This is a genomic window from Nocardioides sp. NPDC006273 (assembly GCF_040613495.1).
GTDB lineage: Bacteria > Actinomycetota > Actinomycetes > Propionibacteriales > Nocardioidaceae > Nocardioides.
The window spans coordinates 1-44,892 of record NZ_JBEXSD010000052.1 but is presented as its reverse complement, the minus strand read 5'-3'; the positions used below and the strand labels follow the sequence as shown (position 1 = coordinate 44,892).

Genomic DNA, 44,892 nt, shown 5'->3' with positions numbered 1-44,892 from the left:
GGCGACCGGGACGGTCGCTCCCCCGACGTACGCCCGCGCTCGGCCTTCGGCAGCGACCGTGCGGGCCACGAGGACGCGGCCCTCCTCGACCTCTCCCCCAGCCTCCTCGGTCGCGTCGATGACGGCTGGCAGCGAGCGGGCGTCGATGACACCCTCGACGCGGGCCGCCTTCTTGCCCTTGCGCACCGCGCCGGCGTCGCCGCGGCCGCCGAGCAGCAGCCCGAGCGCGGTCACGATCATCGTCTTGCCAGCGCCGGTCTCACCGGTCACCACGGTCAGTCCTGGTCCGAGCTCCAGGGTCGAGGACTCGATGATCCCGAGTCCGGAGATCCTGATCTCCTCAAGCATGCTCGCCTCCGTTCATCCTGAACGGACGCCTTTCCGCGGCGCCTCGCCATCCCTCCACAGACAGTCCGAACTTCCGCACCAGACGATCCGTGAACGGGGCCTGGTGCAGGCGTACGAGTCTGACTGGCTCCACCCCCCGGGTGACCTCGATCCGGGCGCCGGGGCCCAGGTCGTAGGAGCGCCGACCGTCGCACCAGAGCACCCCGGCACCGTCGGCGCGCGAGATGACCTCCACGGCCAGCACCGAGGTCGGCGCGACCACCATGGCCCGCGCGAAGAGCGCGTGGGCGCTGATCGGGGTCAGCAGCAGAGCCTCGACGCCGGGCCACACGACCGGGCCACCGGCGGAGAAGTTGTAGGCCGTCGAGCCGGTCGGGGTCGCACAGACGACGCCGTCGCAGCCCCACCTCGACAGCGGCCGGCCGTCGATCTCGACGACCACCTCGAGCATCCGCTCGCGGGCCGCCTTCTCGACGCTGGCCTCGTTGACCGCGAACGTACGAAAGACCTTGTTGCCGTCCTCGAAGACGCTGACCTCGAGCGCGAGGCGGTCCTCGGAGGTGTAACGGCGCTGCACGATCGCCTCGATCGTCGACTCGACGTCGTCGTACTCCGCCTCCGCGAGGAATCCGACGTGTCCCAGGTTGACCCCGAGCACCGGGGTGCGGTGGGGCTGGACGATCTCGGCAGCACGCAGGATCGTGCCGTCGCCACCGATCACCAGCGCCAGCTCGCAGTCTCTGCTGGCCTCCTGCTCGTCGAGGGCCAGCTCGATCGCCGGCTGATAGGCACCCGGGTCGATGCCCAGGTCGCCGGCCTCACGAGCCAGCATCCTGACCACGATCCCGTGGACCGCGAGCGACTTGGCACAGGCGAGGGCGACATCGCGGGCCTCCTCCCGCCCGGTGTGGATGAGCATGAGGACACGCCGCACCTCGGCCGGCTCCACCGGGCCTGGATCTACCGGGCTTGGGTCCACAGCGGAGGCATCGGCGTCGGTCACGTCGCCACCTCCGTAGCGCCAGCGCCAGAATACGGATCTGGCGACGTGTTGGCCCGTTGGCTCACTCGCTGACGCTCGCTCACGGATCAACCCTCTCAGACGGCACCGACACAGCCCCGGTGCCGGGGCTCTCCAGACCACGCTGCTCGCGCACGGCCTCCTCGATCTCGGTCTCGCTGACAGTGGCCTCGCCGCGGCGCAGCCAGAGGAAGAACTCCACGTTGCCCGACGGGCCGGGCAACGGGCTGGTCGTGACCGCGCGGGCACCCCAGCCGCGTCTCGCAGCGGCAGCGGCGACGGCGTTGACCGCCTCCGCCCGCAGCACCGGGTCGCGCACCACGCCGCCCTTCCCGACACGGTCCTTGCCGACCTCGAACTGAGGCTTGACCATCAGCGCCAGGTCGCCCTCAGGGCTGGTGACTCGGATCAGCGCGTCGAGGACGAGCTCGAGTGAGATGAAGGACAGGTCGCCGACGACGACGTCCACGGGTTCGCCGACCAGCTCGGGAGAGAGGTCGCGGATGTTGGTCCGGTCATGGACCACGACCCGCTCGTCCTGCTGCAGGCGCCAGGCGAGCTGGCCGTAGCCGACGTCGACGGCGACGACCTGGCTGGCGCCGTTGCGGAGCAGTACGTCGGTGAAGCCGCCCGTCGATGCGCCGGCGTCCAGGCACCGGCGGCCCTTGACCGAGAGACCGAGCGGTTCGAACGCGGCCAGCGCACCGGCGAGCTTGTGGCCGCCGCGGGAGACGAAGTCGGGTCGGCCGGGGTCTTCGGTCACCACGATGGCGACGTCGGTGGTGACACCCGTGGCCGGCTTGGTGGCGCGGTTGCCTGAGACCGTGACGCGGCCGGCGGCGATCAGCTCGCTGGCGTGCTCGCGAGATCGGGCCAGCTTGCGTCGGACCAGCTCGGCGTCGAGGCGCAGGCGGCGAGGAGGCATGCGCTCGCCTCTCAGGGCTGGTCGGTCGGCTGGGGCTCACCGGACGCCGAGGCGATCCGGGCCATCGCGTCATGGGCGCCCGTGTCGGGGTCCAGGGCGCGACGCAGCTCGGTGTGAGCGGCCTCGAAGACGCCGACGTGCTCGGCCAGCGGCAGCTCCTCGAGCCGGTCGAGAGTCTCGAGGACCGCGTCGACGCGGGCGACACCGGTGTGCGGCGCCGCGCCGGCGCCGCCCAATCCGGCCGGGGCCGGAGTCTCGTCGAAGTGCTGCTCGCTCATGAGCCCGAGACTACCGTCTCGCCGTCAGCATCCGAGCGAGGCGGCGTGGCCTGTGCGCCGAGCGCCACCACTGCCCCGGTCTCGTCCAGGTGCGCCCAGGCGCTGGTCGCAGCGGCCCGCCACCAGTCGTCGACGCTGCCCTGGCCCGTGACGCGCAGGTCGCCGTCGCGTACCTCTGCCGCCCAGCCGCCCAGCCGCGCGGTCGTGCCCTCGATCTCGGGCGCGGAGTGGGCCTCCAGCAGCCCGCCCAGGTCGGAGGCGATGTACGTCGGGCGCTGATGCGGCGCGGCCGCGACCAGGTCCTCGAGCCCGGTCACGCCGGTGAGCACCAGCAGCGTGTCGACATCGACGTTGCGGCCGCCTTCGATGTCGGTGTCGAGCCGGTCGCCGACCATCAGCGGATGCTCGCCCTCGGTGCGCCGAATGGTCTCCTCCAGCAGCGGGCGCGAAGGTTTGCCCGCGACGATCGGCTCGACCCCCGAGAAGCGGCGCAGGGTGTCGACCAGGACGCCATGGCCCGGCGCGATCCCATAGGCGGCCGGGAAGGTCATGTCAGTGTTGCTGGCGACCCAGAAGAGTCCGTCCTTGATCCGGACGGCCGCACGGAGGATGTCCTTCCACAGCAGGTCGGGGTTGTACCCGGTGACGATCGCCTCGGCGTCCTCGTCGACGGCCACCGGCACCAGTCCGGCGGCTTCGAGCGGCTCGCGCAGGCCGGCGGCACCCAGGTTGACCACCTTCGTGCCCGGAGCGAGCCGCTCGGCCAAGACGTGCGCGGCGGCCTGTGCCGAGGTGACGACGTCCTCGGCGCTCGCCTCGATCCCCAGGTTGCGGATGTTCTCGGCCACCTTGGCCGGCGGCCGGGCAGCGTTGTTGGTGATGAACGCCAGACGCAGACCGGACTCACGCGCCGCCGCGAGCGACTCGGCGGCTCGCGGGACCGCGGCCCCGCCGATGTAGACCACGCCGTCGAGGTCGAGCATCGCGACGTCGTGGACCGCGGCGAGCGCTCGGTCTGAGCCCTTCAACTGATGGTCGGTCAGCACACTAAGTTCCTCACTCTGAGTCGGGGGTGCGACGAATGGGACCAGTGTGACCCTACGATGTGGGGATGGACGATGCAGGTGTGGTGAGGGCGCCGTACCTCCGCCGTCCGCTGCGTCTGGAGCCTTTTCGAGCGCTCTCCCTGGCGCCCTCGCGGATCGGGGACCCGACCTCGGCACGGCTCTACTCCCGGCCCTATCGCGGCGTCACCTCCCGGATCAGCTCGTGGCTGGCCCGTGGGGATCTGTATGAGCACCGCGACGCCGCGCTCTACCTGCACGAGTACACCGCAGCCGGGATCACGGTGCGTGGCGTCGTCGGGATCCTCGACGTCTCGCACCGCACCGACGAGCCCGGTGAAGCCGCCGTGCTGCCCCACGAGGGCGTACGGACCGCTCAGGCCGATCAGCTGGCCTCCAGGATGCGTCAGATGCGGGTGCACCCGGCGCCGATCCTGCTCACCTACCACGCGCCCGACGGCGTCGCCGAGCTGCTCGACCGCGTGCAGAGCAACCCTCCCCACGAGCAGTACGACGACCACGGCGGCCAGCACCACCGTGTCTGGGCGATCACCGACGAGGCAGTGATCGGGCAGCTGCGCGCCGCCTGGTCCACCGAGCAGGCGCTGATCGCCGACGGCCACCACCGCTACGCGGCCTACGCCCAGCTCCAGGGGCCGGCCGAGCCCGGCGACGCGGCCGCGACGGACTTCGGTCTGGCGATGCTCATCGACCAGGACGACACCCCGCTGCAGCTGGGCGCGATCCACCGGGTGCTCGCCGGGGTGAACCTGCGCGATCTTCGAGCGGCAGCCGAGGCCGTCGGCGCGACGTGGACCGCCGGTGGGCGGGAGGCCGCCCTGGGCAGGCTCGGACCCGGCGTCATCGTGGTCAGCGACGGCCGTGGCTGGGCCACGCTCGAGGTCGACACCTCCGAAAGCCCTGCCACCGGCGACGTCGGCTACCTGCACGACCGGGTCCTTCCGGAGCTGCGCCGGCAGCCGTCTCGGGTATTGCACGCTCACCAGGTCGATGCCGCTCTCAAGCGGGCCCGCCCGGGGCGCGACGTCGCCGTGCTGCTGGCGGCGCCGACGTTCGACACCATCCTCTCCTCCGCCTCGGTCGGGCAGCTGCTCCCGGAGAAGGCGACCTCGTTCCAGCCCAAGCCGCACCCAGGGGTGCTCATCCGTCTTCTCGACGCCGCGCGTCTGGAGAAGACTCGGCACTAGCCGAGCCATCGACTAGCTGGCCTGCCTGGTCGCGGCGCCGGCTCGGCTGACCCGTCTGGCCGACAGCACCTCCACCTCGGTCATCGACTGCAGTCGTCCGCCGGTCTTGAAGAACCGGCGGCGCAGGGAGCCGTTGACCTCGACGACGTCTCCCACCTGCCAGGTCATCGCCGCACGCCGCACCCGAGCGATCCAGGTGTGGCACTCGAGCGCGTCGATCTGCACCCGACTCCCCCGGCGTTTGTCGCGTGGCCTGTTCACGACCACCCTGAACGCGGTCAGCTGGTCACCACTCGGCAGCTCCCGCTCCTCCGCGGCCAGCGACAGCCGGCCGATCAGCCGCACCTCGTTGACCGTGGCCAGGCCTTCGGCACGCCCCGCGCGTCCGCCATCGTCCGGCGATGGCTCCTTCTCTACCCTTGCGACCGTCATCTCGATCACCTCCGACCATCATCCTGGTCAGGGGAGCCGACAGTTCTGCCCGGCACCGCGCTGCCTGTGGACAACCTCGGTCCGAACCGAGCCTGTGGACGGACATCGGCCCGTCCGACGAGCTCTCAGAGCTTCTTCGCCGGCCGGTAGCGGGAGACCGTCGGATCCCCTGCGATCCAGAAACGCCAGGGACGCTCGGCGGCGAGGCGGAGCCCGACCCGGGGACCAGCGGCGACGTCGATCCGCGACCAGGTCTCCTCCGGCGCGAGATCCACCTCGAAGTCGCCGGTCCCGTTCATCGTGAGGTCGATCCCGAGAGCCGAGCACAGCCGCGCCGGTCCCCGGGCCAGGTCGGCGTCGCGGACCGGTCCGCGACGTTCCCGCACAGTCTCGGTCCCTTCGATCACCTCACCGGCGCGCAACAGGATCCCACCGGGTTCACCAGGCGGGTGGCAGACGAGGTTGGCGCAGTGGTGCATCCCGTAGGTGAAGTAGACGTACAGCCGCCCGGGCGGGCCGAACATCACCCGGTTGCGGTTCGTCTCGCCCCGAAAGGCGTGCGAGCCGGGGTCGTCGGCCGCGTACGCCTCCACCTCGGTCAGCCGGACCTTCACCCCGTGGTACGACAACCTCGCCCCGAGGAGCCGCGGAGCGGCTACCTCGGAGCGCTGGTTCAACAGATCGGCGAGAGACACTACGACGGACGGAACTCGGCAGACTTGGACCGAAGCTCGGCGAGCTGCTCGGTGACCCGGTCGGGTGCGGTGCCACCACGGCCGTCGCGGGAGGCGACCGATCCTTCGATGGTCAGCACGAGGCGTACGTCGGGGGTGAGCGCCGGCGAGATCGTGGCGAACTCCTCGTCGGTGAGCTCGGCAAGCTCCACGCCTCGCTTCTCCGCCGCCTGGACGCAGGCGCCGGCCAGCTCGTGGGCGATCCGGAAGGGGGTGCCCTGCCGGACCAGCCACTCGGCGATGTCGGTGGCCAGCGAGAACCCCTGCGGGGCAAGCTCGGCCATCCGCTCGGTGTTGTAGACCAGCGTCGCGACCTGGCCGGTGAAGGCCGGAAGCAGCACCTCGAGGGTGTCCAGGGAGTCGAAGACCGGCTCCTTGTCCTCCTGCAGGTCGCGGTTGTAGGCCAGCGGCAGCGCCTTCAGCGTCGTCAGCAGCCCGGTCAGGTTGCCGACCAGGCGTCCGGCCTTGCCACGGGCCAGCTCGGAGATGTCGGGGTTCTTCTTCTGCGGCATGATGCTCGACCCGGTCGACCAGGAGTCGTGCAGCGTGACGAAGTCGAACTCCCTGGTCGCCCACAGGATGATCTCCTCGGCGATCCGGCTGATGTCGACGCCGATCTGAGCGCACACGTAGGCGAACTCGGCCACGAAGTCACGCGAGGCGGTGCCGTCGATCGAGTTGGCGCTCGAGCCGGTGAAGCCGAGCTCGGAGGCGACCAGCTCGGGGTCGAGCCCGAGCGACTGGCCCGCGAGCGCCCCGGACCCGTAGGGCGAGTCGCAGATCACCCGCTCGCGCCAGTCCTCGAGCCGGTCGACGTCTCGCAGCAGCGACCAGGCATGGGCCATCAGGTGGTGCGAGAGCAGCACCGGCTGTGCGTGCTGGAGGTGTGTACGCCCCGGCATGATCGCGCCCATGTTCTCGTCTGCCTGAGCGGCGAGTGCGTCGATGAGGTCGAGCACGAGCCCACGCAGCACCCTCTCGTGGTCGAGCAGGTAGCTGCGGAAGAGAGTGGCGATCTGGTCGTTGCGCGAGCGCCCGGCCCGCAGCTTGCCGCCCACGTCCGGGCCGATCTCCTCGATCAGCAACCGCTCCAGAGCGCCGTGCACGTCCTCGTCGGAGTCGGCCGGAAGAAGCCGGCCGGCGGTGAACCGGTCCGCGAGCACGTCGAGACCACGGTGGATCTCGTTCTCCTCGTCGCCGGTGAGCAGCCCGGCAGCCCCCAGCGCCTTGGCGTGGGCGTGCGACCCGGCGATGTCGTAGAGCGCCAGCCGCCAGTCGAACTGCGTCGAGCGAGAGAGCGCCTCGAGCTCCGGCGAAGGACCGCCGGCGAACCGGCCGCCCCAGAGCTTGCCCTCGTTGGTGGTGTTGGCAGGTGTGTTCGACATCAGTCGTTCCCGGCCTCGAGCGCCGCCTCGTCCAGGAACGAGTCGTCCAGGACCGGTCCGTCGACAGGGAGGGCGGCCGGGAGCGGCTTACCGTCGGTGGCGGCGATGCGGTCGAAGCCACCGGCGGGGAGCTCGCCGAAGAGGGTGCCGTGCTCGACGAGCACGGTGCCCTGGTCGAGGGGGTGCCCGGCGTAGACCTCGAGCTTGGAGCGCGAGTCGGCGATGTCGAGGTTGCGCATGGTGAGCTGGCCGATGCGGTCGACGGGGCCGAAGGCGGCGTTCTCGACGCGCTCCATGGAGAGCTTCTCGGGGTGGTAGGAGAAGTGCGACCCCTCGGTGTTGAGGATCGTGTAGTCCTCACCGCGGCGCAGCCGCAGGGTGACCGTGCCGGAGACCAGCGAGGCGATCCAGCGCTGGATGGACTCGCGCACCATCAGCGCCTGCGGGTCGAGCCAGCGGCCCTCGTAGAGCAGCCGGCCGAGCTTGCGGCCCTCGTTGTAGTAGTTGGCCATGGTGTCCTCGTTGTGCACCGCGTTGAGCAGCCGCTCGTATGCCGCCCACAGCAGCGCCATCCCCGGCGCCTCGTAGATGCCGCGGGACTTCGCCTCGATGATCCGGTTCTCGATCTGGTCCGACATGCCGAGGCCGTGGCGGCCGCCGATCGCGTTTGCCTCGTAGACCAGCTCCACCGGGTCGGCGTAGGACTTGCCGTTGATCGCCACCGGGCGGCCCTCGACGAAGCTGATCGAGACGTCCTCGGTCTCGATGGCGACCGAGGGGTCCCAGAACTTCACGCCCATGATCGGCTCGACGGTCTCCAGCGAGACATCGAGGTGCTCCAGCGTCTTGGCCTCGTGGGTGGCGCCCCAGATGTTGGCGTCGGTGGAGTAGGCCTTCTCGGTCGAGTCGCGGTAGGGCAGGTTGTGGGCGACCAGCCACTCCGACATCTCGTGACGTCCACCGAGCTCGTGGACGAAGTCGGCGTCGAGCCACGGCTTGTAGATCCGCAGCTCGGGGTTGGCCATCAGGCCGTAGCGGTAGAACCGCTCGATGTCGTTGCCCTTGAAGGTCGACCCGTCGCCCCAGATGTTGACGTCGTCGGCCTGCATGGCCCGGACCAGCATGGTGCCGGTGACGGCACGGCCGAGCGGGGTGGTGTTGAAGTAGGCGCGGCCACCGGAGCGGATGTGGAAGGCGCCGCAGGCGAGCGCGGCCAGGCCCTCCTCGACGAGCTGCGGCTTGATGTCGATGGCGCGGGCGATCTCGGCGCCGTACGCCATCGCGCGGTCCGGCACACCAGAGATGTCGGGCTCGTCGTACTGCCCGATGTCAGCGGTGTAGGTGCACGGCACCGCGCCCTTGTCGCGCATCCACGCGACCGCCACGGAGGTGTCGAGACCTCCGGAGAAGGCGATGCCGACGCGCTCGCCCTTGGGGAGGGAGGTCAGTACCTTGCTCACGAGATGTTGCTCCTTGCTTAGAAATCTATTGAATGTCTGGGGTCTTGCCGGCGAGGCCGAGGAAACGGTCGACGAGCGCCGCTCCGCCCTGGGGCTCGCGGCCGATGACGAGCACGGTGTCGTCGCCGGCGATGGTGCCGAGGATGTCGGGATAGTCCGCCCGGTCGACGGCCGATGCGAAGTACTGCGCAGCCCCCGGAGGCGTACGCAGCACCACCAGGTTGGCGCTCCCGTCCGCGCTCACCAGGAGCTCGCGGGCGAGCCGACCGAGCTTGCTTCGGCCGCTGGCGGACTCCCCCGGCGCCACCGAGCTGCGGTCGCCACCCTCGCCGGGGATCGCGTAGACGAGAGCTCCGTTGGCCGCCCGCACCTTCACCGCGTCGAGCTCGTCCAGATCGCGCGAGAGCGTCGCCTGGGTGACGTGGACGCCGTGCGAGAGCAGCGCCTCGGCCAGCTCGGTCTGCGACTTGATCTCGATGCTCCAGATGATGTCGACGATCAGGGACTGGCGCGCTCCCTTGGTCGCCGGCCGCTGGGCTTCGTGAGTAGTCATCTCCGCTCCCACAGGAAGGCCAGGATCGCCTTCTGAGCATGGCGCCGGTTCTCCGCCTCGTCCCACACCAGGCTGCGCGGACCGTCGAGCACCTCGGCATCGATCTCCTTGCCGCGGTAGGCGGGCAGGCAGTGGAGGACGACCGCGTCGTCGTCGGCATGGCCGATCAGCTCGGTGGTGAGCGCGTAGGGCGAGAAGACCGCGAGCCGGGCGGCCGCCTCGCTCTCCTTGCCCATCGAGATCCAGGTGTCGGTGATGAGTACGTCGGCCCCCGCAGCCGCCGCGACGGGGTCGGGCGTCACCGTGACCGAGCCGCCGGTCTCCTCGGCGATCTCCTTCGCCCGGACCAGCACGTCGGCGTCGGGCGCGTAGCCCTCCGGCGCCCCGAACCGCACGTGCATCCCGGCGGTGGCTCCGGCCAGCGCCCAGGAGTTGCCCATGTTGCACGCGGCGTCTCCCAGGAAGGCCGCGGTCAGACCCGCCAACGATCCCTTGTGCTCCTGAATCGTCAACAGGTCGGCGAGCAGCTGGCATGGGTGGAAGTCATCGGTCAGTGCGTTGATGACCGGCGCTCCGGCGTACGCCGCCATCTCCTCGATGCTCGACTGGGCGAACGTACGCCACACGATCTCGCCGGCCTGCCGGCCGAGCACCCGAGCGACGTCGGCGACCGACTCCCGCTCGCCGATCCCGGCGAGACGGCCGTCGACGAGCATCGAGTGGCCACCGAGCTCGGCGATCCCGGACGAGAAGGAGGCCTGGGTCCGCAGGGTCGGCTTGTCGTAGATCGTCGCGACGGTCACCGGTCCGGCGAGCGGCTTGGCGGCGAAGGGGTCCTGCTTCATCGCCGCCGCGAGCGCCAGCACCTCGGCCTGCTCGGCCGGGGTGAGGTCGTCGTCGCGGAGGAAGTGCCTGGTCACTTCGCCCCCGTCTCTTGGGCTGCGTCGAGGATCGACGGCCAGGCGGCCAGAAGGCTCTCGGCGTCGTCTTCGGTGAGCACTAGCGGCGGCACGATCCGGATCCGCTCGGGTGTGGCGTTGTTGAGGATGAAGCCGGCCTCGAGCGCTGCGGCAGCGACAGCGCCCGAGTCGAGACCGGCGAGAACCACCCCGATGAAGAGACCCTCTCCATCGACCCGCGCGACCCGAGGGTCGGCCGCGAGACCGTCGCGCAGCTTCTGCCCGAGCACGGTGACGTGCTCGAGGAGGCCCTCGGTCTCGATGGTCTCGACCACGGCGAGGCCCGCGGCGCAGGCGACCGGGTTGCCACCGAAGGTGGTGCCGTGGTTGCCGGGCTCGAGGAGCGTCGCCGCACGGCCGAGGCCGATGCAGGCGCCGATCGGGAAGCCGCCGCCGAGGCCCTTGGCGAGGGTGACGATGTCGGCGGTGATGCCGGAGATCTCGTGGGCGAACCAGCGGCCGGTGCGGCCCAGACCGGATTGGATCTCGTCGAGCCAGAGCAGGGCGCCGTGCTCGTCGGCCACCGCTCGCGCGGAGGCCAGGTAGTCGGCGGGCGGGACGATGACGCCGGCCTCGCCCTGGATCGGCTCCAGGATGATCGCCGCGGTCTCGTCGGTGACCGCGGCCGCCAGCGCCTCGGCGTCACCGTACGGGACGAAGGTGACATCGCCCGGCAGCGGCTCGAACGGTGTCCGATAGGCCTCCTTGGCGGTCAGCGCGAGGGCACCCATCGAGCGGCCGTGGAAGGCGCCGTGGGCAGCCACGATGTGCTTGCGCCCGGTGCGCCGGGTCAGCTTGAAGCCGGCCTCGTTGGCCTCGGTGCCGGAGTTGGTGAAGAAGACCCGTCCGCTCTCGCCTCCCGGGACCCGGGCGAGCAGCGCCTCGGCCAGCTCGACCTGCGGGTGGGAGGTGAAGAAGTTGGAGATGTGGCCGAGGGACTCCAGCTGCGAGGTCACCGCGGCGACGAGCGCCGGGTGGGCGTGGCCGAGGGCGTTGACGGCGATGCCGGCCAGCAGGTCGACGTACTCCTTGCCGTCCTCGTCCCACACATGGGCCCCCTGGCCTCGGGTGAGGACCAGCTTGGGCGCGCCGAAGGTGTTCATCAGCGCGCCGGCGTAGCGTTCTCCGTACGTGCTCATCGGTCCAGCTCCCTTGCCTTGCGGGTCTTGGTGGTGACGCCGGGGAGCACCTGGGTGCCCACTCCCTCGGCGGTGAACAGCTCCAGCAGCACGGCGTGCTCCTCGCGACCGTCGACGACGGTGGCTCGTTTGACGCCACCCTTGACCGCCTCGAGGCAGGCGCTCATCTTCGGGATCATCCCGCTGGCGAGGTCGGGCAGGATGCCCTCCAGCGCCTCGGGGCTGATCTCGCCGATGACCTCCTCGGGGTCGGGCCAGTCGAGGTAGAGGCCTTCGACGTCGGTGAGCACGAGCAGCTTCTCGGCCTTCAGCGCGACCGCGAGAGCCGAGGCGGCGCGGTCGGCGTTGACGTTGTAGATGGCCCCGTCCGCGTCGGGGGCGACGCTGGAGACCACCGGGATCCGGCCGGCCTCGATGATGTCGAGGACCGACGAGGGACGTACGTCGACGACCTCGCCGACCTGGCCGAGGTCGACCTCCTCGCCGTCCACGACGGTGCTGGCCGGCTCGGCGGTGAAGAGTCCGGCGTCCTCGCCCGAGAGCCCGACGGCCAGCGGCCCGTGCTCATTGATCAGCCCGACCAGCTCGCGCTGGACCTGGCCGACCAGGACCATGCGTACGACGTCCATCGCCTCCGGCGTGGTCACCCGCAGCCCGCCCCGGAACTCCGACTCGATCCCGAGCCGGTCGAGCATCGAGGAGATCTGCGGACCACCGCCGTGCACGACCACCGGCTTGAAGCCGGCGAACCGCATGAAGGCGATGTCCTCGGCGAAGGCACGCTTGAGCTTGTCGTCGGTCATGGCGTTGCCGCCGTACTTCACCACGACGATCTTGCCGTGATACTCCATCAGCCACGGCAGCGCGCCGGCGAGGGTGCGGGCCTTGGCGGGATCGGGCCTACCGGGCTCGTGCGCGACGGTCTCGAGCTCGAAGTTCACGCCGCCACCCCCGTAGCGCAAGCGCCAGAATACGGACGCGGCGACGTGAGGGTCTTGTGGTTCACTCGCTGACGCTCGTTCACGGGGCCACTCCAACCGTGCTCAGCCCGGTGGTCTCCTCGAGACCGAGCGCGAGGTTCATGCACTGGATCGCTCCCCCGGCGGTGCCCTTGGCGAGGTTGTCCTCGGCGCCGACGACGACCAGCCGCCCGGCGGCCTCATCGACCGTCACCTGCAGGTGGACGGCGTTGGAGCCGAGCACGGCCTGCGTCTGGGGCCACTGGCCCTCGGGAAGCAGGTGGACGAAGGGCTCGTCGCCGTAGGCCTTCTCGTAGACCGCACGCGCATCCGCCGCGGTCACGCTCCCGGCGAGCTTGGCCGAGCAGGTCGCCAGGATGCCGCGCGGCATCGGCACCAGGACCGGGGTGAACGAGACCGAGACCTCGCCGTCGACCAGCGCGGAGAGGTTCTGGACGATCTCGGGGGTGTGCCGGTGGACGCCGCCGACGCCGTAGGCGCTGACGTTGCCCATGACCTCGGCACCGATCAGGTTCGGCTTGGAGGACTTTCCGGCGCCGCTGGTGCCGGTGGCGGCGACCACGACGACCTCGGGCTCGATGATGCCGGCCTCGACCGCCGGGGCGAGCGCCAGGGTGGAGACGGTCGGGAAGCAGCCCGGCACCGCGATCCGGCTGGCCGCGGAGAGCGCCGCCCGTTGACCAGGCAGCTCGGGCAGCCCGTAGGGCCACGTCCCGGCGTGGTCGGTGCCGTAGAACCTCGTCCACGTCTCGGCGTCGGCGAGTCGGTAGTCGGCGCCGCAGTCGATCACGACCACGTCGTCGGCGAGGCCGGCTGCGATCGGCCCGGACTCACCGTGCGGCAGGGCCATGAAGACGACGTCGTGACCGGCCAGGGTCTCGGGGTTGGTGGGCTCCAGCACGCGGTCGGCCAGCGGGACCAGGTGTGGTTGGAGGCTGCCCAGCATCTTGCCCGCGCTGGAGGCGGCGGTCAGGGCACCGATCTCCACCTCGGGGTGGGCCAGCAGCAGCCTGAGCAGCTCACCTCCGGCATATCCACTGGCACCGGCGACGGCGACGCGCTTCTTCGTCATATGCATGACCATACGCTCAACTGTATGCCTCATGCAAAACCCGTTCGCCCCCTGAGACACCAACACCTAGTGTTCGCCCCATGACCCGTCTCAACCCCACCGCCTACCTCGACCACATCAGGTCGGAGTCGGCGCTCTTCCGCTCGGCGCTCGCGCACACAGACCCCGCAACCCCGGTCCCGACCGCTCCTGAGTGGACCGCCGCCGATCTGCTCTGGCACGTCGCCGGCGAGGTTCAGCACTTCTGGACGTACGTCCTGGAGACCCGCCCGACCGCACCGACCGAGGAGACCTACGACGAGCCCGAGCGGCCGACCGAGGCCACCTACCAGGATCTGCTCGACTACTTCGACGAGATCAACGCCGAGTTCGTGGCGACCCTGGAGAAGACCGGGCCGGAAGAGCCCACCTGGTCGTGGTCGCACGAGCAGACCGCTGGCTTCACCTACCGCCGACAGGCCCACGAGATCCTCATCCACCGCCTCGACGCCGAGCTCACCGCCGGCGCCGTGACGCCGATCGACCCGGCCCTGGCAGCCGACGGGATCGACGAGGTCCTCGACATCTTCTACGGCGGCAAGCCCGAGTGGGCGACCTTCGCGGGCAGCGACCAGTACGTGCGGATCGACGCCGTCGACACCGACACCCACACCTGGGTCCAGCTCGGGCTCGTCTCCGGCACCGGCCCCGGCGGCGACAACCTGGAGAACGAGCCCGACCTCAGCGTCGTGGCCGAGCAGTCGCTCCCCGCCGGCACCGAGCCGGACGCCGTCGTGGCCGGCACCGCAGCCGACCTGGTCGCCTCGCTCTGGCGTCGCCGTGACGACGAGGGCATCGCCGTCTCCGGTGACAAGGACATCTACGACCGCTTCCGCGCGTTGACCAACCAGCCGATCACGGACGACTAATCTCTGCCGCATGATCAAGCACCTGGCGGTCTTCCTCGGGTCCCGCGACGGCAACGATCCCGCGCTCTCGGAGAGTGCCTACGAGGTCGGCAGGGACCTTGCAGAGCGCGGGATCGAGCTGGTCTACGGAGCCGGTGGTGGTGGCCTGATGGGCCAGATCTCCCAGGGTGCGATCGACGGCAACGGGAAGGTCTTCGGCGTGATCCCACGGTTCATGGTCGAGCGCGAGTGGGGTCGCGTCGAAGGTGCGCCGGGGATGCAGACGCTCGTGGTCGACACGATGCACGAGCGCAAGGCGCTCATGGCCGAGCGGGCCGACGCGTTCCTCGCCCTCCCCGGCGGGATCGGCACCCTCGAGGAGCTCTTCGAGGTCTGGACCTGGCAGACCCTGTCGCTGCACGGCAAGCCGGTGGGCCTCCTCAACGTCAACGGCTTCTGGGACCCGCTCGTGGAGATGATGGAGCGCATCGCCGCGGCAGGATTCCTGCACGGCTCCCCCGCCGAGACCCTGGTGGTCGGCGACGACCTCGACGACGTCCTCGCCCGCCTCGACGCCGCCCGCTGACTGGGCCCGTTTGAAACCCCGAGCCCGAGTCGTGAAACCACGGTGAAGGCGGCCTGAAACCGCCGGCCCACACCCTGGGCGCATGACAACCAACACCGAACTGGCCGTATCGGCCACTGGTCTGGTCAAGACCTTCGGCGACTTCACCGCGGTCGACGGGATCGACCTCGAGATCCGCCGCGGCGAGGTCTTCGGCGTGCTCGGCCCCAACGGCGCCGGCAAGACCACGACGCTCAAGATGCTCGCGACCCTGCTCCCGATCGATGCCGGCGAGGCGGAGATCTTCGGGGTCGACGTCAAGGCGTCCCCCCATCAGGTGCGTCAGCTCGTCGGCGTCACGGGGCAGTACGCCTCCGTCGACGAGAACCTCACCGCCACCGAGAACCTCGTCCTGTTCGGCCGCCTGCTCGGCATGTCCGGCAAGGCCGCCCGCGCGGCCTCGGCGGAGCTCCTGGAGTCCTTTGGCCTCGAAGAGGCCGCCAAGCGGCAGATCTCGAAGTTCTCCGGCGGCATGCGCCGCCGCCTCGACCTCGCCGCCTCGCTCCTGAGCCGACCGCCGCTGATCTTTCTCGACGAGCCGACCACCGGCCTGGACCCCCGCACCCGGGGCCAGATGTGGGACACCATCCGTACGCTGGTGGCCGGCGGCTCCACGGTGCTGCTGACCACCCAGTATCTCGACGAGGCCGACCAGCTCGCCGACCGGATCGCGGTCATCGACCGTGGCGTCAAGGTCGCCGAAGGCACCTCGGAGGAGCTCAAGACCTCCGTCGGCAGCTCCACGCTGCACCTTCGGCTGAGCGACAAGACGCAGATCGCCACCGCAGCCGCCGTGGTCGAGACAGTGACCGGCGACCGTCCGGTGCTCACGCCCGAGGCCGGCGGCGTCAACGTGCCGCTGGCGGACGCCGACCGAGCCGCCGACGTGCTCATCGGCCTTCGCCACGCCGACATCTCGATCACCACTGCCAACGTGCAGCAGCCGACCCTCGACGAGGTCTTCCTCGCCCTGACCGGCCACGGCACCACGAGCTCGGAGAACCCTGCGGACGCCGACCGCGCTCAGTCCACCGACGACGACATCCGCACCGAGGAGGTGGCCTGAGATGGCTGCACTGATCTCCACCTACGCCGTCGCCGACCGCCCGCTCAGGGCTCACCCGAGCATCGGCGAGACGGTCAGCCAGACGCTGACCATGGCCCGCCGGGCGTACATCAAGATGATGCGCAACCCCGAGCAGTTCTTCGACGTCACGATCCAGCCGCTGCTGTTCACCGCGATGTTCGCCTACATCTTCGGCGGCGCGATCTCCGGTGACGTGCAGTCTTACCTGCCGACCATCATCACCGGCATCCTGGCCCAGACCGCGCTGACCGCCTCGATGGCTCGTGGCACCCAGCTGCGCGAGGACATGGACAAGGGTGTCTTCGATCGGTTCAAGGCGCTCCCTATCGCCCGGATCGCACCGCTGGCCGGACCCGCCGTCGCCGACCTGCTCCGCTACGGGATCGCGGCGACGCTGACCATCGTGGTCGGCCTGCTGATGGGCTATCGGCCCGGTGGCGGCGTCGGTGGGGTGCTCGCCGGGTGGGCGCTGACCATCTTCGCCGGCTGGTCGCTGAGCTGGATCTTCACCTGGCTCGGCACGGTCTTGAAGACCGCGGGCGGAGTGCAGGGCCTGGGCATGATGATCATGTTCCCGTTGACCTTCCTCTCCCCCGCCTTCGTACCGAAGGAGACGATGCCGGAGTGGCTGCAGGCCTTCGTCGGCGTCAACCCGGTCACCCTGGTCATCAACGCCACCCGCGACCTGATGAACGCCGGCGACCTCACCTTGAGCGTCGTGTGGGCGCTCGTCGGCTGCACCGCGGTCGTCGCGATCTTTGCGCCGCTCTCGGTGTGGACCTACAGCAAGAAGCTCTGACGGTCCTCAGGCCATCCGTGCGATGACGCTGCGGGCCTCGTCCAGCAGGGCGGGCCCGCGGCGTTCGTCGTACTCCTCAGTGACCCGCTCGAGTACGCCGGGCGCGAGCCGCGCCGCGTCGGCGACCGCGGGCTCCCAGCGCATGTCCAGGAACGATCGGGAGTAGCCGAACCGGTCGGCCAGCACCACCAGCCGCACCGACTCCTCGCGCGGCAGCGTGTCGCGCAGCAGGCCCCACAGGCCCAGCGCGAGCAGCAGCATGCCCGTGACCGGGAAGTCCTGGGACCGGCGCTCCGCGGAGACCAGACGCGGCGCTTTCGCCATCAAGGCCTCGAACAGGTCGGCGCCATCGGCCCCCTCGCCGTGGCGTGCACAGCCGACCAGCGCGACCGCCTCGGCCGCGACCCGCCACGGCGTCAGGTCGGGATCGTCGCTGAATCCCGGGAACGGCAGCTCACCCATCGTCTCCACCACCTCACGAAACAGGGTCAGCCCCTCGCCGACCCGTCCCTGGGCGAGGAGGAGCTGGGCCCGGGCGCCGTGGACGGCGCCGCGGGATCCGAGGCCACCGTGAGGCTGCTCGTCGGTGAGCTCGGCGAGGATCTCGGCGGCCTCCTCGAGGTGGCCCTGCTCCACTGCGTACGTCACCAGGATCGCCTGGGTCTGGACGAGGTCGTCGTCGGCGCCGAGACGGCGCAGGACGGGTGCGGCCTCGCGAGCGTGGTGGGCGGCCTCTTCGAGCCGGCCGAGCTGGGCGTAGAGACCGCTGAGCTGGGCGTGCAGCATCGCGCGCGGCCAGGGCCCGCCTTCGGAGCCGGTCAGGCGCAGCGCCTCCACGCCGGCAGCGACCGCACCCTCGGGATCGCCGAGGTTCTCCCGCTCGTGGCTGAGGAACGTGTAGGCGCGGGCGCGCACCTCCGGGTCGGGGTCGGCGACCAGGTCGGTCAGCTCGTCCTCCAGCAGCCGCTGGGGCTCGTCGGCCCGGGTCTGGGCGGTGCCGGCCATCGCCACCATGACCTTGAGCATGACCCTGAGCTGCGGATCGGCGGCCTCGGCGCCGACCCGGTCGAGGATCCTCATCAACCGCTCCAGACCGGTGCCACCGGTGACGGCCGCGCCGAAGAGCAGCAGCGCCAGGACGAGTCGCGTCTTCTCCCGCAGCTCGGGAGGCGGCGCCCACTCCTCGAGCAGCTCGGAGATCGGCCCGGACAGCATGATCACGCGCTGATGCTCGCCCGCGATGGTCCAGAAGACACCGACCGCACAGAACAGGCGGATCACGGACTCGGCCTCGTCATCGGCCAGGACCTGGCGGAGGATGTCGGCGAGGTTGCTCTCCTCCGCGCGCAGGTCGTCCATGGCGTCGAACTGCTCGGGCGAGTAGAGCCGGCTCGACCCCGCGTCGGCATACGCACCCGCCCACGCGCGCTGCGCCGCACGGGCGGCGGTGTCCTCACCCGCGTCGATCAGCTGCATCCGACCGAACTCCCGGACGGTCTCGAGCATGCGGTAGCGGAACGCCGCCGGCGCGTCGACCACCGTCAGCAACGACTGGTCGACGAGCTCCTCGATCGCGGCGAAGGTGTCGGCGCCGAGCATCGCCTCGGCCGCCGCGAGAGTGAACCCGTCGTGGAAGACCGAGAGCCAGCGCATCGCCCGCCGCTCGCGCTCGGCGAGGAGGTTCCAGGACCAGTCGATCACCGCGATGAGGGTCTGGTGGCGATCGGGAGCGCTGCGGTCGCCCCCGCGCAGCAGCTCGAACCGGTTCTCCAGCCGCCGCGCGATGTCGTCGACCGCCATCGCGCGCACCTTCACCGCCGCCAGCTCGATCGCCAGCGGAAGTCCGTCGAGCCGGGTGACGATCTCGTCGACCCGGGCCTCGTCGAGACGAGCACCGGGCCGAGCGGCGACCGCGCGGCGCCGGAACAGCTCACGACCGTCGTACGTCCCCAGCCGGCCGAGCGGGTAGACCCGCTCCGCGCCGATGGCGAGCGGGCTGCGGGAGGTCGTGAGGACCGTCAGGTCGCGCACCGTGGCGACCAAGAAGGCGACCATGTCGGCGACGGCGGTCACGATGTGCTCGCAGTTGTCGAGCACGAGCAGGGTCGGGGCGCCGTCGAGCTGCTGCGCGATCCGCGACCGCACGTCGGCCCGCTGCTCAGGGGTGAGCCGGTCGCGCCGGGCGACCGAGTCACGCACACCGAGGGCCGAGCCCACCTCGCTGACCAAATCGTCGGGCGCGGTCACACCGACCAGCTCGACGACATGGACCACGGGCTGCTCCGCGCTGTGGGCGATCACCTGGGCCAGACTGGTCTTCCCCAGCCCGCCGGGCCCCAGGATCGTGACGACCCGCGAGCCTTTCAGCAGGGCGGAGACCTCGGCGGTGTCCTGCTCGCGCCCGATCAGCAGATCTGTGTCGTGACGCAGCCCCGAGCGCACCGGACGGTCGCGCGCGAGCAGCTCGGCATGGACGGCTCGCAGCCGCGGGCTCGGGTCGACGCCGAGTCCGTCGGCCAGCCCGGACCGGTACGCCTCGAAGCGCTCCAGCGCCGCCGGCGCACCGTGCACCGCGGCGACCGCACGAAGCAGTGCCTCGGTGACCGCTTCGTCCGGGTCGCGGCGGTCGAGCCGTTCGAGGAGCGGGAGCGCCTCGGCGTACTTCTTCTCCGCCGCCAGCCTCAATGCCTGCGGCCGTAGCGACCAGGCGTCGACGTCACCGGTCTCGAGGCCGAGGCGGTAGCCCCGCGGCGTACGCTCGATGGCGCCAGGGGCGGTCGCCGACCTGGCTCGGGAGACCACGACTTGGAGCGCCTTGGCGGGGTTGGCCGGGCTGTCTTCGCGGCCCCAGATCTCCTCGACCAGCGCGGCCTCGGAGGCGCCTCGCGGGCCGGCCTCGACCAGGGCACGAAGCAGCGCCCTGGTCCGCTCGCCGGCCACCGGCGTACCTGCCCAGGTGACCTCGTCCAGCACACTCAGCGTTGTCACAGCCGCCATTCTGTCATAGCGATATATCGCGTACGTACGGGATTTCGGACCTCCCGGAGGCGAGCGGACCCGCCATGACGAGAATAGGACCGTGACCGTCGAACTGCGCTCTGACAACGCCGCCTCCGTCTCCCCCGCGATCCTGGAGGCGATGGCCGACGCCAACTCCGGCTCCGCACTCGCCTACGGCGGTGACGAGGTGACCGCCGCGCTCGAGAACCGGGTGCGCGAGGTCTTCGAGCACCCCACCGCCCGCGTCTTCCCGGTCATGAGCGGCACCGCCGCCAACGCCCTCTCGCTCTCCGCGCTGACCCCGCCCTGGGGCTCGGTGGTGTGCCACGAGACCGCGCACATCACGACCAGCGAGGGCGGCGCGACCTCGCTGCTGGCCGCCGGCGCGGTGATGACGGGCGTCGCGGGCGAGGGCTACAAGATGGCGCCGGAGGCGCTGCAGGCCCACCTCGACGGCGTACGTTGGGGCGACCCGCACCACTCCCAGCCGACCGTCCTCTCGCTGACCTCACCCTCGGACTACGGCACCGTCTACTCGGTCGCGGAGATCACCGAGCTGACCGCGATCGCGAAGACCCGCGACCTGCGGGTGCACCTCGACGGCGCCCGGTTCGCCAACGCCGTCGTGGCCACCGGTGCCGCTCCGGCAGACCTGACCTGGCGAGCCGGCGTGGACGTGCTCTCCCTGGGCGCCACCAAGAACGGTGCCCTCTCGGCCGAGGCGATCGTCTGCTTCTCCGACGCTCCGGCGGACGAGCTGGTCTACCGCACCAAGCGCAGCGGGCACGTCACCTCGAAGATGCGCTACCAGTCGGCCCAGCTGCTGGCCTACCTCACCGACGACCTCTGGCTCCGCAACGCCCGCAACGCCAACGAGCGCATGCGCGATCTCTGCGCCGGGCTGACCGAACTGGGCGTGAAGCTGGTGAACTCTCCCGACGCCAACCTGGTCTTCGCCGAGGTCCCGGACGCGGTCGCCGACCGGCTCGAGGCCTCGGGTGTGCTCTTCTACCGCCTCGGCGGCCAGGTCCGGTTCGTCACCTCGTGGGCGACGACTCCGGAGGAGATCGACACCGTCCTCAGCGCCCTGCGCGAGGCGCTCGGCTGAGGTGGAGCCGGGCGGCGGCGCAGCGCACATGAGTCACTCTCCCGTCATGGCGGGAAATTGCCCACCCTCGAAAACCTGACCCGCGTCAGAACCCCACCTGTGCGGGATTCTGACGCGGGCAGGACTAGGCCGCGGACAGCGCGCTCAGCGCTGGACGGCGCCGGTCAGCTCGGCAGCCTTGGCGACCGCCGCCTCACGCGCGGCCGCGGTCTCCTCGGCCTTGAGCGTGCGGTCGGGGGCGCGGAAGCGCAGCGCGAAGGCGAGCGACTTCTTGCCCTCGCCGACCTGGTCACCCTCGTAGACGTCGAAGAGCCGGACGGACTCCAGCAGCTCGCCGGCACCCTCGCGCAACGCCGCCTCGACGGCAGCGACGGTGACGTCGACGGACACCGTGAGCGCGACGTCCTCCTTGGCGACCGGCATGGTCGAGAAGACCGGACCGGCGGCGGTGGCGGGCACCTTCGAGATCAGGTAGTCCAGGTCGATCTCGACCGCGGCCGAGCGGGCGGGCAACCCGAACGCCTTGCACACGTTCGGGTGCAGCTCACCGGCATGGCCGAACTCGACACCGTCGACGGAGACGACCGCGCAACGACCCGGGTGCCACGGCGCCCGCGACGCCGAGGCGACCTCGACGGGGACACCGAGCTCGGCGCCCAGGCGACGTACGACGTCGATGGCGTCCGACCACGAGGCGGTCTCGGCGGCGCCCCACCAGCCACCCCGCGTACGCTCGCCGGCGAGCACGACGGCGAGGTGCAGCGGCTGGCGCGGGATCGCGGCGAGGAGCTTCTCCATCTCCTCCGCGGACGGCCGCCGCTCGACGCCGTAGATCGGCGCCGCCTGGTCGACCGGGAAGGCGACGGTCGCGGTCTCGAAGAGAGAGACCCCGTCCTGACCTCGGGAGATGTTGCGGGCGGCGACCTTCAGCAGACCCGGGAGCAGCGTCGTGGTGTAGCCGGGCTCCTCGCTGCTCAGCGGGTTGGCAAGCTTCACCGTGCGCCGCAGGACGTCGTCGGCGGACAGCCCGAGACGATCGAAGTCGGCCTCGCCCACGAACGGGAAGTCGACGACCTCGACCAGCCCGGCACCGGCCAGCGCCCGACCGATCCGGCGGCGCAGCTGCTGGGCGCGGGTCAGGCCACCACCGGTCGCCCTGCGCGGCAGCACCGAGGGAACCTTGTCGTAACCGACGATCCGGGCGACCTCCTCGACGAGGTCGTAGGGGTCGGTGAGGTCGACGCGGTAGCTCGGGATGGTCGCGGTCAGCGAGTCGCCCGACACGACGACACGAGCGCCGATGAGCTCGAGCGCCTTCACCACCGTCGCCTCGTCGATGTCGAGCCCGATGATCCGGGCCGGCAGGTCGATCGGGATGGTGATGGTCCGGAACGGCTCACGCGTCTCGGGCGAGGCGCCGGGACCGACCTCGGAGACACCGATGGCCTGGCCGCCGCCGTGCTCGACGAGCAGCTCGACGACACGCTGAGCCGCAGCGGGCGGCAGCAGCGGGTCGACGCCACGCTCGAAGCGCTTGGACGCCTCTGAACCGAGCTTGTGCCGCTTCTGAGAGCGGAAGACGGTGGTCGGGTCGAAGTGCGCGGCCTCGACCACGATGTCCGTGGTCGACGCCGAGATCTCCGTGGACGCCCCGCCCATGACACCGGCGATGCCGATCGGGCCGGAGTCGTCGGTGATCAGCAGATCCTCGGGCGACAGCTCCCGCACGACGTCGTCGAGCGTGGTGATCTTCTCGCCCGCGCTCGCCCGCCGCACCACGATGTCGCCGCTCAGCTTCGCGCGGTCGTAGCAGTGCGTCGGCTGGCCGAGCTCCATCATCACGTAGTTGGAGACGTCGACGGCCAGCGAGATGGAGCGTACGCCGGTGGCCTCGAGCCGCTTCACGATGAACTCCGGCGTCGGTGCCGTCGGGTCGAACCCGGTGATCACCCGGGTGACGAAGAAGTCGCAGCCGTTGTCCTCGAGGCGGACCGGGTAGCCCGACCCGTCAGCGATCGGCGAATCGACCTGCGCCGGGTCGTGGAAGGGAACATCGAAGCCAAGCGCCGCATCACGTGCGATACCGCGCATCGACAGCGCGTAGGCCCGGTCGGGGTTGATCTCGAACTCGATGACCTCCTCACCGAGCCCGAGCACCTCACGGGCGTCGGTCCCGGGTGCGGGAGCGTCTGCCGGCAGCACGATGATGCCGTCGGCCTCCTCCCCCAGCCCGAGCTCGCGGGCCGAGCAGATCATTCCGGCCGACATGTGGCCGTAGGTCTTGCGCGCCGAGATCTGGAAGTTGCCCGGCAGCACCCCACCGGGCAGGATCACCACGACCTTGTCGCCGGGCTTGAAGTTGTGCGCGCCGCAGACGATCCCCTGCGGCTCACCGGTCCCGTTGGCGTCACCGACGTCGACGGTGCACCAGTTGATGACCTTGCCGTTCTTCTGCGGCTCGGGCTCGCAGGAGAGCACCTGGCCCACCACGAGCGGGCCCTCGATGCCGGCACCCGAGGTCTCGATCGCCTCCAGCTTGAGGCCGAGCGCGGTCAGCCGGTCGGTGATCTCCTCGATGCCGAGTTCTTCCGGCAGCGAGACGTACTCCTTGATCCAGGAGAGGGGGGCCTTCACAGTTCACTCCCGAAAGCAGTAGTAAGCCGGACGTCGCCCTCGAAGAGGGTGCGCAGGTCGGACAGGCCGGTGCGGAACATCAGGGTGCGGTCGATGCCCATCCCGAACGCGAATCCGCTGTACTTCTCGGGGTCGACACCGCAGGCGACCAGCACGCGCGGGTTCACGATCCCGCAACCGCCCCACTCGATCCAGCCCTCGCCCTTGCAGGTGCGGCACGTGATCATCTGACCGTCTCCGGCGTCGAGGACCTGGGCGCCACGGCAGACGAAGCAGGTCAGGTCGACCTCCGCCGACGGCTCGGTGAAGGGGAAGTACGACGGCCGGAACCGGGTCACGATGCCCTCGCCGAACATCTGGGTGGCGAAGTGGTCCAGGGTGCCCTTCAGGTTCGCCATCGAGATGCCCTCGTCGATGGCGAGGCCCTCGACCTGGTGGAACATCGGCGAGTGGGTCGCGTCGTACTCGTCGGTGCGGAAGACCCGCCCCGGGCACACCACGTAGATCGGCGCCTCGCAGGTGAGCATCGTCCGCGCCTGGACGGGCGAGGTGTGGGTCCGGAGAACCACGTGGTTCTCGGCCGGCTCGGTCCAGAAGGTGTCCTGCATGGTGCGGGCGGGGTGGTCCGGGCCGAGGTTGAGGGCGTCGAAGTTGAGCCACTCGGCCTCGATGAGCGGACCCTCGGCGACCTCCCAGCCCATCGCCACGAAGATGTCGGCGATGTATTCGGCGCCGGTGGTGAGCGGGTGCCGCCCACCGGTCGGCTGCCGGTCGGTCGGGAGCGTCACGTCGACGGTCTCCTCCACCAGCATCCGCGCCTCGTGCTCGGCCTCGAGCACCTTCTGCCGCGCGGCGAGCGCCTGGTTGACCGCGCCACGCGCCTTCCCGACGCGCTGACCGGCCTCCTTGCGCGCTGCCGGCGGCAGCGCGCCGATCTCGCGGTTGGCCAAGGCCAGCGGCGAACGGTCGCCGGCGTGGTCGAGCCGTGTCTGCTTGAGCTCCTCGAGACTGGTCGCGGCGTCGATGGCCTTCAGCGCGGCATCGCGCGCGGCCTCGACCTCCTCAGCCTTCAAGGGTGTGACCTCTACCGGGTCATAGTCGGTGTTGGGACCGGACATCACTGGCTTTCGTCGCGTCGAGTGTGTGAGCGCCAGTGTAGGAATCCGGTGCCCCGAGACGCGAACCGGTAACCGGTGAAGGGTGTCGCCGGTTCAGGAATTTGCCGACCGAATGGCGGGCCCCTCTAGACGAGACCGGATTTAGTTAGGCTAGCCTCACCTCATGCCCCCCGCCCTTTCCGGTCACGACCTCGTCCTCGGCTATGCCCGTGCCACGGTGGTCCATGGCGTCTCGATCGGTCTCGAGGCGGGCCGGGTGACCGCGCTGATCGGACCGAACGGCTCCGGAAAGTCCACAGTGCTGCGCTCCCTGGCCCGGCTTCACCGGGTGACCTCCGGGTCGGTCCAGCTCGACGGCACCGACAGCGCGCCGCTGAACGCACGGGCGTTCGCGCGCAAGGTCACGCTGCTCTCCCAGTCCCGCCCGCACCCCTCCGGCCTGACCGTCCGCGACGTCGTCGGCTTCGGGCGTCATCCCCACCGGCGCCGCTTCGCCGCGCTGACGGAGGAGGACCTGGCGAGCATCGACCGGGCGCTGGAGCTCACCGGGACCGCCAAGATGGCGGACCGCTCGGTCGACCAGCTCTCCGGGGGTGAGCTGCAACGGGTGTGGCTGGCCAGCTGCCTGGCCCAGGACACGGGTGTGCTGCTCCTGGACGAGCCCACCAACCATCTCGACCTGCGCTACCAGGTCGAGATCCTTGACCTGGTCCGCGACCTCGCGGACCACCACGGGACGGCCATCGGCGTCGTCCTGCACGACCTGAACCAGACCGCCGCAGTGGCGGACCAGGTCGTACTGCTGCACCACGGCGATGTGCACGCCGTCGGCGACCCCGCTGACGTGCTCACCGCCGAACACCTCTCCGAGGTGTACGGGCTCCCGATCGAGGTGACCTCCGATCTGGAGACCGGGCGCGTCCGGGTCGAGCCACGCGGCAGGCATCACGCCCGGCATTGATGCCGGCGGACACGAAGAGGAAAGACGATGTTTCGACGTACGACGACTGCTGCCCTGACGGCGGCAGGCGCCCTGATGTTCGCCGCGTGCGGACAGACCACCACGGCTGCCGAGTCCGGCGAGCCCGAGAAGAAGGCAACCGCTGGCTGCGAGGGCGTCGCGACCTCCACCGGCCCGGTCAGCCTGACCGACGCCTTCGGCAACAAGGTCGAGCTCGACAAGCCCGCCGAGCGGGTCGCGGTCCTCGAGTGGCAGCAGACCGAGGACCTGCTCACGCTGTGCGTCGACCCGGTCGCGGTCGCCGACGGCGAGGGCTTCCGCACCTGGGACTCCGCCGAGGAGCTCCCCGAGAGCGTCACCGAGGTCGGCACCCGGGGCGAGCCGAACCTGGAGACGCTCTTCGGCACCAACCCCGACCTGATCGTCGTCGAGGCCTACACCGCCGACGACGAGATCCTCAAGCAGCTCGCCGAGTACGACGTCCCCGTCCTCGCCACCAAGGGCGCCGACGCCAAGGACCCCGTCGCCAACATGGTGACCACCTTCGAGATGATCGCCGAGGCGACCGGCCGTGAGGAGCAGGCCGAGACGGTCGTCGGCGAGTTCGAAGACAAGCTCGCCGCCTCCAAGAACGCGGTCGCGGAGGCCGATGCCGCGGGCACCGAGTTCGTCTACTTCGACGGCTGGATCGACGGCGCCAACGTGGCGATCCGCCCGTTCGGCCAGGGCTCGCTGATCGGTGAGCTCGGCGAGGAGATCGGGCTGAAGAACGCCTGGACCGGCGAGGTCGACCCCGCGTACGGCCTCGGGCAGACCGACATCGAGGGCATGTCCACGCTCGGCGACGCCACCTTCTTCCACACCGGCACCGTCGACCCCGCCGGCGACATCAACGCCGAGCTGGCCAAGAACAAGGTCTGGAAGTCGATCCCCGCCGTGAGCGAGGGCCGCACCCACGCCTTCCCCGCGAGCATCTGGACCTTCGGGGGTCCCCGCTCCGCCGAGCAGGTGCTGGACGCGTACGTGGACCTGCTCGACAAGTGACCGATGCCGCCAACGCCCCGCGGGCGGGTACCGGAGGCGCCTCTGTCGTCCTCCTGTGCCTGCTCGCCGGGCTGCTGCTGACCGCCGGTTGGCACCTCACCCAGGGCACCTCCGGGGTCGGCCCCGCAGACTTCCTCGACGCGATGCTCGGGCGTGAGCAGATCCACGGCGCGACCGCGTCGACGGTGGACATCATCACCGGCTCGCGGATCCCACGCCTCGCCGCGGGCATCGCGGTCGGGTTCGCCCTCGGTGTCGCCGGGGCGCTGCTGCAGTCGCTCGCCCGCAACGCGATGGCCTCGCCCGACACGCTGGCCGTGACGGGAGGGGCCTACTTCGCGGTGACGCTGGTCGCCGCGCTCGGTCTGTCGGTCCCGCTGTGGGCCTCGGGCCTCACGGCTTTCCTCGGCGGCCTGATGGCCGCCGGTATCGTGCTCGCTCTCGCCGGTGGCGCGGGCACGTCCACGACCCGCCTCATCCTGGCCGGGTCCGCCGTCGCGCTCGCCCTCCAGGCCGGTACGTCCACGTTGCTCATCCTCTACTCGGAGGAGACCACGAGCCTGTTCGCCTGGGGCAGCGGCTCGCTGAGCCAGCTCGGTCTGCAGGCGTTCTGGCAGGTGGCTCCGGTGGTGATCGTCGCGACGGTCGCCGGCCTGCTGCTGGCGCGCCGGCTCGACCTGCTCTCCGCGGGCGACGACGCCGCCTCGGTCCTCGGGGTGCCGGTCCGCTCCACCCGGGCGATCGGGACCGTTCTCTCCGTGCTGCTCACCTCGGCGGCGGTCACCTTGGCGGGGCCGATCGGCTTCGTCGGTCTCTGTGCCCCCGTCCTGGTGCGTCTGCTGGGCCGGTTCGTCCCGGCCCTGAACCGGCACGCCGTCCTGCTGCCTGCCGCCGGTCTGGTGGGCGCGCTCGTCGTCGTCGTCGCGGACGTCGTCGTCCGCGCCGCGCTCGGACCGGACGAGGCCATGTCCGTCCCGACCGGGGTGACCACGACGATCGCCGGTGCCATCGTGATGGTGCTCCTGGCACGCGGCGGACGCGACTCCGGCCCCACCCGCCGACCGCCGGGCGCCACCGTCACGATCCGCAGCCGGGTCCGGTTCCTCGTCGTGCTCGTCCTCCTGCTCGCCCTGACCCTCGGCGCCATCGTCGTCGCCCTGCTCGCCGGCCACCAGTGGCTCTACACCGGCGACATCGTCGCCTGGCTGCAGGGCGAGGGCATCCCGCTGGTCCGGTTCGCGCTCGACGAGCGGGCGCCACGTGTCGGCGCGGCCGTCCTCGCCGGTGGCGCCCTCGCGCTCGCCGGCTCCTTCGTCCAGGCCACCTGCCGCAACCCGCTGGCAGAGCCCGGGATCCTCGGCATCACCGGCGGCGCGGGCGTGGGCGCGGTCGTCGTGGTGACCGGTCTGTCGACGGGCTGGAGCGGCGGCACCTCCGCCGCCGCATCGACCACCTCCGTGCTCATCGCCGCGACAGTAGGTGCGCTGGTCGCCTTCGGTCTCGTCTACGGCCTGGCCTGGCGGCATGGGATCGACACCGACCGGCTGGTGCTCATCGGCATCGGCGTCTGGTACGGATCGGTCTCCCTCAGCACCTTCCTGCTGGTGCGCTCCAACCCGTGGGACACGCCGCGGATCTACACCTGGCTCTCCGGCTCGACCTATGGGCGCAGCTGGGAGCAGGTCATCCCCGTCGCGGTCGCCTTGGCTGTCGCGATCCCGATCGCCTTCGTGATGCGCCGCGAGCTCGACCTGCTCACGCTCGACGAGGACACGCCGCGACTCGTCGGGGTCTCCTCGGAGCGGGCTCGACTGCTGATCCTGCTGACCGCCGCGGTGCTCACCGCGATGGCCGTCTCCGCGGTCGGCGTCGTCGGCTTCGTCGGCCTGGTCGCCCCGCACATCGCCCGGGCGCTCGTCGGCGCACGAAGCGCGCGGGTCGTCCCGGTCGCCATCCTGGTCGGGGCGTTGCTCCTCGTGGTCGCCGACACCATCGGCCGCACCGCGATCAGCCCCGCGCAGGTCCCCGCCGGCCTGGTCGTCGCGCTCATCGGCGCGCCGTACTTCATCTTCCTGCTGGCCCGCTCCCGCGCCTGACCCGCCCGCTCGGCGCGGGTGCGTGAGACTCGCGCCGAGCCGGCGGTCTCAGGTGGCGGGCTGCTCCCTGGGCCAGGTGACCTCGATGCGCGCGCCGCCGCTGTCGGCGTCGGCGATCCTGACCGAGCCACCGTGGGCATGGGTGAGGCCGCCGACGATGTAGAGCCCCAGGCCGGAGCCGCCTCGGGCGCCGTGCTTCCAGAACTTCGTGAACACGCGCTGGCGGAGCTCGCCAGGGATGCCCTCACCGTGGTCCTCGACGACCAGCAGGACCTGGGCGGGGTCGTCCGGCGACGCGCCCAGGCTCACGGTGACGACGCCGTCGCCGTGGCGTACGGCGTTCTCGACGAGGTTGGTGACGACCTGGGTGAACTTGTCCGGGTCGGCGTGGATCTCCAGCTCGTCCTCGGCCGCGCCGTCGGTCCCGCCGTCGATCCCGCCCTCGACATGGAGCTCGATCGGCCGCGAGGTGGCCGAACTCACCGACTCGACCACCCGGGCGACCAGCACGGACGCGTCGCTGGCGCGCGGATAGAGCTGCAGCCGACCGGTGTCGATCCGGGCGACGTCGAGGAGCTCGGCGATCAGCCTCGAGAGCCGGTCGGAGTCGGAGGCGACCGTCCTGAGCATCAGCTTCTTCTGATCGTCGTTGAGCTTGTCCCACCGGTTCAGGAGCGCCTGGACGAATCCCTTGACCCCGGTCAGCGGCGAGCGCAGCTCGTGGGCGACGGTCGCGACCAGGTCGGACCGCTCGCGGTCCAGGCGCTTGCGGCCCCTGCCCGAACGCAGCGAGATCGCGACCTGTTCGACCGGCGCGGCCAGGGACGGGCGCCGGATCGTCGAGACGACCAGCACCTCGGTGCCGTCCGGCAGCAGCCAGGCCTGCTCGGGGGTGCCGGTGACGGTCCGCAAGGTGTCGTAGGGCCGGTTGGCCTCGGCCCAGGTCTGCCCTTCGGTGTTGCTCAGTGCGAGTACGTCACCCAGCGGCCGCCCCAGGCTCGCGTGCGGATCCACACCGAGCATCCGTCCGGCCAAGGCGGAGACCAGGACGACCGCGCCGGCCGCATCGGCGACGACGACACCGTCGGGCAGGGCATCGGCGAGTTCTCTGGCGTCCACGCCGACACCCTAGACGGCCTCACGGTCTTGGGCCGCTACTGCGGCCGATTCCCCAACGGGAGCGTGATCGGCGCCGGGTCCCCGGGCGAGAAGTAGATCTTGATGAAGGTGTGCACCGCTTCAGGTAGCAGGTTGGAGACGATCGGGATGTTGGGGACGGTGCTCTGGTAGGAGGTCACCAGCAGCGGCACCGTGGTCGCCCACAGCGGCGCGAGCAGCGGGTCCCTGTCGAAGCCGATCATGTCGGCGTACGCATCCCCGATCACGTACCGCCCCAGCGACTCCAGCTCGTGGCGCAGCAGCGGGTTGCCCTCGCCGATCGCCGCGTCGAGCAGCGCCTGGGCGAGCTCGACGCCCTCCCGGGTGCCGCCGGTCGCCGGGCCCATCACCTGGTCGTACTGAGCGTACGCCGCGGCCCAGTCCTTCGGCAGATACTGCTCCTGCACGCCGAGGAGGTGGAGGTCGACGTTCCAGGCGTGCAGGAACGCGTCGGCGAGCTCCTGGCTCGGCGCGATGTTCCACTCGGTGAACTTCTTCATCACCCAGGTGCCGAGGCTGTGGAAGGTGACCAGGATGTCGGCCTGGCTGATCGGGATCTTCTGCCCGGCGCCGACGCCCGACCAGTGCGGAGACTGCGGCAGCAGATGACGCACCGCGGCGTGGACCATCCGGGTCTTGACCGAGTTGACCATGAGCCGGCCCGATGCGGTCCAGCCCTGGGCGTCCATCACGTCGTAGCCGAGCACGGTCGTCTTGGCGATCCGGTCGCGCATGTCGGACCCGCCGTAGGAGTAGTAGACCGACCAGGCCTCGCGCTTGATCGCGCAGCTGATCAGGCCGCTGCCGAGGGTGTAGAGCAGAGCGAGGAAGAAGCCGTACCTCTCCTCGTTGAACGTGCCGGCCAGCTTCAGCTTCCCCTGGTCGGCCCAGGCCGGAAGCCGGCGCGCCTCCTCGATGAAGTCGACCAGATAACCCGGCAGACCGTCGGGAAGCGGCTGGTCGTTGGTGGTCCAGCCCAACAGGGCCTCGTTGACCTCGGCGACCTTGTCGATCCCCTCGCCGTAGAGGCGCTCGATGACCGGATCGGCCCGGACGTCCCAGACATGGTCGGGGTCCAGGCCCGCACCCGTGCCCGCGATCGAGGCGCTCGGCGACCACGTCCACAGCGGGAGGGTCGCGCCCGCGGCAGCCGCCGCACCGCCCGAGGCCAACAGTCTTCGTCTGCTCACGTTCGTCATGCCGTGCTCCTTCGCATCGCCCTGAGAGAACCTCCGCACCCCGAGTGAAACAGATTTACCTTTCGTGTATCAGACCCGGTGGGGTATCAAGTGAGGCGAGCCGGTCGATTCCCGTCCATTCTCATCCGGCGGGGTCGTGGCGCACGGGCATGACCAGCACGGTGAAGCCGGGTTGGTACGGCGAGGTGAGCACCACCGGCCGGTCCGGCGAGGTCACCGCCAGCTGCACCTCGTCCCCCAAGGACGCAGCCAGCGCGCGCCCGAACAATGCCGTGCCGACGCGGAGCCGGATCGGCGGGCCGGCCACCACGCCGCGTACGTCGCTCGGCTCGGCGGTGCTCGGCGAGCGGAGACGTGTCTGGTCGCCGAGGAAGAGGTCGACCTCGGCGTAGGCGGCAGCATCCAGACCGGCGAGCAGGTCGGTCCTGGCGAGCACTGCGCGGGTGCGGGCCGGCTCGAGGCCGGCGAGCACGAGCCGGTGGGCGGGGTAGGTGGTGTCGCGGCCCAGCTCCTGGCTGGCGAGCGTCAGAGTGCCGTCGGCGATGTGGAGCTCAGCCGTGGTGATCGAGTCGAGCCGGTCGGCGAGTGCCGCGGCGTCGGGAAGGGCGAGCACCGCTCGGCCACCGTCGCCTTCCGCCGCTGCCGGCAGCGATCGCACCGCCATCCAGTAGCGGTTGGTCGCCACCACGTCGACGCCGGCGCCACCGACGTCGATGAGGACCGAGGCGAGCTCGGAGGCCGGGTCGGACTCGGCCGCGTGCCGAACCTGACGGATCGCCGCGGCCAGCACGGGACCGGACAGCTCGACCAGCGCCGGCCTGGCGGCAGGGCCGGCATCGACGGCCGCCAGGACGTCGCGTACGGCCTCCTCGGCCCGCGCCGTGCGTGCGCTCTGGTCCTCGAGGAACTCCGCCAGCGCGGCCCTGGCCTCAGCGGCCGGCGAGTCGAGCACCACCCGCATCGTCTCGATCGGGACCCCGGCCTCGCGCATGCCGACGATCAGCCGAGCCCGGTCGGCGAGCTCGGGCGTGTAGTAGCGATAGCCGGTCCCGGTGTCGACCTCCGCCGGCACCAGCAACCCGCACTCGTCGTAGTGGCGCAGCGCGCTCGCGGTCAGGCCCACGGCCCGTGCGAACGCCCCGATCGTCAACAGTGGCTCGTCCATGAGCGCCACCTTCACCCTTCAGGCCAGACGAAGGTCAAGACACCGGCGAAGGCCAGAACCTTGCTGGACACCGTCCCTCAGGGCACGGCCAGCAGCCGGATGACCGGGCGCGCGAAGTCCCCGGCGTCATCGGCAGGGCCGTGCGGAATCGAGCCACTGAGCCACAGGCTGGCGAAGCCGTGCACCATCGACCATGCAGCCAGCTCGGTGGTCTCGTTGGCCGATGCCGACAGCGCTTCGGTGAGCGCCCGCCTGGCGCGCCACCCCGCGGCCGCGGCCTCCGGCACATCGCGATCGTAGAGCTCCGGGCTGAACATCACCTCGAAGTGCGCCGGGTGCCCTGCCGCGAACCGCACGTACGCCACCCCGGCCTCGATCAGGTCGTCACCGGCAGCAGACAGGGCGTCCGCGAGCAGGTCGTAGCCCTCGGCCGCGACCGCCGCGAGCAGACCGCGCTTTCCGCCGAAGTGGTGGGAGAACGCCGCATGCGAAACACCCGCCCGCCGGGCGACGTCGCGCATGCTGAGCGCGGCAGGTCCGCCGCCGTCCTCGAGCGCCTCGACGGTCGCGGTGAGCGCAGCTCTGCGCAGGTCCCCGTGATGGTAGTTCCGGTCGGTCACGCCAGAATCTTACCATTGACAACATCTCAGGGCGAGCCTATCTTACCGACGGTAACTTCAATGTCGGAGGAAAGCACTCATGCTCGAAACACTCATGCTTCTCATCGTTCCCACGGCCGGTTTTCGACTGCTCGGCGCCCTCGGCGTGAGCCGCTTCGCGACCTGGCGATCCAGTGCCACCCACGGCTTGGCGGTGCTGCTGCTGTTCACCGGGAGCGCGCACTTCGTGCCGGACAGCGTCACGATGATGCCCAGCCACGACGACCTGGTCGCGATGGTCCCGGCGTTCGTCCCGTTCCCCAGCCTTGCGGTCTACGGCACCGGCGTCCTGGAGCTTCTGGGCGCCATCGGGCTCGTCATCGCTCGGACCCGCTCGGCTGCCGGAGTCGGACTGGCCGTGCTCTTCGTCCTGCTGCTGCCCGCCAACATCTACGCCGCGTCCGCGAACATCCCGCTCAACGGCGATCCGGCGACGCCGCTCTGGTTCCGTCTCCCCGAGCAGGTCGTCTACATCGCCGTGGCGCTCTGGGCGGCGCTACCCGTTCGGCGCGACCGCGTCTTGCTGGGAGCTGGAACGCCGAGCCCCGGAGCCTCCGAGGCCGATCGACCCTTCGACGTCAGGAACTGACGTCTCGGCGTTGGGCTTTGGCGCTGGCATAGAGGCAGAGCGCGGCGGCGGTGGAGAGGTTGAGCGACTCGGCCTTGCCGAAGATCGGGATGCTCACGATCTCGTCGGCCTCGGCGGCGAGCTCGGCCGGGATGCCCCAGGCCTCGTTGCCCATCAGCCACGCAGTGGGTCGGGCGAGGAGCTCGTCGGCGGTGAAGAGGTCCGCGGTGCCGTGCATGTCGGCCGCCAGGACGGTCAGGCCCGCGGCCTCGGCGGCCTTGACCGCCGCCAGCGGGTCGCGCTCGATGGCGACGGGGAGGTGGAACGCGGAGCCGACCGAGGCCCGGATGGTCTTGGGGTTGTAGAGGTCGACCGAGTCGCCCGCGAGGACGACCCCGGAGGCACCGGCCGCGTCAGCGCAGCGGATGACGGTGCCGGCGTTGCCGGGATCGCGTACGTCGGCACAGATCACCACGAGCGGGCCGGCGATGTCGGCGAGCGGAACGTCCAGGAAGCGACACAGCGCCACCACCCCGGCCGGGGTGACCGAGTCGGAGAGCCCGGCCATCGCCCGGTCATCGACGAGCGTGACCGGCTGGTCGGCCAGCATCGAGGCGTACGTATCGGCTCCGGCTTCGGTCGCGAGGATCTCCTGCACGCAGCCCGGGACGCCGAGCGCACCCTCGACCGCCTTCGGGCCGTCGGCAACGAAGAGCCGCCGCTCGGTGCGTACCGAGCGGCGGCTCAACTTGCGAGCCTCCTTGACGCGAGCGTTACTCGCGGAGAGAGGCGTCATATGACTCAGGCCGAAGCCGGGGCGTTGACGTCCTCCGGCAGCGCGGCCTTGGCCTGGGCGACGATCGCGTTGAACGCGGCCACGTCGTTGACGGCGAGGTCGGCGAGGATCTTGCGGTCGACCTCGATGCCGGCCAGGTGGAGACCCTGGATGAAGCGGTTGTAGGTCATGCCCTCGGCGCGCGCGGCAGCGTTGATCCGCTGGATCCACAGCTTGCGGAAGTTGCCCTTGTTCTTGCGGCGGTCGTTGTAGGCGTAGACCAGGGAGTGAGTGACCTGCTCCTTCGCCTTGCGGTAGAGGCGCGAACGCTGGCCACGGTAACCCGAGGCCCGCTCGAGGGTGGTGCGACGCTTCTTCGCAGCGTTCACTGCGCGCTTGACGCGTGCCATTTCAGTGCTCCTTGAATGCTTTGGGGAAAGTTCGGGTGATCAGCGGTCAGCGACCGAGAAGCTTCTTCGCGCGCTTGACGTCGGCGGGAGCGAGCTCCACCAGACCAGCGTTGCGACGGTGCTTCTTGCGCGAACCGGTCGTCGGCGCGGAGGCGAACGCAGCGCCGGACTTACGGCCGGCCTGCAGGCGCTGGATCTTCCCGGAACCGGTCACCTTGAAGCGCTTCTTGGAACCGGAGTGGGTCTTGTTCTTCGGCATGTTCTTCTCTCTCTCGTCGTCCGGCCGGTCACGGGGCGCCGCGGCGGCGGAAGTCTCTTGCTGGGCCCGGGAGGCTCAGACGTCGATATCGGGGTCGAGGTTCTCCGAGCGGCGCTTGACCTTCGGAGTGGAGGCCGGACGCGCAGCGTTGGCAGCCGAACGCTCCGCCTTCTCGGCGGCCTCGTCGGCGGCACGCTCGGCGGCCTTCTCCTCCTTGGCCTCCTTGGCCTCGACCTTGGCGTCGGCCTTCTTCTTGTGCGGACCGATGACCATGGTCATGTTGCGGCCGTCCTGCTTCGGCGAGGACTCGACGAAGCCCAGCTCCTCGACGTCCTCGGCGAGCTTCTGCAGCAGGCGGAATCCGAGCTCGGGACGGTGCTGCTCACGACCGCGGAACATGATCGTGATCTTGACCTTGTCCCCGGCGTTGAGGAACCGCACGACGTGACCCTTCTTGGTCTCGTAGTCGTGCTTGTCGATCTTCGGACGAAGCTTCATCTCCTTGATGATCACGTTCGTCTGGTTTCGACGGGCTTCACGGGCCTTCTGGGCGTTCTCGTACTTGAACTTCCCGTAGTCCATGAGCTTGCAGACCGGCGGCTTGCCCTGCGGGGCGATCTCGACCAGGTCGAGATCGGCCTCCTGGGCCAGGCGCAGCGCGTCAGGGGTCGGCACGATGCCGACCGTCTCTCCGTTGGGACCAACGAGGCGGACCTCGGGAACCCGGATCCGGTCGTTGATACGAAGCTCAGTGCTGATGTGTCCTCCAGTTGTTGTGGCTGCGGAGGCTCTGGATCTCGGTCTCCGGGCCGCGTGCACGAGCGGTCCGGAAATCAAAAATGGCTTCCGCTTGATTGTCACAAGCGGAAGCCAGTCAGGACGCTCACCCGAGCAGGGCTCGCACCACCGAATCGTCTGTCCCATGAAACTCCTGGGACATCGTCTTCGGGACCGGACCCGACGACCTTTGTTGCTCGCGGTCGATGCGGGTGGGAGAACGCTTTCGTGATCTCCGCTTGTTGGATCAGACCCACGGCGTACGTCGGTCTGATCGGTCAACACGGAACACTACTGCAACATTCCGCACCGGCCCAATCCCCGGAGCGCTCCGGGCGTCGGGCCAAACCCTCAGGGTCGCACCCAGGCCGTACGCTGCCCGACCGTCGCCAGCTGCCAGCCCTCGGCCACCTTGCGCAGGTCGTCTCCCTCGATCGCGAACGGGACCGGCCCGGCGAGATCGAGCACGAGGGCATCGGCTCCGTCATGGACCGCGGCCTGGGCGGCGTCACGCAACCCGACCGGCACCGGCCGCGCCTCGGCCTGCCACGCCCGCAGCGGCGCCATGCCGGTGAACCCGAGCAGCGCCTGGCGCCCGTCGGCGCCGGTGAGCAGCACGGTGGCCATGTCGGAGGTCTTGTCGTGGGCCAGACCGGCCTCGTCGACCTCGACCTCGCCCAGCACCGCGACGACGGGCACCAGGACACGGGCAGCGGCCAAGGTGGTGAGCACGTCGGCCTGCGTGGCCTGACCCGCGGCGTACGACCTCAGCACGGCCTCGACCTCGGGGCTGGCCTCGCCGGTGTCACCGGGGAACGCAGTGCCGAGGAGTCGCTTCTCGTTCATCGCCCCCATTGAACCGCAGAGGAACATCAGGGCCGACATCAGGGACAGTCCGGGTGTGAGACGACCAGGAGAGTGGAAGACTGCAGGTATGGACCAAGGCGCCTACCTCGCACTAGCCGCCGCGCTCACCGTTCTGGGCGCGATCTGGACCTGGGTCGCGCTCCGACGGCGTGGCCTCGGAGCCGGCGTGAAAGCGCTGGGGTGGACGCTGCTCGCCCCGGCGGCCTACCTGACCGGTCTCCTGCGCGCCGGCGGCAGGATCGTGGACGCGATCGCCGACTGGGCCGCGCGCCTGGTCTTCAGCCCGACGGTCTGGATCGGGTTCGGCATCGCCGCGCTCGCGATCGTGCTCATCTTCCTCGCCCGCCTCCTGCCCACCAAGGAGAAGCCGAGCCGTGCGGCCAGGAAGGGAGCGGCCGGTGCCGCACCCGCCGGCTCGGCCGGCCCGGCTTCGGTCGCGGCTCCGAAGACGGCCAAGAGCCCGGTGATCGACGAGGACGACGACGATCTGGCCGACGTCAACGACATCTTGAAGAAGTACGGCATCTCCTGAGTTGACCGACTCCCCCTCCGCCGATCTGCTGATGATCGCGATGAGCCGCCCGGCCACCCTCGGTCCGGGCCGGCTGATCTGCGTCGACGGCCCCGCCGGCTCCGGGAAGACGACGCTGGCCACCGCCCTGGCCGATATGACGCAGGCGCCGGTGGTCCACATGGACGACCTGTACGCCGGCTGGGAGGGCCTCGCCGAGGGCATCGCCCAGCTCGAGACCATCCTGCTCCCCCTCGTCCAGGGAGCCGCGGGCTCCTACCGCCGTTACGACTGGCACGCACGCGAGCTCGCCGAGACCGTGCTGGTCCCGCCGAGCCCGCTGCTCGTCATCGAGGGCGTCGGGAGCGGCGCCGCGGCGTACGACGGCTTCCGCACCGCCCTCGCCTGGGTCGACGCGCCCGAGGAGGAGCGCCGGCGACGCGGCGTCGACCGCGACGGCGACACCTTCGCGCCCCGCTGGGACGCCTGGGCTGCGGCCGAGACCGAGCACTTCGCGCGCGACCAGACCGCCGCCCGCGCCGACATCATCGTGGCGACTGGATAGCCTGTACACGTGCTTAGACCGAGTGGAGAGCAGTTCACGATCGACGGCGGGGGCTACACCGCGACGGTGACGGAGAGTGGTGGCGCGCTGCGGCTGCTGTCCTACGAGGGGCGGGAGCTGGTCGCCGGTTTCGGCGACGAGGAGCAGTCCAGCGGCGGCAAAGGGCAGCTGCTGGCGCCGTGGCCCAACCGGATCCGCGACGGGCGCTACGAGTTCGCCGGAAGGAGCCACCAGCTCGGGCTCACCGAGGCCTCGCGGGACAACGCCTCCCACGGGCTGGTGCGGTGGGCGCAGTGGCTGCCCATCGAGGAGGCCAAGGACTCGGTCACCCTCGCGACCCGACTGATGGCGCAGAGCGGCTATCCCTGGACCCTCGACCTCGAGGTGACGTACGCGGTGGGGCCCGACGGGCTGACCGTGACCCAGTCCGCGACCAACCACGCCGACTCCCCTGCGCCGTACGCGTCCGGCGCCCACCCGTATCTCACCGTCGGCGCCGGCCCGGTCGATACCTGGACCCTCACTCTCCCGGCGCGGACCCGCCTGCTCTCGGACCCCGAGCGCAAGCTGCCCACGACGAGCGAGACGACAGCCGCGACGGCCTACGACTTCACCTCCGCCAAGACCATCGGGGACATCGTCCTCGACCACGCCTTCACCGATCTCGACCGCGCGGAGGACGGGCGGGCCACGGTCACCATCCAGGGACCGGACGGTGGCGTCGAGCTGTGGGTCGACGAGCACCACCCGTGGCTGATGGTCTACAGCGCCGACGATCAGTCGCCCGCGCGAGGCAGCCTCGCGGTCGAGCCGATGACCGCTCCCCCGGACGCGTTCAACTCGGGCACCGACCTGATCGAGCTCGGTCCCGACGAGCGCCTCGAGGTCTTCTGGGGCATCACCGCGATCCGATGACCTGGCCTGCGCCGGGGCGGCGCTGACCGCTCAGCGGTCGCAGTCCAGCAACGACAGGTCGAACGCCTCAGCCATCGCCGCATAGCCGGCGTCGCCGGGGTGGAGATGGTCGCCGGAGTCGTACGCGGGGAGGAACCGTGCCGGCCGGTCCGGGTCACGGGTGGCCGCGTCGAAGTCGACGACACCGTCGAAATCGCCGGAGGTCCTGATCCATTCGTTGACCGCGACCCGCACCCGTTCGCGCGCGTGGGTGTAACGGCTGCCACCCTCGTACGGCGTCAGGGTCGCGCCCACGACGCACACGTCCTCCGCGTGCGCCTGCGCGATCAGGTCGCGGTAGGCGGCGATCAGGTCGGAGGCCTCGTCGGCATCGTCCCAGCGGATGTCGTTGATACCCGCCAGCACCACGACCGTGGCGACCCCGGGCTGCTCGAGCACATCTCGACGGAACCGGTCCAGAGCACGCTGTCCACCGGAGCTGTCGACCAGGACGCGGTTGGCGGAGATGCCTTCGTTCATCACTCCGAACCGGCCGGCGAACCGGCTCGTCGCCACCCGGTCGGCCAGCACGTCCGGGTAGCGCCGGTCGGCTCCGACCGTGGAGCCGTTGCCGTCGGTGATCGAGTCGCCGAAGAACACCGCGGTCCTGACCCGGCGGGGCTTCTCGATGACGACGCTCTCGACCCAGTACCAGCTGGAGATCTGCGTCGTGAACGCCGCGCCCGACTCCTGACCGGCCACGTCCGCGCCGGCCGTCCCCGAGACGTAGGAGGTCTGTGTGGCCACGTCGTGCCCGGTGATCGGGCCGCTCTCGCCGACGACGTGGAAGCTCACCGCGAGGGTCGTATCGGCAGGCACCGTCGCGTCGACCGGGTCGCTGAGCACGTCGGTGCCCGGGGCGACGGTGACCTCGTCGGCGCCCGCGAAGGTCAGCGGCCGGTTCGTGCCGGGCACCACCGCGGCTCCGTCCCCCGCCCGACCGAGGTGTGCCGAGGCGAAGGTCACCGGACGGTCGCCGAAGACGTTGGAGAGGGTGATGCGTACGCCGGAGCCACCCAGCGAGGTGTGCACCAGGTTGCGCACCGACCGGTCCGCCAGACCGACTGCACCGGTCCCCACCAGGTCGGCCGCGGCACCCCAGGTGCCGACCGGGTGCACCGGCGCGGCCTCGGCCGAGGCCAGCGTTGCGAGTGCGATGACGGCGCTCAGGGCGAGGCCGGGAGCGGCGAGACGAGTCCACGACGTAGAGGTCACAGAGAGCACGCTAGGCCAGCCTTCGCCGCAGGTCAGCCGATCTTCTCAGGATTGGGGGAAGCGTCGCGTGCGGTTCGCCGACCAGCCATCTCCGCCGCTCAGGAGAGCTGGTCGACCAGTGTCCGCAGCGTGCGCACGGACTTCTTCGAGGAGGCGCCGTCGGAGGCCTGGATTCCGTGGACGGAGATGTTGTGGCCCGAGGCCAGGTCGATGTTGGGCCACGGTGCACCCCGGGGGAAGTTGATCGAGAGGATCTCGGCCCACTCCAGGTCACGACGCTTGTAGCCGTTGACGACGGTGACGCCGTCCGCGCGGGCTTCCACTCGCGACCGGGTCAGCGCGTGCACGCAGACCACGATCCCGAGCCCCACAGCACCGAAGGTGAGGCGCTCGAACATGGTGACCTGGGCCTTGATCTCGGGTGTGAAGCCGACCCAGACCATCGTGCACATCACTCCGAGCGCGGCCACGAGGAACCAGGCCATCACGCGGACGCCCAGCGGACGCCAGGTGTGCGGCAGCGTCACCGGCAGCTCAGGCGCGGCAGGGTCAGATCCGGCAGGCATTGATCTCCGTCAGCAGGATGGCTCGGGCGCCCACGGCGTAGAGGTCGTCCATCAGCTTCTGCGAGCCCGCCCGCGGCACCATCGCGCGGACGGCGACCCAGCCCTCGCGGTGCAGCGGGCTGACCGTCGGTCCCTCGAGACCGGGGGTCATCGCGGAGGCCTCGGCGAGGAACTCGGCACGGATGTCGTAGTCCATCATCACGTAGCTGCGCGCGATCAGGACGCCGTCCAGACGGCGCTTGAACGTCTCGTACTCAGCCGGCAGCTGTGCGCCCGACCGGGTGATCACCACGGCCTCGGAGCGCATGATCGGCTCGCCGAAGATCTCCAGGCCGGCCTGTCTCATCGTCGAGCCGGTCTCGACCACGTCGGCGATGGCGTCGGCGACGCCGAGCTGGATGGAGGTCTCCACGGCGCCGTCGAGGCGGGTCACGCCGGCGTCGATCCCCTCGCGCTCCAGGAAGTCGGAGACGACCCCGACGTACGAGGTCGCGATCCGCTTGCCGCGGAGCTCCTCGATCGAGGTGAAGGCGCCGGCGCGGCCGGCGAAGTGGAACCGGGAGCGGCCGAAGCCGAGCCCGATGACCTCGTCGGCCTTGGCGCCGGAGTCCAGAAGCAGGTCACGGCCGGTGATGCCGATGTCGAGGGTGCCCTCGCCGACGTAGAGCGCGATGTCGCGCGGACGCAGGTAGAAGAACTCCACGCCGTTCTCGTCGTCGATGAGGGTCAGGAGCTTGGTGTCGTCGCGCTGGCGGTAGCCCGCCTCGCGCAGCAGCTCGGAGGCGGAGGTGGACAGCGAGCCCTTGTTGGGCACCGCGATCCGCAGCGGGCGGGTCGTCGACTGCGGACTGGGGCTTTCGCCGGAGTTCATGGAGTTGGTCATGGAGTTCCCTCAGAGGTGTGAGTAGACGTCGTCGATCGAGATTCCGCTGGCGAGCATGAGCACCTGGGCGTGGTAGAGCAGCTGGGAGATCTCCTCCGCGGTCGCTTCCTTGCCCTCGTACTCGGCCGCCATCCAGGACTCGGCGGCCTCCTCGACCAGCTTCTTCCCGATCGCATGGACCCCGGCGTCGAGCTGCGCCACGGTGCCGGATCCTGCAGGTCGGGTCCGGGCCTTCTCACTCAGCTCGGCCCAGAGCTCGTCGAACGTCTTCACAAGCGCCAAGCCTAGGCCGTACGCTGCCGCGCCCCCGAATCGTCTCACCGAGTCGATAGCAGTCCCGCTATGGACAGGCATAGCAGGACTGCGATATCTTCGACCTCATGAGCACCGACGACGAGGACACCGCGTTCTACGTCGGTATCGCCACCCAGGTCACCGAGCACCGGGTCGCGCGCGGCCTGTCCCAGCGCGAGCTCGCCGAGCTCTGTGGCACGACCCAGTCGGCGATCGCACGGCTGGAGTCCGGGTCCCGCCCACCCAAGATCGACACCCTCCTCCGGGTGGCCGCGGCTCTCGACTGCCGCCTCGAGGTCGGCTTCCACCCCCGCACCAGAGCCCACAGGAGCACTCCATGAAGACCCCTATCGCCGCCGACGAGGTCGAGTCGACCCGCACCGAGCGGTTCCTGGCGGTCGCGCTGACCGCCTTCCTGCTCGTCGGCACCGTGTGGTTCTACATCAAGGTGGCTGGCTGGTGGCCGCGCCACATGGACTGGGACAAGTGCAACGACGGCGTCATGCCGTGCGAGATCCCCGGCCACGAGGCGATCCAGATCGGGATCCGCCTCGGCTTCATCATCCTGCTCTGCCTGATCGGGTTCTGGGTCCTCTACCGGCTGCGCCGCAGCGGCTCCCGATTCCTCCCGCTCGGCTTCGCGCTCGCCGCGACCGGGGTGATCATGGCCCTGGTCTTCGCATTCCACTACACCTTCGAGTACGCCGACTTCGGCCCGCTCATCCTGTCGCTCTTCGGCGCAGTGGCGACCGTCGGTGTCTTCGTCGCGGTCCAGCGGCTCCTGGCCAAGCGGATCCCCGCCATGCGCGTACGCAAGGGCGACTGCCCCTACTGCGGCTACCCGGTCCGCGGCAAGCACTGCGAGGGCTGCGGCCGCGAGACCATCGCCCCGTGCTCGGCCTGCGAGGCCGACCGTCGGGTCGGCTCGCTCCACTGCGTCGCCTGCGGCGAGGCGTAACCCTCAACCTAGACAACCCTCAACCTCAACTTCAGGGTCAGGGTTGAACCGGGCGTGCGGTCGCGCGGCGCAGCTTCATACTGTGCTCTTTCATGAGGGCCACGTAGCCCGGCGCGTTGAGCTCCAGGATCGCCGCAGGGTTGGTGCCGGGCTCGATCGTGGCGCGCACCTTGGCCGGCACACCCATCACCAGGCTGTGGTCGGGCACCTCGGTCCCCTCGACCACCATCGCGCCGGCGGCGATCAGGCAGCCGTCGCCGATGACCACGGCGTCCGAGACGACCGCGCCGTTGCCGATCAGCGACCCGGCCCCGATCCGGTCCCCGTGCACCACGCACCCGTGCGCGATCGTGCTGTGCGCCCCGAGCTCGAGGGAGGAGCCCGGACGTACGTGCAGCACCGAGTTGTCCTGCACGTTGGAGCCCTCGCCGATAATGATCGGCCCGATGTCAGCACGCAGCACGGCGCCGTACCAGACGCTGGCGTTCGGCCCGAGGCGTACGTCACCGATCAGCGTCGCCGTCGGCGCCACCCAGGCGTCGGGGTGGATCTGCGGACTCTTGCCGTCGAATTCGAAGATGTTCATCGCCGCAGATCCTAGGCGTGCGCGCCGTCGGGGCTGATGTGGAGGACCACGCTGGTGAGCCGGGGCAGCGCCTCGAGGAGGTGCTCCTCGGCGTGGTGGGCGATGTCATGGCCCGCGGAGACGCGAAGATCCGAGGGCACAACGATGTCGCCGTCGGCATGGAGGGTGTGCCCGATCCAGCGCAGCCTCAGGCTGCGGACCTCGAGGACGCCGTCCACGGTGCTCACCGCCGCCTTCGCCCTGCGTACGTCCTCGGGGGTGACCGCGTCCATCAACCGCGCACCGACCTGCTTGAGCGCCGAGCGCAGCACACCGAGGATCGCGATGGAGATCAGCAGCCCGACCACCGGGTCGGCCCAGGGCAGCCCGGCCGCGACCCCGACAGCACCGAGGACCACGGCCAGCGAGGTGAAGCCGTCCGTACGAGCGTGGAGACCGTCCGCGACCAGGGCCGCCGAGCCGATCTGCCGCCCCACCCGGATCCGGTAGCGCGCGACGAGCTCGTTGCCGCAGAACCCGACGACGCCGGCCGCGGCGACCGCCCAGACGTGCTCGACCTCGCGCGGATGGAAGAGCCGGTCGATCGCCTCCCAGCCCGCCAGGATGCTGGACAGGGCGATCATGGCGACGACGAAGAGCCCGGCGAGATCCTCGGCCCGGCCGTACCCATAGGTGAACCGGTCGTTCGCCGGACGCCGGGCAAGCCAGAACGCCACGAGCAACGGCATCGCCGTCAGCGCGTCCGCGACATTGTGGAGCGTGTCGCCCAGCAGGGCCACCGACCCGGTCAAGGTAACGACGACCGCCTGGACACCGGCGGTCAGCGCGAGCACACCGAGGCTGATCCACAACGCCCGCCGGCCACGTACGTCGGCCTCCAGCGCTTCGTCGACCTGGTCCGCCGCATCGTGGGAGTGCGTCCCGAACACGTCCGAGACCGCGTGCCGGACCTTGGCCCACCGGCCCATGTGCGCATGGTCGTGGCTGTGGTCATGGGCATGGTCGCGTGAGTGATCGTGCAGCGTATGGGTCATGCCGGCTCCTCGGCTGACCGGTGATGCGCCGGCACCTGGTCGAGGAGATGCTCGACGTGCCCGATCGTGTCGAGGACCAGCTGGCGCACATGCCCGTTCTCGACCCGATAGAGCACCGAGGTCCCCTCCTTGCGGGTAGTCACCAGGCGCGCCATCCGCATCTTCGCCAGATGCTGCGAGACCCCCGGCACCGGCTTGTCCAACATGCCGGCGAGCTCCGAGACCGACCGCTCCTCGTCCAGCAACAACCCCGCCACCTGGAGGCGAGTGGGGTCAGCCAACATCCTCAGCACCTCGACAGCGAGGGTGACCACATCGTCCTCCCAGACCGGAGGTTGCGTATTTGCATGCATGCGCAAATTCTAGGTCGCTTGGCATGCCAGCACCACCCCCGTCCCCGACGCGGGCTGCTCGGCCGGCGCTGCGGGAGTCGTCGCGGCGGGTCGGCTTATGTGCGTCTGGTGAAGCGGATGTCGCGGCGGATTCAACCGGTCATCGCAACACTGGGTGGTGGGTTCGGGTTCGAAAGTAGCTCATCGAGGACCTGTGCTGGTGTCTTCCAGCCGAGGGTC

The 44,892-nt window shown here is 70.3% G+C and carries 48 protein-coding genes; 15 read left to right on the top strand and 33 right to left on the bottom strand.

Annotated features, from left to right (window positions below; all coding sequences use genetic code 11):
* The 5 genes from ABZZ22_RS20480 to ABZZ22_RS20460 form a co-directional block, all read right to left on the bottom strand.
* Nucleotides 1-348 (bottom strand): AAA family ATPase (locus ABZZ22_RS20480; protein ID WP_354935027.1); only part of this gene is annotated, 348 nt, incomplete at its 3' end.
* Nucleotides 341-1,282: an NAD kinase gene (locus ABZZ22_RS20475; protein WP_354935031.1), complete on the bottom strand. Its 942-nt coding sequence runs from the start codon at nt 1,280-1,282 to the stop codon at nt 341-343. The genes ABZZ22_RS20475 and ABZZ22_RS20480, both read right to left, overlap by 8 nt.
* A 148-nt stretch (nt 1,283-1,430) precedes the next feature.
* Nucleotides 1,431-2,294 carry a TlyA family RNA methyltransferase gene (locus tag ABZZ22_RS20470; protein WP_354935024.1) on the bottom strand — a complete coding sequence of 288 codons (864 nt, stop codon included), beginning with the start codon at nt 2,292-2,294 and terminating at the stop codon, nt 1,431-1,433.
* An 11-nt stretch (nt 2,295-2,305) separates the two neighbouring features.
* Nucleotides 2,306-2,572 (bottom strand): hypothetical protein, encoded by a 267-nt coding sequence (locus tag ABZZ22_RS20465; RefSeq protein ID WP_354935021.1) that lies wholly within the window; start codon nt 2,570-2,572, stop codon nt 2,306-2,308.
* On the bottom strand, nt 2,569-3,618 hold the full coding sequence (locus ABZZ22_RS20460; RefSeq protein ID WP_354935018.1) for an HAD-IIA family hydrolase: 1,050 nt from the start codon (nt 3,616-3,618) through the stop codon (nt 2,569-2,571). The genes ABZZ22_RS20465 and ABZZ22_RS20460 overlap by 4 nt, the downstream gene beginning before the upstream one ends.
* 65 nt (nt 3,619-3,683) lie before the next feature.
* Between ABZZ22_RS20460 and ABZZ22_RS20455 the strand changes: the two genes are divergently transcribed.
* On the top strand, nt 3,684-4,844 hold the full coding sequence (locus tag ABZZ22_RS20455) for a DUF1015 family protein (protein ID WP_354935015.1): 1,161 nt from the start codon (nt 3,684-3,686) through the stop codon (nt 4,842-4,844).
* 12 nt (nt 4,845-4,856) lie between these two features.
* Here the strand turns inward: ABZZ22_RS20455 and ABZZ22_RS20450 are convergent, their stop codons facing one another.
* The 9 genes from ABZZ22_RS20450 to argC form a co-directional block, all read right to left on the bottom strand.
* Nucleotides 4,857-5,276, bottom strand: a complete 420-nt coding sequence (locus ABZZ22_RS20450) for a single-stranded DNA-binding protein (protein WP_354935012.1) — start codon at nt 5,274-5,276, stop codon at nt 4,857-4,859.
* Between the two features lie 125 nt (nt 5,277-5,401).
* Nucleotides 5,402-5,971: a DNA-3-methyladenine glycosylase gene (locus tag ABZZ22_RS20445; protein ID WP_354935009.1), complete on the bottom strand. Its 570-nt coding sequence runs from the start codon at nt 5,969-5,971 to the stop codon at nt 5,402-5,404.
* Nucleotides 5,971-7,395 (bottom strand): argininosuccinate lyase, encoded by a 1,425-nt coding sequence (argH, locus tag ABZZ22_RS20440; protein WP_354935006.1) that lies wholly within the window; start codon nt 7,393-7,395, stop codon nt 5,971-5,973. The genes ABZZ22_RS20445 and argH overlap by 1 nt, the downstream gene beginning before the upstream one ends.
* The gene (argG, locus tag ABZZ22_RS20435) at nt 7,395-8,855 is read right to left on the bottom strand and encodes an argininosuccinate synthase (protein ID WP_354935003.1); all 1,461 of its coding nucleotides are present in this window, start codon (nt 8,853-8,855) and stop codon (nt 7,395-7,397) included. The genes argH and argG overlap by 1 nt, the downstream gene beginning before the upstream one ends.
* A 25-nt stretch (nt 8,856-8,880) precedes the next feature.
* Nucleotides 8,881-9,408, bottom strand: a complete 528-nt coding sequence (locus ABZZ22_RS20430) for an arginine repressor (RefSeq protein WP_354935000.1) — start codon at nt 9,406-9,408, stop codon at nt 8,881-8,883.
* Nucleotides 9,405-10,328 (bottom strand): ornithine carbamoyltransferase, encoded by a 924-nt coding sequence (gene argF / locus ABZZ22_RS20425; RefSeq protein WP_354934997.1) that lies wholly within the window; start codon nt 10,326-10,328, stop codon nt 9,405-9,407. The genes ABZZ22_RS20430 and argF overlap by 4 nt, the downstream gene beginning before the upstream one ends.
* Nucleotides 10,325-11,506, bottom strand: coding sequence for an acetylornithine transaminase (locus ABZZ22_RS20420; RefSeq protein ID WP_354934994.1), 1,182 nt, complete (start codon nt 11,504-11,506; stop codon nt 10,325-10,327). Before ABZZ22_RS20420 ends, argF begins: the two co-directional genes overlap by 4 nt.
* The gene (gene argB / locus ABZZ22_RS20415) at nt 11,503-12,357 is read right to left on the bottom strand and encodes an acetylglutamate kinase (protein ID WP_246321827.1); all 855 of its coding nucleotides are present in this window, start codon (nt 12,355-12,357) and stop codon (nt 11,503-11,505) included. The genes ABZZ22_RS20420 and argB overlap by 4 nt, the downstream gene beginning before the upstream one ends.
* A gap of 169 nt (nt 12,358-12,526) precedes the next feature.
* Nucleotides 12,527-13,558, bottom strand: coding sequence for an N-acetyl-gamma-glutamyl-phosphate reductase (argC, locus tag ABZZ22_RS20410; protein ID WP_354934991.1), 1,032 nt, complete (start codon nt 13,556-13,558; stop codon nt 12,527-12,529).
* Between the two features lie 80 nt (nt 13,559-13,638).
* Here argC and ABZZ22_RS20405 point away from each other — a divergent pair, with 80 nt between their 5' ends.
* The 4 genes from ABZZ22_RS20405 to ABZZ22_RS20390 all read left to right on the top strand — a co-directional run bounded on the left by ABZZ22_RS20405 (nt 13,639) and on the right by ABZZ22_RS20390 (nt 16,956).
* The gene (locus ABZZ22_RS20405) at nt 13,639-14,466 is read left to right on the top strand and encodes a maleylpyruvate isomerase family mycothiol-dependent enzyme (RefSeq protein WP_354934988.1); all 828 of its coding nucleotides are present in this window, start codon (nt 13,639-13,641) and stop codon (nt 14,464-14,466) included.
* Between the two features lie 10 nt (nt 14,467-14,476).
* Complete coding sequence (locus ABZZ22_RS20400; RefSeq protein WP_354934985.1) at nt 14,477-15,031, top strand: TIGR00730 family Rossman fold protein; 555 nt, start codon at nt 14,477-14,479, stop codon at nt 15,029-15,031.
* An 82-nt stretch (nt 15,032-15,113) separates the two neighbouring features.
* Nucleotides 15,114-16,136 (top strand): ATP-binding cassette domain-containing protein, encoded by a 1,023-nt coding sequence (locus ABZZ22_RS20395; protein ID WP_354934982.1) that lies wholly within the window; start codon nt 15,114-15,116, stop codon nt 16,134-16,136.
* Between the two features lies 1 nt (nt 16,137).
* Nucleotides 16,138-16,956 (top strand): ABC transporter permease, encoded by an 819-nt coding sequence (locus ABZZ22_RS20390; RefSeq protein WP_354934979.1) that lies wholly within the window; start codon nt 16,138-16,140, stop codon nt 16,954-16,956.
* Between the two features lie 6 nt (nt 16,957-16,962).
* Here ABZZ22_RS20390 and ABZZ22_RS20385 read toward each other — a convergent pair whose 3' ends face one another.
* A complete protein-coding gene (locus ABZZ22_RS20385; RefSeq protein ID WP_354934976.1) occupies nt 16,963-19,944 on the bottom strand; it encodes an AAA family ATPase in 2,982 nt (993 codons plus the stop codon).
* Between the two features lie 91 nt (nt 19,945-20,035).
* Here ABZZ22_RS20385 and ABZZ22_RS20380 point away from each other — a divergent pair, with 91 nt between their 5' ends.
* Nucleotides 20,036-21,064: an aminotransferase class I/II-fold pyridoxal phosphate-dependent enzyme gene (locus ABZZ22_RS20380; protein WP_354934973.1), complete on the top strand. Its 1,029-nt coding sequence runs from the start codon at nt 20,036-20,038 to the stop codon at nt 21,062-21,064.
* Between the two features lie 144 nt (nt 21,065-21,208).
* On the opposite strand, the gene pheT is transcribed toward ABZZ22_RS20380, so the two are convergent.
* Together pheT and pheS are read right to left on the bottom strand one after the other, a co-directional pair.
* A complete protein-coding gene (gene pheT, locus ABZZ22_RS20375; protein WP_354934970.1) occupies nt 21,209-23,698 on the bottom strand; it encodes a phenylalanine--tRNA ligase subunit beta in 2,490 nt (829 codons plus the stop codon).
* Nucleotides 23,695-24,816 (bottom strand): phenylalanine--tRNA ligase subunit alpha, encoded by a 1,122-nt coding sequence (pheS, locus tag ABZZ22_RS20370; protein ID WP_354934967.1) that lies wholly within the window; start codon nt 24,814-24,816, stop codon nt 23,695-23,697. The genes pheT and pheS overlap by 4 nt, the downstream gene beginning before the upstream one ends.
* 163 nt (nt 24,817-24,979) lie before the next feature.
* Here pheS and ABZZ22_RS20365 point away from each other — a divergent pair, with 163 nt between their 5' ends.
* From ABZZ22_RS20365 to ABZZ22_RS20355, 3 genes are read left to right on the top strand one after another with little or no spacing between them, the layout of a single operon-like run.
* On the top strand, nt 24,980-25,777 hold the full coding sequence (locus ABZZ22_RS20365) for an ABC transporter ATP-binding protein (protein WP_354934964.1): 798 nt from the start codon (nt 24,980-24,982) through the stop codon (nt 25,775-25,777).
* Nucleotides 25,778-25,804: 27 nt separating this feature from the next.
* Nucleotides 25,805-26,821: an iron-siderophore ABC transporter substrate-binding protein gene (locus ABZZ22_RS20360; RefSeq protein WP_354934961.1), complete on the top strand. Its 1,017-nt coding sequence runs from the start codon at nt 25,805-25,807 to the stop codon at nt 26,819-26,821.
* Nucleotides 26,818-28,917, top strand: coding sequence for an iron ABC transporter permease (locus ABZZ22_RS20355; protein WP_354934958.1), 2,100 nt, complete (start codon nt 26,818-26,820; stop codon nt 28,915-28,917). Before ABZZ22_RS20360 ends, ABZZ22_RS20355 begins: the two co-directional genes overlap by 4 nt.
* Nucleotides 28,918-28,965: 48 nt before the next feature.
* Here the strand turns inward: ABZZ22_RS20355 and ABZZ22_RS20350 are convergent, their stop codons facing one another.
* From ABZZ22_RS20350 to ABZZ22_RS20335, 4 genes are all read right to left on the bottom strand, one after another.
* Nucleotides 28,966-30,036, bottom strand: coding sequence for a HAMP domain-containing sensor histidine kinase (locus ABZZ22_RS20350; protein ID WP_354934955.1), 1,071 nt, complete (start codon nt 30,034-30,036; stop codon nt 28,966-28,968).
* Nucleotides 30,037-30,071: 35 nt separating this feature from the next.
* Complete coding sequence (locus ABZZ22_RS20345) at nt 30,072-31,274, bottom strand: oxygenase MpaB family protein (protein WP_354934952.1); 1,203 nt, start codon at nt 31,272-31,274, stop codon at nt 30,072-30,074.
* A 121-nt stretch (nt 31,275-31,395) separates the two neighbouring features.
* The gene (locus ABZZ22_RS20340) at nt 31,396-32,439 is read right to left on the bottom strand and encodes a MerR family transcriptional regulator (protein WP_354934949.1); all 1,044 of its coding nucleotides are present in this window, start codon (nt 32,437-32,439) and stop codon (nt 31,396-31,398) included.
* 77 nt (nt 32,440-32,516) lie between these two features.
* Nucleotides 32,517-33,059, bottom strand: coding sequence for a TetR/AcrR family transcriptional regulator (locus ABZZ22_RS20335; protein WP_354934947.1), 543 nt, complete (start codon nt 33,057-33,059; stop codon nt 32,517-32,519).
* Between the two features lie 79 nt (nt 33,060-33,138).
* Here ABZZ22_RS20335 and ABZZ22_RS20330 point away from each other — a divergent pair, with 79 nt between their 5' ends.
* A complete protein-coding gene (locus ABZZ22_RS20330) occupies nt 33,139-33,687 on the top strand; it encodes a hypothetical protein (RefSeq protein ID WP_354934945.1) in 549 nt (182 codons plus the stop codon).
* Here ABZZ22_RS20330 and ABZZ22_RS20325 read toward each other — a convergent pair.
* The 5 genes from ABZZ22_RS20325 to ABZZ22_RS20305 form a co-directional block, all read right to left on the bottom strand.
* Entirely contained in the window at nt 33,677-34,414 is a 738-nt protein-coding gene (locus tag ABZZ22_RS20325) for an RNA methyltransferase (RefSeq protein ID WP_354934943.1), read from the bottom strand. The two genes, ABZZ22_RS20330 and ABZZ22_RS20325, sit on opposite strands and share 11 nt — an antisense overlap.
* 53 nt (nt 34,415-34,467) lie before the next feature.
* On the bottom strand, nt 34,468-34,851 hold the full coding sequence (rplT, locus tag ABZZ22_RS20320) for a 50S ribosomal protein L20 (protein ID WP_292645053.1): 384 nt from the start codon (nt 34,849-34,851) through the stop codon (nt 34,468-34,470).
* A gap of 46 nt (nt 34,852-34,897) precedes the next feature.
* Nucleotides 34,898-35,110, bottom strand: a complete 213-nt coding sequence (locus ABZZ22_RS20315; RefSeq protein WP_008359371.1) for a 50S ribosomal protein L35 — start codon at nt 35,108-35,110, stop codon at nt 34,898-34,900.
* A 75-nt stretch (nt 35,111-35,185) separates the two neighbouring features.
* Nucleotides 35,186-35,929 carry a translation initiation factor IF-3 gene (gene infC, locus ABZZ22_RS20310; RefSeq protein WP_354934938.1) on the bottom strand — a complete coding sequence of 248 codons (744 nt, stop codon included), beginning with the start codon at nt 35,927-35,929 and terminating at the stop codon, nt 35,186-35,188.
* Between the two features lie 309 nt (nt 35,930-36,238).
* Nucleotides 36,239-36,733 (bottom strand): SseB family protein, encoded by a 495-nt coding sequence (locus ABZZ22_RS20305; RefSeq protein WP_354934935.1) that lies wholly within the window; start codon nt 36,731-36,733, stop codon nt 36,239-36,241.
* 88 nt (nt 36,734-36,821) lie between these two features.
* Here ABZZ22_RS20305 and ABZZ22_RS20300 point away from each other — a divergent pair, with 88 nt between their 5' ends.
* From ABZZ22_RS20300 to ABZZ22_RS20290, 3 genes are read left to right on the top strand one after another with little or no spacing between them, the layout of a single operon-like run.
* Entirely contained in the window at nt 36,822-37,286 is a 465-nt protein-coding gene (locus ABZZ22_RS20300; protein ID WP_354934932.1) for a hypothetical protein, read from the top strand.
* A gap of 1 nt (nt 37,287) precedes the next feature.
* A complete protein-coding gene (locus tag ABZZ22_RS20295) occupies nt 37,288-37,830 on the top strand; it encodes a 4-amino-4-deoxy-L-arabinose transferase (protein ID WP_354934929.1) in 543 nt (180 codons plus the stop codon).
* Nucleotides 37,831-37,839: 9 nt separating this feature from the next.
* Nucleotides 37,840-38,745, top strand: a complete 906-nt coding sequence (locus tag ABZZ22_RS20290) for an aldose 1-epimerase family protein (RefSeq protein ID WP_354934926.1) — start codon at nt 37,840-37,842, stop codon at nt 38,743-38,745.
* 30 nt (nt 38,746-38,775) lie between these two features.
* On the opposite strand, the gene ABZZ22_RS20285 is transcribed toward ABZZ22_RS20290, so the two are convergent.
* The 4 genes from ABZZ22_RS20285 to ABZZ22_RS20270 form a co-directional block, all read right to left on the bottom strand.
* The gene (locus ABZZ22_RS20285) at nt 38,776-39,999 is read right to left on the bottom strand and encodes an SGNH/GDSL hydrolase family protein (RefSeq protein WP_354934923.1); all 1,224 of its coding nucleotides are present in this window, start codon (nt 39,997-39,999) and stop codon (nt 38,776-38,778) included.
* 98 nt (nt 40,000-40,097) lie between these two features.
* Complete coding sequence (locus tag ABZZ22_RS20280) at nt 40,098-40,565, bottom strand: PH domain-containing protein (RefSeq protein WP_354934920.1); 468 nt, start codon at nt 40,563-40,565, stop codon at nt 40,098-40,100.
* Entirely contained in the window at nt 40,549-41,448 is a 900-nt protein-coding gene (gene hisG, locus ABZZ22_RS20275) for an ATP phosphoribosyltransferase (protein WP_354934917.1), read from the bottom strand. The genes ABZZ22_RS20280 and hisG overlap by 17 nt, the downstream gene beginning before the upstream one ends.
* A gap of 9 nt (nt 41,449-41,457) precedes the next feature.
* Nucleotides 41,458-41,721, bottom strand: a complete 264-nt coding sequence (locus ABZZ22_RS20270; protein WP_292652554.1) for a phosphoribosyl-ATP diphosphatase — start codon at nt 41,719-41,721, stop codon at nt 41,458-41,460.
* 107 nt (nt 41,722-41,828) lie between these two features.
* Here ABZZ22_RS20270 and ABZZ22_RS20265 point away from each other — a divergent pair, with 107 nt between their 5' ends.
* On the top strand, nt 41,829-42,083 hold the full coding sequence (locus tag ABZZ22_RS20265) for a helix-turn-helix transcriptional regulator (protein ID WP_354934912.1): 255 nt from the start codon (nt 41,829-41,831) through the stop codon (nt 42,081-42,083).
* Entirely contained in the window at nt 42,080-42,700 is a 621-nt protein-coding gene (locus ABZZ22_RS20260; RefSeq protein ID WP_354934909.1) for a hypothetical protein, read from the top strand. The genes ABZZ22_RS20265 and ABZZ22_RS20260 overlap by 4 nt, the downstream gene beginning before the upstream one ends.
* Before the next feature lie 37 nt (nt 42,701-42,737).
* Here the strand turns inward: ABZZ22_RS20260 and ABZZ22_RS20255 are convergent, their stop codons facing one another.
* From ABZZ22_RS20255 to ABZZ22_RS20245, 3 genes are read right to left on the bottom strand one after another with little or no spacing between them, the layout of a single operon-like run.
* Complete coding sequence (locus ABZZ22_RS20255) at nt 42,738-43,286, bottom strand: gamma carbonic anhydrase family protein (protein WP_354934906.1); 549 nt, start codon at nt 43,284-43,286, stop codon at nt 42,738-42,740.
* An 11-nt stretch (nt 43,287-43,297) separates the two neighbouring features.
* A complete protein-coding gene (locus ABZZ22_RS20250; RefSeq protein ID WP_354934903.1) occupies nt 43,298-44,320 on the bottom strand; it encodes a cation diffusion facilitator family transporter in 1,023 nt (340 codons plus the stop codon).
* A complete protein-coding gene (locus ABZZ22_RS20245) occupies nt 44,317-44,673 on the bottom strand; it encodes a metalloregulator ArsR/SmtB family transcription factor (RefSeq protein ID WP_354934900.1) in 357 nt (118 codons plus the stop codon). The genes ABZZ22_RS20250 and ABZZ22_RS20245 overlap by 4 nt, the downstream gene beginning before the upstream one ends.
* Nucleotides 44,674-44,892 lie beyond the last annotated feature (219 nt).

Excerpts from the sequence above, each read along its gene's own strand:
- ABZZ22_RS20315 (WP_008359371.1), bottom strand. The coding sequence starts at position 35,110 with ATGCCGAAGAACAAGACCCACTCCGGTTCCAAGAAGCGCTTCAAGGTG.
- ABZZ22_RS20260 (WP_354934909.1), top strand. The coding sequence starts at position 42,080 with ATGAAGACCCCTATCGCCGCCGACGAGGTCGAGTCGACCCGCACCGAG.
- ABZZ22_RS20330 (WP_354934945.1), top strand. The coding sequence starts at position 33,139 with ATGCTCGAAACACTCATGCTTCTCATCGTTCCCACGGCCGGTTTTCGA.
- ABZZ22_RS20340 (WP_354934949.1), bottom strand. The coding sequence starts at position 32,439 with ATGGACGAGCCACTGTTGACGATCGGGGCGTTCGCACGGGCCGTGGGC.
- ABZZ22_RS20265 (WP_354934912.1), top strand. The coding sequence starts at position 41,829 with ATGAGCACCGACGACGAGGACACCGCGTTCTACGTCGGTATCGCCACC.
- rplT (WP_292645053.1), bottom strand. The coding sequence starts at position 34,851 with ATGGCACGCGTCAAGCGCGCAGTGAACGCTGCGAAGAAGCGTCGCACC.
- ABZZ22_RS20250 (WP_354934903.1), bottom strand. The coding sequence starts at position 44,320 with ATGACCCATACGCTGCACGATCACTCACGCGACCATGCCCATGACCAC.
- ABZZ22_RS20390 (WP_354934979.1), top strand. The coding sequence starts at position 16,138 with ATGGCTGCACTGATCTCCACCTACGCCGTCGCCGACCGCCCGCTCAGG.
- ABZZ22_RS20280 (WP_354934920.1), bottom strand. The coding sequence starts at position 40,565 with ATGCCTGCCGGATCTGACCCTGCCGCGCCTGAGCTGCCGGTGACGCTG.
- ABZZ22_RS20365 (WP_354934964.1), top strand. The coding sequence starts at position 24,980 with ATGCCCCCCGCCCTTTCCGGTCACGACCTCGTCCTCGGCTATGCCCGT.
- ABZZ22_RS20405 (WP_354934988.1), top strand. The coding sequence starts at position 13,639 with ATGACCCGTCTCAACCCCACCGCCTACCTCGACCACATCAGGTCGGAG.
- ABZZ22_RS20400 (WP_354934985.1), top strand. The coding sequence starts at position 14,477 with ATGATCAAGCACCTGGCGGTCTTCCTCGGGTCCCGCGACGGCAACGAT.
- argH (WP_354935006.1), bottom strand. The coding sequence starts at position 7,395 with ATGTCGAACACACCTGCCAACACCACCAACGAGGGCAAGCTCTGGGGC.
- ABZZ22_RS20245 (WP_354934900.1), bottom strand. The coding sequence starts at position 44,673 with ATGCATGCAAATACGCAACCTCCGGTCTGGGAGGACGATGTGGTCACC.
- ABZZ22_RS20360 (WP_354934961.1), top strand. The coding sequence starts at position 25,805 with ATGTTTCGACGTACGACGACTGCTGCCCTGACGGCGGCAGGCGCCCTG.
- argC (WP_354934991.1), bottom strand. The coding sequence starts at position 13,558 with ATGACGAAGAAGCGCGTCGCCGTCGCCGGTGCCAGTGGATATGCCGGA.
- ABZZ22_RS20455 (WP_354935015.1), top strand. The coding sequence starts at position 3,684 with ATGGACGATGCAGGTGTGGTGAGGGCGCCGTACCTCCGCCGTCCGCTG.
- ABZZ22_RS20395 (WP_354934982.1), top strand. The coding sequence starts at position 15,114 with ATGACAACCAACACCGAACTGGCCGTATCGGCCACTGGTCTGGTCAAG.
- pheS (WP_354934967.1), bottom strand. The coding sequence starts at position 24,816 with ATGTCCGGTCCCAACACCGACTATGACCCGGTAGAGGTCACACCCTTG.
- ABZZ22_RS20430 (WP_354935000.1), bottom strand. The coding sequence starts at position 9,408 with ATGACTACTCACGAAGCCCAGCGGCCGGCGACCAAGGGAGCGCGCCAG.
- ABZZ22_RS20470 (WP_354935024.1), bottom strand. The coding sequence starts at position 2,294 with ATGCCTCCTCGCCGCCTGCGCCTCGACGCCGAGCTGGTCCGACGCAAG.
- ABZZ22_RS20255 (WP_354934906.1), bottom strand. The coding sequence starts at position 43,286 with ATGAACATCTTCGAATTCGACGGCAAGAGTCCGCAGATCCACCCCGAC.
- ABZZ22_RS20305 (WP_354934935.1), bottom strand. The coding sequence starts at position 36,733 with ATGAACGAGAAGCGACTCCTCGGCACTGCGTTCCCCGGTGACACCGGC.
- ABZZ22_RS20450 (WP_354935012.1), bottom strand. The coding sequence starts at position 5,276 with ATGACGGTCGCAAGGGTAGAGAAGGAGCCATCGCCGGACGATGGCGGA.
- ABZZ22_RS20465 (WP_354935021.1), bottom strand. The coding sequence starts at position 2,572 with ATGAGCGAGCAGCACTTCGACGAGACTCCGGCCCCGGCCGGATTGGGC.
- ABZZ22_RS20420 (WP_354934994.1), bottom strand. The coding sequence starts at position 11,506 with ATGAGCACGTACGGAGAACGCTACGCCGGCGCGCTGATGAACACCTTC.
- argB (WP_246321827.1), bottom strand. The coding sequence starts at position 12,357 with ATGGAGTATCACGGCAAGATCGTCGTGGTGAAGTACGGCGGCAACGCC.
- ABZZ22_RS20300 (WP_354934932.1), top strand. The coding sequence starts at position 36,822 with ATGGACCAAGGCGCCTACCTCGCACTAGCCGCCGCGCTCACCGTTCTG.
- ABZZ22_RS20345 (WP_354934952.1), bottom strand. The coding sequence starts at position 31,274 with ATGACGAACGTGAGCAGACGAAGACTGTTGGCCTCGGGCGGTGCGGCG.
- hisG (WP_354934917.1), bottom strand. The coding sequence starts at position 41,448 with ATGACCAACTCCATGAACTCCGGCGAAAGCCCCAGTCCGCAGTCGACG.